This window comes from Vibrio sp. C8, from assembly GCF_054051265.1.
Window position 1 is genome coordinate 1 of record NZ_JBPAOE010000052.1, and the last position, 57,671, is coordinate 57,671.

Sequence of the window (57,671 nt, forward strand, 5' to 3'; positions counted from 1 at the left end):
TGTACGTTTACCTATTGATTTCATGACATTCTCCAATTGGTTACTGGAAAAGTGTCAACCTTATTTAGGACGGGTCAGAATGAATTAAAAAAGCGGCTAAAAGCCGCTTTTTTAATTCATTCTTTGTTCGATTACTTATCGACTTTAAGTTTCTGGAAGTATTCTTCGTACAGAACGCTTGCGTCACCGACTTCGTCTTGCCATTCACCACTGTCCATAATGGCTTGCGGAGGGAAGATGCTTGGATCGTTCGCAAACTCTTCTGGCAGTAACTTATATGCGGCTTTAACTGGTGTTGGATAACCAATTTCTACTGCAATTTTTGCTGCGTTCTCTGGGCGAAGTAAGAAGTCGATCATTTTATGAGCCGCTTCGATGTTCGCTGCACCAGTAGGAATAGCTAAGCTGTCCATCCAGAAGATTGCACCTTTCTCTGGCCAAATAATATCGATGTTTGCGCCTTCTTCACGAGCCATGTATGCAGAACCGTTCCACAGCATGCCTAGCGATACTTCACCCGCTAAATAAGGGTTAGCAGGGAAGTCTGAGTTAAATACCAACACATTTGGCATTAGCTTTTTCAGTTCTTCATAAGCTGCTTCAATTTCTTTCGGGTCGGTAGTATTTGGTGAGTATCCTAGCTTAACAAGAGCAATGTGGAAGACTTCTCGAGAGTCGTCCATCATCATCAGCTGTCCTTCCCATTTAGCGTCCCATAAATCACCCCAGTTATGGATGTTTGATTTATCCAGCATATCCGTGTTGATACCGATACCTGTCGCGCCCCAAATGTAAGGGATTGAGTAGCTGTTATTTGGATCAAAAGGTTTATTTAAATAGTTAGAATCCAAACCTGAAAAATTAGATAGCTTCGACTTATCAATCTCAAGAAGCATGCCTTCCTTACGCATTTTCGAAACGAAATACGTTGAAGGGACAACTAAGTCGTAACCCGTACCTTGTGTTTTTAGCTTAGCGTACATACTCTCGTTCGATTCGTATGTAGAGTAGATGACTTTAATACCTGTTTCCTTGGTAAAGTCTTCTAGAACTTCGCTTGGAATATATTCTGACCAGTTATAGAAATAGAGTTCTTGGTCATTAGCCATTGCATTGGTAGTGAATAGAGTCGCGGCAAAAAGAGCGCCAGCATACAGTTTACTTTTCATTACTTTTCCATGTTTTGTGCAAGAGCCTACCTAGGCAAACGCGTGATCAAATAGGTAAAACAGTATAACAGCTCGAAAAAAAATAGGCAGCCAAAGCTACCTATTTAATTCTTTTTGTTGGTTTATTGACCCGCTTTAAGCTTCATGAAGTAGTCTTCGTACTTCACTGTTTTGTCGCCAACAGCTGCTTGCCATTCCACACGATCAAGATCTTCTTGAGAAGGGAATAGTGGAGCTACGTCTTTAAATTTTTCGTTAGACTGAGCAACAGCAGTTAGGTAACCAGTGTCGTTAGAGATTTGCTCAGCGATTTCTGGACGTAGTAAGAAGTCGATCATCTTGTGTGCTGCATCGATGTTCTTTGCACCTGAAGCAATAGCAAAGTTGTCAACCCAACCGATACCACCTTCTTTAGGGAATACAAGTTTAAGAGGTAGACCTTCTTTTTGTGCAGCAGCCGCAGAACCGTTCCAAAGCATGCCTAGACCAACTTCGCCAGCTAGGTAAGGGTCAGCAGGGTTGTCTGAGTTAAATACCAATACGTTTGGCATTAGTTTTTGTAGCTCAGCGTATGCTTCGTCGATTTGTTTCTCGTCAGTGGTGTTACCTGAGTAGCCAAGTTTGCGCAAAGCGATGTGGAATACTTCACGAGTATCATCCATCAGCATTAGTTGGCCTTTAAGTTCAGGTTTCCACAAATCACCCCAGCTTTGGAAGTCGTTTGGATCATACATGTCTGTATTTACCGCGAGACCAGTGATAGCTACAACGTGTGGAATAGAGTAGTCGTTATTTGGATCGAAAGGCTTGTTTAGATAGTTAGTATCCAAGTTCTTGAAGTTTGATAGCTTAGACTTATCAATCTTCTGAATCATGCCTTCGTCGCGCATTTTAGATACGAAGTAAGTTGAAGGAACAACTAGGTCATAACCTTCGTTGTGAGTCTTTAGCTTCGCATATAGCGTTTCATTCGACTCGTAAGTTGAATAGATTACTTTGATACCAGTTTCCGCAGTAAACTGCTCTAGGATACCACTGTTAATGTATGGTCCCCAGTTCATGAATACCAGTTCTTTATCCTCTGCTACTGCTTGCGCAGATAACAGTGAAAGCGCACATGCACTACCAGCTAATAAAGTAGCCCATTTTTTCATTGACGTTAGCTCCAAACCAAACGTTGCCCCAAGGGCATTTTAAAGGACAACGGAATAACACCTGCTATTCCATTTCGAATTTCAGTTAATCAATTAACTGAAAATTATTTCACTTTCTCTTTTGCCAGTAACTGTGAAGTAACGACCAGCACCAGCGACACGACCAACATAACAGTCGCAAGTGCATTCACTTCAGGCGAGATACCCACTTTCACCATAGAGTAGATTTTCAATGGCAGAATTTCGTATGTTGGGCCTGTTACGAACGAACTGATAATTACGTCATCAAGAGACAAGGTAAAGCTTAATAGCCAACCGGCTGCAACAGCAGGTTTAGCAAGAGGCAAAATGATTTTTTTCAAAATTACCCATTCGCTCGCACCCAAATCTTTTGCTGCTTCTAGCATCTTCACGTCGAAACCATTCAGTCGGCTGAAAACAGTCACAACGACAAATGGCAAACAGAATGTAATATGAGCAATCAGTAGCGTCATAAAGCCAAGCTTCGCACCCAACACTAAGAATAGTGCAAGAAGCGAAATTGCCATAACGATGTCTGGTGACATCATTACAACAAACAACATACCGTTAACCATGTTTTTACCACGGAACTGGTAACGGAATAGGGCTACTGCAGTCAAACTACCAATGATAGTCGCTGCGGTCGCTGAAAAAACAGCCACGCTAATAGAGTGCCATGCCGCTTGCATTAAGCTGTCGTTGTTCATTAATGCGTGGTACCACTTAGTAGTGAATCCACCCCATTTAATACCGAATTTGTTCGCATTAAATGAGTTCGCAATTAACACAATGATTGGTAGGTACAAAAACAGGTACACTAGGCTCATAAAGCTAAATCTAACAACTCTTCCCATTAGTCTAGCTCCACTTTCTTATTCAACAATTTACCTGCACGGTAGTATGCGTAAAGCATGAATGCCATCGCGATGGTTAATGCAATACTTGTCGCGGCACCAAACGGCCAGTCACGAGCATTCAACACTTGGCTCTTAATGACGTTACCAATCAGCAAGTTTTTCGCGCCACCAAGTAAGTCTGAAATGTAGAACATTCCAAGAGCAGGCAGAAGAACAAGCAAACAACCACCAATAATGCCGGGCATAGTTAGAGGCAAAACAACTTTGGTTAACGTTTGGAATTTATTTGCACCCAGGTCACGAGCCGCTTCGATATAAGTGTCATCCAGTTTTTCAATCGCTGAATAAAGCGGAAGAATCATAAACGGCAATAAGATGTACACCAGACCAATCATCACTGCTGTTTCTGTATACATAATACGTAACGGAGCATCAATAAGGCCAATGTCTAACAATGCTTTGTTCAAAATCCCTTGGGTACCAAGAACAATCTTCAATCCGTATGTACGAATTAACGAGTTAGTCCAAAATGGAACAATCACTAGAAACAGCATAATCGGACGCCATTTTTCAGGCATCTTCGCAACGATGTAAGCGAATGGATAACCGATAATCAAACACAAAATGGTTGCTACTATCGCCATATAGAAAGAATGAAGCATTACTTTCGCGTACAGCGGATCTAGCAATCTTAAGTAGTTATCAAAGGTAAACGTCAACTCAATCAGATTCGCTTCGTCACGAGTCAGAAAACTCGTAATGATAATCATCAGGTTAGGGATCAGAACAAACAGAACTAACCAGCCAACAATTAAACTGATGATTGAAGTCTGAAGATTAAGCTTCTTGCTCATCATTGAGGACTACCTCCCAGCTTTCTACCCAAGTGATAGTAACTTTTTGGCCAATTGAGTGGTCAACGTCAGGATCATCTTCATTAAAGAATTCACTAACCATAACACTCATTCCTGAATCCAATTGAACTACGGATTCTAAAGTCATGCCTTTGTAGGTTCGATCTGTCACGTGACCAACGATACCTTTGGTCTCTGACTCTTTGATCTCTTCAATACGTAAATCTTCTGGGCGAAGAAGAACTTGAAGTTTATCGCCAGCATTCACAGGTTTGTCGTAATAAACCACAGATTCAACGCCTTCGATATCAACAAGAATTCGTTTCTCATCAAGACGCTTAATGGTTTCAGCCGCAAACACGTTGATTTCGCCAATGAAACGAGCAACAAATAGATTCTTAGGATCTTCGTAAATTTCACGCGGAGAACCATCTTGTTCGATATTGCCGTCGCGCATAACGATAATGCGGTCAGACATCGACAAGGCTTCTTCTTGGTCGTGAGTGACAAAGATAAATGTGATACCAAGTTGACGCTGTAGATGCTTAAGTTCGCTTTGCATCTGCTTACGCAACTTGTAATCAAGAGCTGAAAGAGATTCATCCAACAGAAGTACTTTAGGTTTATTCACAACAGCACGTGCAATAGCGATACGTTGTTGTTGACCACCTGAAAGTTGGTGCGGTTTGCGTTGTGCCATTTGATCCAGACGAACCATACGCAATGCTTCCATTACTCGCGGTTCGATGTCATTCGCAGGCACTTTTTGCATACGCAAACCAAATGCGACGTTTTCAAAAACCGTCATGTGAGGGAATAGAGCGTAACTTTGGAATACGGTATTGACGTGTCGTTGTTCAGCAGGAACTTGAGTAACGTCTTGACTATCCAGTAGAATCTGACCGCTGTCAGCAGATTCAAAACCTGCTATCATTCTTAAAACGGTAGTTTTACCACACCCTGATGGGCCAAGAATGGTTAGGAATTCACCATGATTAACGTCTAGCTGAAAGTTACCGATGATCTGTTTACCATCAAAACTTTTACTGATACCAGAAAGTCTAACGACTGGTTTTCCTACTGAATTTGGTTTGTTCAACGTCTGTCTTTCTCCACCCTGATCCGCAGATAAGTTAACTAGAAGTTGTAAAACTATCTACTTGTTGGACCTGTTAAATAATTACAAATTAGTGGCGCATGATAATCACGAAAAAGGCGATCTCAAAGCGTTTTCTCATCTTGAAACACAAAAAGTTTTGTAGTTAAAAGCAAACTTTCATTAACATCCACAATACGATAACTACTAATGCTTTCAACTGGTTAATTATCAACCATATTAATAAGAAAGCAAGATGCGATTCGGGTTTCGATTTTAGACTCGGGTTCATTTCAGTATAATGATTCAAAATTTTATGTTGTCATATTTCTATACCAAATATGACTCGCCAACTTAGGGCATTTTATGAGCAAGGATATAGAGAGAGATTTCAACGTAGGTGGTACTGTTGAGCAAGCGCTGTCGGGCCAATACCAACTGAAAGTTGGTGAAGTTCTGAAGGAGTCTTGGGATACAACACTCAAGCATTTTGTCTCTTTTTCCCCAGCAATCGTAGTAATGATTGCCATACAAATTGCAATATTTTTCGTAGCGCTAAAGCTTCAACTTGGTGATCCTTCGGCAATCATTACCGCTATAGAGCAAGGTTCTGATTTTCCGGAAGGGATGATTGAGGCAATTTTCATTGCCAACTTCAGTTACGAAGTTGTCAGTGCGCCTATTTTTGCCGGTGTTAGCCTGATGGCAATGAGCCATGCCGCTGGTCTGAAAACCAAAACACGACACATCAGTAAAGGTTTGCAGTTTACCATCCCAGTTATCTTGGCAACATTAGTAGGCTTAGTTCTGCAGGGCATCGCCGGAATGATTTTTCCTTTGTTGTCTATGTATCTTTCCATCGCATTTAGCAACTCCATCTTACTGATTTGCGAGAAAAGAGTGCCACCAATGCAATCGCTGTTTTTGTCACTACGTGCCGCAAACAAGAAGCTTTTGCCTCTCGCATCGCTTTACTTAATCGTGATGATTATGTTTGTTACGGCGGCTCTTATGTACGGAATAGGTTTGATTTTCGTTGTTCCGTTTTTCTTCCACTTAAAAGGAATTATCTACCGCAACATGTTTGGGGTACGTTTAAAGATCATCACTACCAATAAAGATAATGATGACAATCAGGATAATAACTCTCAGGTATTTAATGCATAAGTTTTTTCAAGTTGCCGCTTTGAGCGGAATCATCGCAGTTGCTGGTTATGGCTATTACAATTTTGAAAGCCAAAATCGCCTGACTGAATCTGTAGCTAACAAAGGTAAAGCAGTATCAAAAGCGCCAGATTTTACTGCTTATACCGATGTGAATGAGAAGAAACATGCATTCTTCTCATACCTAAAACCGGGAATTGCTTTAGAAAACCAACGGATTGAAAAAGAAAGAGAAAGACTGATTCGTCTCAAAGAGCATGTTGAATCAGGTTTAATTTCTGACTCTGACATTGACGATGCAAAGCGCCTCTCTCATCTGTATCAAGTTGAGTTGCAGGGGGATGTTGTCACATCTGATTGGATAGACAACATGCTGCATCGCGTTGATGTCATCCCTGAAGCATTGGTACTCACTCAAGCTGCAAACGAGTCTGCTTGGGGCACATCACGATTTGCTCGCACGGCAAAAAACTATTTTGGCCAGTGGTGTTATAGCAAGGGTTGCGGAGTGGTTCCGTTACAACGTAGCGAAGGGATGACTCATGAAGTGGCGAAATTTAAGTCTGTTCAAGAATCAATCCACCGTTACTTTATGAATGTGAATAGAAACCCAGCTTACTTTGACTTGCGAGAAATCCGTTTCCAACTTAGAGAAGATGGTGCAGATTTGTTGAGTATGAGTAGTGCAATGGAAATGAGTAATGGCTTATTGAAATATTCTGAACGAGGTGAAGATTACATTCAGGATTTACAAGCCATGATGCGTCATAACGAACAATTTTGGACAAATTAATGAAAGGAATTACAGCGTTAGCCCTCGGGCTAATTTGTGCCAGCTTTTCCATCAATGCTGCGGCTCAAGAATACATGTTCACTTATAGCAAGCTGTATTCATCCCTGAAGAGTAACAACAAACCTGACTACCCTGATGTGAAAGTCGGTGTGTTTTTCGTCAATGCTGATACCAAAAAGCTATGTACGATTGAAAAAGCTTGGATGGAAAAAGAAAAACATTACGAACTGGTTCCAAGCAGTGAAATCCATGAGCTTCTGCTTCCTATTGATGAAAATCTTAAGCAAGCGAATCCACTCGTGTTTGTTGATACTCCACAGGATACGCGTTGCGACTTTTCCCTTGTCGTGATGACAAAAGCCGCTTTATCTGGACAAGTTCCGTATGGTGACATCGAGAAATTGCTTCCACAGATGCAAGAAATTCTTGAATCGTTAGGTGGTATGTTCTCTAGTTGGTTTACACCCGAAGTATCTGGTGTGACATTAGAGTTTGCGAACAGCTTGAATGGCTTCATTCAGTTAAGCAATGGGGCTGACGTTGAAATAGTGAATGGTAAAGCTCAGATTTCTTTAGAGCAAATCGGAAAGGATGGTTGGATGCAACTCCCCGAAGAAACCACCAGAGTTCTTCCATATTTACCAACTGCGAAAAAATGACACAAAAAAGGCTGCAACTAATGCAGCCTTTTTCTTAACAATTCATCTGTCGATAATTAGACGTTAGTCACATCCAATTTCAAACTTGGATCAAAAGCCATTACGCTATCTTCGTCTTGCGCTGGCATTGCCGGAATATCTTCCTTATCAAAACCAATATCGCCACCATTAATCACTCCTGACTCACTGTTAATAGATTTAAAATCAAACAGTTCGAAGTCGGCCAAGTGACTAGGTACTACATTTTGCATAGCGCGGAACATAGATTCAATTCGACCTGGGAATTGCTTATCCCAAGTATTCAGCATCTGCTTAATATTCTGGCGCTGTAGGTTTGGCTGTGAGCCACACAGGTTGCACGGAATAATAGGGTAGTCACGCATGCTTGCGTACTTAATGATGTCTTTCTCACGGCAATATGCCAAAGGACGAATTACCACGTGTTCACCGTTGTCTGAAACAAGCTTAGGTGGCATACCTTTTATTTTTCCGCCATAGAACATGTTGAGAAACAAGGTTTCAAGAATGTCATCTCTATGGTGCCCAAGTGCAATTTTAGTCGCACCTAACTCTTTAGCAGTACGGTACAAAATACCACGGCGTAAACGAGAGCAAAGCGAACAGGTTGTTTTACCTTCAGGGATCTTATCCTGCACAATTGAGTAGGTATCTTCTTCTACAATTTTATACTCAACACCAAGCTGCTCTAAATACGCAGGCAGAATGTGCTCTGGGAATCCCGGCTGCTTCTGATCAAGGTTTACTGCTACCAACTCAAAAGAGACAGGAGCGCTCTTTTGTAAGCTCATTAAGATTTCAAGCATAGTAAAGCTGTCTTTCCCGCCAGATAGACAGACCATGATACGGTCGCCATCTTCAATCATGTTGAAATCAGCGATTGCTTGGCCTGTATTACGACGAATACGCTTTTGCAATTTGTTGAAATTGTATTGTTGAGCTTTGGTTAGCTCTTGAGTTTGCTCAGTCATCAGGTTGCAGTCTTTAATCTTAGAAACAAAATGAAGTGCGTATGATACGGATAAATGAACGATATGCCAGAGTTAAGCGTTCTAGCACAAAAAAAAGTCCCTGAACTTTCGTTCAGGGACTTTTGAGTTTTTACGGATTGCTATGAAGCAATGGTCGGGTCTAGGGGGCTAACATAGCCTTTAGGTTTTAGTGCCATTACGTCACAGTTAATTTTATCTATCACTTGTTCTGCCGTATTACCAATAAACACCGCAGACAGACCTGTTCGACCAGTAGTACCTAGGATAACCATTGCGGCATTAAGCTTCTCAGCCGCTTGAGGAATGACATCTTCAGGCAAACCTTGTTGAACGAGCGTATGTTCTTCATCGATACCATGCTTCTGACGTAGCGCTTTCATGGCTGTTAAATGATGTCCGCGTACCGCATCGGTATAGGTAGTAGGGTCAAACTCAGGCAGTTCGATTGTGATATTGGCTGGTGTGACCGGATAAGCGTTAACCAAATATGAGTTTGTGCCTAAACGTTCAGAAAGATTTAAAAGCTGTTCGACCATTCTGTCATTAAGATCTAAGTGAGTTTCTACTTCAGAACCAACATGAACGGAGGCGATAATATTTGCATTTTCAGGCCAATCTGAATTTTTGACCAACAAGACCGGGATAGGGCACTTACGAAGCAAATGCCAATCAGTAGGAGTAAAAATAACTGATTCCAAAACGTCATGCTTACGAGTATTTTTGATTAAAATATCGTGTTCACCAGCAAATACCTCACCGATGATCGCTTCATAAGGACGATTATGCCAAACGACTTTAACATCAAAAATAATGGATTCTTTGATGTAAGGTTCTGCGACTTTTTTCATCCACTGTTCGCGCTGATGAATAACACCGCGTCTCATAGCATCTCGTTCTTCACCAGATAACATGGATGTCATGTCGTAGGAGAAGTCATAGATAGATAAAAAGAACGTAATATGACTTGTTGAGCGACTTTTCTTAGCTAACTGAATTGCTCTGGCTAGAGCGGGTTGTTCATCATGATTTATGTCAGCTACAACCAAGATCTTGTTGTAAATACTCATAATAAACTCCTTTATCGTTTCGGAGATTTCTTATTTAAGAGTAGCTTAGAAGTTGCGAGAGGTTTAGCAAAAAAAGAGGGATTATAGAAGAAGTATGACGCAGCTCATTGTTGAGCTACGTCATTGATGTTTATTTACTTTCTTTCGAGACGCCAGCCAATTCCATCAAAGCATCGTGATCAATAATTGTGATGTATTTGCCTTTCACACTCAGGATTTCTGATTTTTGGAAACGACCAAGCAAGCGGCTAATAGTTTCAACTGTTAAACCTAAGTAGTTACCGATATCTCCACGAGTCATGGTTAAACGGAACTCTCTAGGGCTAAAACCACGTTGAGAAAAACGAGTAGAAAGGTTAAACAAGAACGCAGCTAGACGCTCTTCAGCATTTTTCTTAGATAGCAGAAGAATCATCTCTTGGTCGCCCTTAATTTCATTACTCATTAAGCGCATAATTTGTTGGCGAAGCTTAGGCATCTTGCCTGAAAGGTCATCTAGGATTTCATAAGGAATTTCACAAACCATAGAAGTTTCAAGTGCTTGAGCAAAGCTAGGGTGAGCATCGCCCGTAATCGCATCAAAGCCAACTAAATCACCTGCAAGATGGAAAGCAGTAATCTGTTCGTCACCTTGTTCTGTAATAGTGTAGCTCTTGATTGTTCCTGAACGGATTGCATACAAAGACTTAAGCTCGTCACCAGCTTTGAACAATTCCTGACCTTTTTGAATTGGCTTTTTACGCTCAATAATTTGGTCAAGTTGATCCAGTTCAGACTCGTTAAGAGTGAATGGAATACATAGTTGGCTAATACTACAGTCTTGGCAGTGAATAGCACATCCACCAGATTGAATTCGCTTCGCAGCAGGCTTTTCCGAAATCATAACGACCTTTCACTAATTGATTTACATCAATATTTTAGCATCCCTTCACACTAAAGGATAGTTAAAAAAATCATTTTGCTAATCAATCATCTAGCTAAGATTAACTAGCATGTTTATTGCGTTGTAACCGGTATATATGCCGTAGCAAATAATTGAAATTGCAGCAATTGTCCTAAATGCAGGCGACTGCTGTAACTGCCTCATCTGTGTTGCTCCAAATCCAACGAGCAGCATAGAAGGCAATGTTCCAAGGCCGAATGCACCCATAATCAGAGCCCCCTCAACCGTACTACCGGAAACAGCCGCCCACGTTAGCGTAGAGTAGACTAAACCGCAAGGTAGCCACCCCCAGATAATTCCAAAAGGGAGAGCATGCCAGCTTTTTTTTAACGGAAGCAGTTTTCGGCCGAGAGGAGAAATGTATTTCCATATGCCCGTGCCCAGTTTTTCTAGCTTTAGTAAACCAAACCACCAACGACCGACATACAAGCCGAGAATGATCATCATTATCGCGGACAAAATTCTTAGCCAGATTAGCGAATGATTGAGTGTCGATATTTGAGTTAAGGTTGTAGCTAACCCACCAATCAGTGCGCCAAAAACGCAGTAACTGAATATACGCCCGACATTATAAAATACGATAGGCAGAGTGGATTTATTAGCGCCTTGACCAATACTTAGCAGGGTGCCTAAACCGCCGCACATCCCGACACAATGTCCAGTGCCTAATAAACCGACAACAAAGGCTCCAACGAAATCAGCGTTCATCTTTCTTTTCGTTATCAGAATGATTCTTTGGTGTTAAATGCTCATCCTCGTCAAACAAGATGTTATGACCTTGGCGCTCTAGATCTTCGAACTGATCACTCTTGACCGCCCACAAAAATATGGCAACAGCTACGGCTACAATGACGATTGCGATGGGAATTAAAATATACAAACTTTCCATTTAGTTGTTCTGTTCCTTCAGTAATCGAAGAGAGTTAGATACTACTATAATCGAGCTCGCAGACATACCGACAACCGCGACATATGGGGCAACAAACCCAGCTACAGCTAAAGGTAAAATTACCAAGTTATACCCCAACGCCCAAGCAAGATTCTGTCTGATAATGCTGCGAGTTTTTAGAGCAAGTTCTCGAGCATCCAGTAAGCGATCTAACTTGTCTCCGAGCAAGACCATATCAGCAGAAGCTTTGGCAACATCAGTACCGCCGCCCATAGCAACAGACAGATGAGCACCCGCAAGGGTTGGGGCATCGTTGATACCATCACCGACCATTAATGTAATGTCTTGCGGATCCAGCGAACGTAAGTAGTTGAGTTTATCTTCGGGCTTCGCTTGTGCAATAACATTATCCACACCGAGTTCATTCGCTACAGTTTCAGCATTAACTTGAGAATCGCCCGTCAATAGCGTGATTCGAATTCCTGCTTGGTGAAACTTGTTAATAAAGCCTTTTGCTTCAGAGCGAATAGGGTCCTGATAATAGAACGTCGCTACGTGCTTCGAGTCGATAGACATATACACGGCGTTTCGCTCGTTGACTATGTCTTTCCTTCCCAGAGCATAATCCGCATTACCGATGTAAACTTTGTTGCCTGCAAATGTGCCTTCTATTCCTGAACCTATCGTGTTTTTGACATCCGACGATACGAAGTTAGCGTTTAGGTAAGGTTTGAATGCACGAGCAATAGGGTGGTTAGCATATTGTTCAAGCTCTGCAGCAATCGCTAAACATTGCTCCTTAGTCCACTGTGGTGAATGTACTTTCACCTCACTGATTTCGATATTGCCATGTGTGAGTGTGCCCGTTTTATCCAAAACGAGATGATTAACGTTACACAGAGTTTCAAATACGTGATTCTTACGAAGCAAAATGCCATAGCTGCCAAGACGAGAAGTCGCACAGGTTATCGCCGTTGGTGTAGCCAATGAAAGAGCACAAGGGCAGGTAGCTACGAGTACAGATAACATAATCCAGAAGGCATCGTCTGGGCGCGAGCTATGCCAGAAGAGCCATGTACCCAACGCAATAACCAGAATGATAGCAACAAAGTATCTCGCGACAATATCTGCAATCTCAGCAATTTTCGGCTTCGATGATTGAGCATCGTCTTGGAGGCGAACAATGTTTGAAATTACCGAATCTGCTTTAGTTGCCGTTACTTCAAGATCAAAAGATTCATCGCTGTTCAGTGTCCCTGCATATACAGCGTCGCCAATGTTTTTAACAACAGGTAGCGATTCACCAGTCAACATGGACTCATCAACATGAATTCGGCCTGAAATAACCACTCCGTCAGAAGGAATGTGCTCTCCTGGTAATACGCGGATTTTCTCTCCAATTTGTAGAGTCTTAACCGGTGTTTGAGAGCCATCAATGCGTGTCGCAATTGCTGGAATTAATTTTAATAGGTTTCCACTGGCCGCAGCCGCTTTTCGTCTTGCTCGCATTTCCAGAAAACGTCCCACTAGTAAGAAGAAGGTGAACATGGAAATAGACTCAAAGAAGACTTCGCCTTTTTGAGTAACAGTAGCGAAAAGACTTGCTACATAAGCAAAGATCAATGCAATAGATACGGGGACGTCCATACCAAGCGTGCGACCTTTAATGCTACGCCAAGCATTGACATAAAACGGGAAAGCTGAGTAGAGAAGAACAGGAGTAGCAAATAACAGGCTCACCCAACGAAAGTAGTTTTTAAATTCACTATCCAGATCACCAAACGCTTCTAAGTACAAAGCAACCGCAAGCATCATCACTTGCATTGTTGCTAGACCAGCAATACCCAGACGATATAAATATTGCTTCATTGACTGGTGATATTGTGCTTCGTGTTTATCAGCCTCAAAAGGTGCAGCCTTGTAACCTAAATTATGGATACGAGAGAGAATATCGCTGAGTTTAGCTGAAGATTTGTCCCAACTGAGCAGAGCTCTATTCGTTGTGGTATTGACACGAATACCTATCACGCCAGGTTCTTTAACCAGTTGCTTTTCTATCAACCAAGCACACGCTGCACAGGACACTCCCTCAAGTGACAAAGTTACTTCAGAGTGTGAATCCACATTTCTAACAAATTCAGCCTGAACGTCTGAGTTGTCGTAATGGATCAATGCTTTTAGTTGTTCCGGAACTAACTCGACTTTATCCGCAGTTGTTGTTCGATACTGGTAATAGGATACAAGCCCATTCTCAACAATGGTTTCCGCTACGGTTTTACAACCGGGACAGCACATGTAGCGTTCTTCATTGAGAATGGTGACTTTGAAATCGGTGTTGTCTGGTACATCTTCACCGCAGTGGTAACACGCTTTCTTCATATCACTAGTTCATCAATTGAGTCGGTGAAGCAGAAGGGAATGTAACTCGGCCTTGAACAAGCCATTCACCATTGTGTGGCGTTAACTCGATAAACCAAGGACCTTGCATCTCATCATCACGAATTATCTTGTAATTACCTTTTGCATCAGCAGTAATCAGTTGCGAGAAGTCTCTGTCTGCAAGGGTTCTGTGAGCGAACATTGCTTGAATAGCAGGATAGTGATCCAGTTTGCCTTTATTAAACTGGATAATAATTTCATTTCCTTGAGAGCTAACAGCTGCATTCAAACCAAGATCTTTAGCTACGTGTATCTTAGACAAATCGACATTAATGCCTTTTCCTTTTTTATAGTAATCCTCAGTCACCAATGAAACTGAGTTATTCGAAAACACGATAACCGTAACGATCGTCCATACAACAACTGTAAGAGGAAGGATAATCAGGAACCACGGCCAAAATTGTTTATACCAAGGCTTTACCATAAAAAAGTTCTCTACAACAAAAAAAGAAGGGGTTTAACTTAGAAGGCTTAAATGTAAGAAAAAAGCAGCCCCTAGAAAAGGGGCTGTTATTAGATTTTTACTATTTATCTGAATTACTTAGGCTCCAGACATAAGCCGCAACGAGTTGCACCTTGTCCTCACCTAAGATGTCGATCCATGCAGGCATTACACCTGAACGACCGTACATAACTGTTTCAGTTACAGCGGCACGTGAATCACCGAACAACCAATCTTGGTCAGTCAGGTCAGGGGCACCCACAGCAGGGTTACCTTTACCATCTGTGCCGTGACAAGCTGCACAAACTACGAAGCGCGCTTTACCTGCTTCAGCTTCACGAGCATTTACAGAACGACCACTTAGGCTAAGTGCGTAACTTACTACTTCAGCTACACCTTGCTCACCCAATGCATCTTTCCATGCTGGCATCTGACCGATACGACCGTGACGAATCGTTGTCACGATTGCATCAGGCTCACCACCGTATAACCACGCGTTATCAGTTAGGTTAGGGAAACCTTTCTGACCACGAGCATCAGAGCCGTGACACTGAGAACAGTTTTGTAGGAACAAACGTTGTCCAACTTTCAATGCATCAGAATCTGCTGCAATTTCAGTAACAGGACGTAGTTCCGGACCACCATCTTTGTATGCCAAACGCTTGAAAGCTTCACCGAAATACGCATCAGCATCATCAAGTTCCTTCGCGTATTGAACAAGAGTTTTTGTTTCTTGAGCTTTAGCAATAGAAGCTTTTGATTCTTCCAACGTTCGTACTTTTTGGTCTGAACTTTGCCAACCTAAAACGCCTTTAAAATTGCCCAAACCTGGGTAAAGCGTTAGATAGACAGCAGCAAAGATGAACGTACTAACAAATAGATAGGTCCACCACTTAGGCAGCGGGTTGTTTATTTCGCGAATACCATCGTACTCGTGGCCCATGTCAGCGCCTTCTTCAACACCCATTTTGTCTTTAAGACACCAAACGAGAAGAATTGCGCATCCAAGTAGGGTACCAACCGTAATTACGATGATCCAAAGACTCCAAAATGTCGTCATTACTCAGTCACTCCTTGTTCTTATTAGAGGGTGTTTCTTTTTGTTCGTCTGCAAAGATCAAGTTTGCTGCTTCGTCAAAACGCGCTTTACGCTTTTTGCCAAATGCCCACCAAACAACACCGATAAAGCAGACAAACAACGTTATGGTCCAAATACTGTGAATAGTACCGATATCCATAATTACCTCTGTTATTTCATTGCGTGACCAATAGACTGAAGGTAAGCAATGATGGCATCCATCTCTGTTTTTCCTTCAACATCTTTCGACGCATTCGCTATTTGCTCATCTGTATATGGTACGCCGAACTGATTGCGGAAAACCTCAAGTTTCTTCTGAGTGTTTTTTCCATCCAGTACGTTTTCAGCTAACCAAGGGAAAGCAGGCATATTCGATTCTGGAACTAACTCACGAGGGTTCATCAAGTGAACACGGTGCCATTCATCTGAATAACGACCACCAACACGAGCAAGGTCAGGACCAGTACGCTTAGAACCCCATAGGAATGGATGTTCCCAAACACTTTCACCGGCTACAGAGTAGTGTCCATAGCGTTCTGTTTCAGAACGGAAAGGACGAACCATTTGGCTGTGACACACGTTACAACCTTCACGGATGTAAATGTCACGACCTTCCATCTGCAAAGCAGTGTATGGTTTCAGGTTTTCTACTGGCTCAGTAGTTTGCTTTTGGAAAATCAACGGTGTGATTTCAACTAAAGCACCCCAACTGATAGCGAATACAATCATAATTGCCAACAAACCGACGTTACGTTCGATAATGCCATGGCGATTATTAGAATCTGAACTCATTCTTTAAATCTCCTTACGCTGGTTGTTGGATAGCTTTTAGGCTGTGATTCGGAGCTGAAATCGTCTTATATGTGTTATATGCCATTAGGAACATTCCAGATAAGAAAATAAAACCACCGATGAAACGTACGGTATAGAATGGGTACGAAGCCTGCACAGACTCTACAAAGCTGTAAGTTAACGTACCGTCAGAGTTAACTGCACGCCACATCAAACCTTGCATTACACCCGAAATCCACATCGCCACGATGTACAGAACAGTACCGATTGTTGCTAACCAGAAGTGAGCATTAATCAAGCTAACTGAATACATACGTTCTTGGTTAAATAGGCGAGGGATCAAGTGATAAACAGAACCAATCGATACCATTGCAACCCAACCCAATGCACCAGAGTGAACGTGACCAATCGTCCAGTCAGTGTAATGAGATAGTGCGTTTACTGTCTTAATCGACATCATTGGGCCTTCAAAGGTAGACATACCGTAGAAAGACAGAGATACGATTAGGAAGCGCAAGATAGGGTCGTAACGTAACTTATGCCATGCACCAGACAACGTCATGATACCGTTGATCATACCACCCCAAGAAGGAGCGAATAGAACCAAAGACATCACCATGCCCAAAGACTGAGTCCAGTCTGGAAGAGCTGTGTAGTGTAAGTGGTGCGGACCTGCCCAGATATAAAGTGAAATCAATGCCCAGAAGTGAACAATCGATAAACGGTAAGAGTAAACTGGACGTTCAGCTTGCTTAGGCACGAAGTAGTACATCATACCTAGGAAGCCTGCTGTAAGTAGGAAACCTACCGCGTTGTGACCATACCACCATTGAACCATAGCATCGACAGCACCTGAATAAATCGAATATGACTTAGTCATTGATACTGGGATTGCCATACTGTTTACAATATGCAGAACAGCAACAGTAATGATGAAGGCCCCAAAGAACCAGTTTGCTACATATATATGAGACGTTTTACGTTTCACAAGTGTTCCAAAGAACACCACTGCGTAAGAAACCCATACTACTGCAATAGCAATATCGATAGGCCATTCTAACTCAGCATATTCTTTACCAGAGGTAAAACCTAACGGTAGAGAAATTGCTGCGGATAAAATGATTGCTTGCCATCCCCAAAAGGTGAATGCAACAAGCGGCCCACCAAATAGACGAGTTTGACAGGTACGCTGTACAACATAATAAGAGGTTGCGAACAGGGCACTTGTACCAAACGCGAATATCACCGCATTAGTATGCAACGGACGGAGACGACTATACGTCAGCCACGGCGTATCAAAGTTTAGCTGTGGCCAAACTAATTGAGCGGCAATCAAAACACCTACACCCATTCCGACAATACCCCAGAGAATAGTCACTAAGGTAAATTGACGAACGACTGTATAGTTATAGTTTTGTTCAAGCTGCTTTTCTTGGCTCATTTTGCATGCTTCCAATGTCTAATTAACTACACTTTTCTTCCAACACGACAAATGTCGCAATGCCACCCAAATCCACAACAAAATTAAAGTTTTATCAAAACGTTAATAGCTATTGCTGACTTTACGAAAAAGTGGCATTTTCAAGCGGAAAAGTATACTGCAATTAACAATTCAATGACAGTGTAGTAACCTTACCCTTTATCAGGTTTTGCCCTTTTATTTCAAAACTTTGAACTTTGTTACACGAGGAACCCACTCTAATGGCAGCTGAAAAGCTTACAAAACACAGGCTTGCTCAAATTCTCATCACTTTAACCTTACTTCTTATCGCTTTCTTTTGGAGAACGGTCACATATACAGAGGTAAGCACTGTGACTTGCAATCCGCAGCCAAATTGTTTTGTATTTGTAAATAATGAAAAAATAACTGTTACAAAAGATGATAGGCAGTTGGGGGTGTTGAATGTTTATCCAATCCCCCAGGGGTGGGAAATTACTTACGAAGGCGAAGTGACAAGAAACGATCAAAATGTTGCACTTTTCCCTAATGCTAACAAAATTAATACAGTTGATTATTTTATTATTAATAAGTCAGTAAAAATTGAAGTAGAAAATTAGTTTACATCGTTCTATTTATAAGACTTATGTGACATAGAGAGGAGAGTGCCATACATATCTAAATTATTATGGGGTATAAATTAATTCGGACTGTACACATAAGTAACTCGTGAATGCGACTTAAAACAGCTATTTCAAATAATCCAGATGCTAATGACGCCATCAGAGAGATCCGGTCTTCTATCAATCTGACCGGAATTAGTGCAATCGTTTGTTACTACACCGAAGTTTATAGTAACCAAAACCTTTCCAGCTTTTTGTCTTGTTACTTTCCAGATATTCCTATTGTTGGCTGCTCTTCCTGCAATGGCCTGATGACAGACGCAGGCATGCACTGTGGTACCGTTATTGGTGTCATGGCAATTTACGATGATTCCAAGAGCAGCGCCTACGGTACAGCTTATGCCAGTCTCAAAAATTGTACCCAGTTCGACGAAATAGTTGGTTCAGCCGTTAATGAAGCGCTTTTAAATGCAAACAGAGTCGGTGAAGTTCCTGACTTTATCGTTCTTCATTCAACTCCGGGAAATGAAGAACGTATTATAGAGGCGATTGACGCACAGTTCGGAACCCAAGTCCCTATTATTGGTGGAACGGCTGCCGACAACAATATCGTCGGCAACTGGTCAGTCTCGAACGAACATAACGCTTCATCTGAAGCTTTAACTATTCTTGTTGGTTTCCTTTCCATTCCCGTCGCCACGGGTTTGAGCGTGGGATATTCACCTACAGAGTACTCTGGAAGAATTACCAATGCTTGTGGGCGCTATATATATGCTATAGATAAAATGCCAGCAAAACAGGTCTATCAACAATGGTTGAGTGAGTGTTCAGGCTTATCAATATTAGAGGAATACTTGTTTGATTATATTTCTGAATTTCCTATCGGTAATGTCGTTGGTCATATAGATAGTCAACCATATTTTAAATTGTCACATCCAATTCGTATCACTGACGAAGATGCTTTAGAAATGTTTTCCGAAAGCAGAGTAGGAGAGACTATAACCTTAATGACGGGTTCAAAAGCACATCTAATAGATAGAGCGTCAAGATTTGTAAAAGATGCAAATATAAAGAACTACAATGAAACTGAGATGGTTGGTGGCATCATCATTTTTTGCGCTGGTTCTATGCTGCATTTAGGAAAACAAATGAGAGAAGTATATGAAAATATCATCTCTCAAATGAATGGTTGTCCTTTCATCTGTCCTTTCACTTTTGGTGAACAAGGGAAACTTGTCGGTGGAGAGAATGCTCACGGCAATTTAATGATTTCATCTGCAATCTTTTACGAGTCAGAGCACTATCTATGAAGCAGCAATATATTGAACATTTCAACGAAACGTTGCTTGAGTTAGAACGCAGCAGAGAACGGGAACGCCTGATAACCGAAGAAAACCAAGTCATCCTAGCGGCTTTGTCTGCACTTAGCCGAGCCGACAACAAATATCAAATCTTCGATGAATTGAAGAAAGTGCTCAGTCGATACATTAAGTTCAATGATTTCATCGTTATATCCAAAGGCAAGGACAACGCAAGCTACTCCACATTTCTTACTTCAAATATCGCGTTTACAGGAAAAAACTGGTTAAACGGCACAAAATTTCAGCGCGTACTTGATGGAGAATCCATCATACTTTTTGAACCCACCAAACTTGATGAATTTAAATATCTCAATAGCTTCCTCAAAAATCAGATTGAATCAGCCTTAATTACCGGAATAAGAACTCAAACATCAGATTCTGTGTTGTTATTGCTCGGTAAGAATAAAGGCCAATTCAGCCTAGATATGAAAACAACGTTACTTCGATTTAGGCCACTTTTAGAACGAGCAATTAGCGATATTGAATATAAAGAAGAGTTGCAAAGACTTGTTGATATAAAAACCAAAGAACTGGTAGTGGCGCAGCAACTTGCTGAGCAGGCGAACAAGTCTAAATCTCAGTTTTTAGCAATGATGAGTCATGAGTTAAGAACGCCATTGAATGCCGTGTTAGGTTTAATTGATGTTTTAAGAGATACATCTAACATTCATCAACTAGATCTGTTGGAACAAATGGAACATTCAGCAGAACTACTTCTAGTGATAATTAACGATGTACTAGATCTAAGCCGCATTGAATCTGGCCACTTTAAGCTACAGTGTCACAAAATAAATCTATACCATAAACTGAATAATGCTTTGGAGTATCACCGCCAACTTGCTGAGGATAAAGGCATAGCATTTTGTGTAGATGTAAAACTTTGTCCTACAACTGAGTATCTAGTCGATCCCGTTCGTTTAACTCAAATACTGTTTAATGTTGTAGGTAACGCCGTTAAATTCACTGAGAAAGGCATGGTTACAGTGTCACTTTATGATCTTGGTGGAAAATTGAATATTCAGGTTAACGACACAGGTATAGGAATAGAAAGCGACAGAGTTGAACAACTGTTTTCACCATTTATACAAGCGGATAGCTCGCATACTCGAAATTATGGCGGTACAGGACTGGGATTAACCATAACCAAACATCTTGTAGAACTGATGAAAGGAACAATTTCAGTTAGCAGCACATTACACAAAGGAAGTTGCTTTGAAATTACGATTCCTTTGAAAGATAGTTGCATAGATGTACCCAAAGGCACAATAACCAACGCGGTAATTAAGAAGAACGAAGAGAAGACTTATAACATTCTGGTAGTTGAAGATACGAAAACTAATCAGATAGTAATACAGTTGATGCTGAGCCGATTAGGTTACAACGTGACATTAGCAGATAACGGAAAACAAGCAGTAGAGCTCATCAAAAACGACGAACAATTCGATTTAATCTTTATGGATATTTCAATGCCGGTGATGGATGGAATTGAAGCAACCAAACAAATCCGCGCTAAGAGTCTTAGTGTCCCAATCATTGCATTAACAGCACACACAATGGATGACGATAAAGACGAATGCCTAAAAGCCGGCATGAATGACTTTATGCTTAAACCGATGCGCATCAAAGAAATCTCATCAGTTATAGAAAGGTTTACAGCCTAATAACTACATTTTTAATCACAGATGATAAATGTAGTTATTAGGTATTTTATGGTAAATGCTAATTATGTAAAACGCAGAGGGAACAGAGTAGTTATCCGCACAATACAGGTATGATGTTCGAATCTAGAAAGTGTTATTTAACATAACATACATAATGCGCACTTAAGTGCGGGAAAGATAAGACGCCAAACTGGCGCCTTATCTATTTGATTTGATTTAATTTTTTCAACGAGTCTTCTTGGTTTTATCACCAGAACTCTTAAATCCTTGATGCGGAAATACGTTGCGAATTCGTTGTTGAACTTTTTTAGGAACTTGCTCTGTAAATACTAATTTCATGCCTGTACGTTGCTGATATACCTTCATTTCACCGCTAAACGGCGTTACTTCTGCAATCTCAGCGACGTTATGTTTAAACGTTGGAGGAAAATGACCTTTTACTTTACTTAAAGTGCCATCTTTAAAAGTAACTTTAAGTACAGGCCTATCAACAACTACAAGCCAGAAAATGATTAAAGCAGCGATTAAAATTACGTACAGCATGAGTTAACTCCTAATTAGACAGCAACTTACTCAAATCTTCTTTTAAGTTTGACACAGCTTTGCTGGCTTTCTCACTTCGAGAAGCTTCACTGAGCAAATATTCAATTGCGTCTGACAACGTACATCCCAGTTCATTAGCTCTAGTGGAAAGCTTTTCCCAGACTTGGTAGTCAAGATCTATCGATTTTTTACGTGTATGGATTTGCTCTGCATTAAAGTGGCGCTTACGTTTTGCTCGAATCGCTTGCTTCAGCTTATTATCAAGCTCAGGAGCCATATGTTTTTCAATCCATTCCAGAACCAACGTAGGTTCATGCTCAATCGATTTCAATTTCTGTATGGCAGCATCCGCTTCACTACGATCAAGATGGCAAGTAATTGATTCACCATCTTTCCACTTCTTAATCAAATACTGCCATTTCCAACCACATTCTAGGTTTTCAAGCTGTTGATATTTCATTTGAGGCAATCCATTAAAAATCAGGGTGACAGCGTAACCCAACCCGATTTTATGTTCAAATTAATCCTGATAAAAACTAGAGGAAGATCATTCATCATGTGTGCTATTCGAACTAGTGGTTTTTCTATATAATTCGTTGTCTCTAACAATCAATTCAGTAATTCAATGACTCAAGATATTTGGCGCCTTGCAACTCCCCAGTACGATGAATTTCAAATTCAACTCGAACAGTACCCTAACCTACAACCGATTTCGCTAATCGATACCCAATCTAGGTTAACAAAAGCAATCGACAGATTTCTAAATATTAGAGGATTTAGCCGTTTCTTGATTGTTAATGCCCCTGACAACTCTATATACCGCTCTTTGTTAAAAGAAAAATTAGAAAGCATGGTTGAAGGCAAGTCCGTAGTTTCAACCGAATCGCTTGATATGGAAGCAGTTTTAGGGCAAGTAAAAGCTGAAAATGGTCACATTGTCTCTAAATCTAACGGACTGATATCTCAAGCTGATGGTGGTTATCTTATCGTTTCCGCTAACTTGCTTTTAGCCAATCCACGTCAGTGGCCTACTCTGAAATCTGCAATTCTCGGTACACCTGTTGCTCCATTTAACTGTGATCCAAAATCAATCATTGAAGAAGTGCTTTACAGTCAATATGACGTCAAACTGATCGTTGTTGGTGACAGAGGCCAGCTTGGGGATGTTGATTTTCTAGATGCTGATATCCACTCTGGGCTTTGTATTTACAGTGAATTAGAATTAGATGTAAAAATTGATTCTGATTCGATTACCCAATATTTGTCATTTGTTAAATGGTTATGTGATTACTACGCACTTCCTAAGCTAAACATAGAAGCTCTAGTAAGCTTAATGACTGCGGGCGCCCGCTACACAGAAGATCAACACTATGCTCCACTTTGCGTTATGTGGCATAGAGCTCTGTTAGAAGAAGCGGCTGTCGAAGCGAATGGTGATGTAATTGAAGCTATTCATATAGATACCGCAATAGATGCTCGTCATTACAGAGAATCTTACTTACCAGAAAGAGCTTTGGACGATATCCTAGATGGCCAAGTGTTTATTGAAACTCAAGGCGAACAGGTTGGTCAGGTTAACGGATTAACGGTTGTCGATATTGCCGGCCACCCTGTTTCTTACGGTGAGCCTTCGCGAATTTCCTGTGTTATTCACTTCGGCGATGGTGATATTGCAGACGTTGAGCGTAAAGTTGAACTAGGTGGAAACTTGCATGCAAAAGGCATGATGATTATGCAAGCTTTTGTTAGCAGTGAATTAGATTTAGACGTCCCTCTTCCTTATTCAGCATCTGTAGTGTTTGAACAGTCTTATTGTGAAGTTGATGGTGACAGTGCATCGCTAGCTGAACTATGCTCATTAGTCAGTGCGCTTTCTGAATACCCTATCAATCAGCAAATTGCCGTTACTGGAGCCGTAGACCAATTCGGCCGAGTACAAGCAGTTGGTGGTTTAAATGAAAAAATTGAAGGCTTCTACCATGTTTGCCAACACCAAGGATTTACCGGCGAACAAGGCGTTATCCTTCCCCAAAGCAATTTGAAACATTTGGCTCTTCACAAATCTGTAGTAGAAAGTATTAAAAATGGAGAGTTTCATATTTGGCCAGTGTCGCATGTCGATGAAGTCGTACCTCTTGTTATGGGTAAACCATTCAGAGGTGAAGATGAAGATAGCGTCATTAGCAGAATTGCAGAACGTATTGAAAATTTTGAAAAACATGTTCAGCCAGTTGGGTTTGTGGAACGTATCAAAAACTGGTTTGTTTAGTACTGATCGGAGTTGTCTGGCGTACACGTGTTCACTAACATGCACCCTATCAGAAATTGGAGTAATTGATAATGCAAAACAAACGTGACTCATATAATCGTGAAGACCTATTAGCCTCTAGCCGTGGAGAGCTATTTGGCGAAGGTTACCCTCAGTTGCCAGCACCAAACATGCTGATGATGGATCGTATTAGTAAAATGTCTGAAACTGAAGGCGAATTTGGTAAAGGTCTTATTATTGCTGAGTTAGATATCACTCCAGATTTATGGTTCTTTGACTGCCACTTTCCTGGCGATCCTGTAATGCCTGGCTGTCTAGGTCTAGATGCAATGTGGCAACTTGTGGGTTTCTTCTTAGGCTGGGTTGGCGGTAAAGGTAAAGGCCGTGCTCTTGGTGTTGGTGAAGTTAAATTTACTGGTCAAATCCTGCCAACAGCGAAGAAAGTGACTTATGAAATCAATATGAAGCGCGTAGTAAACCGTAAGCTTGTAATGGGTCTTGCTGATGGTCGCGTATTGGTTGACGGTAAAGAGATTTATGTAGCTAAAGACTTGAAAGTTGGCCTCTTCCAAGACACTTCTGCGTTTTAATTCTCAGTTATTAATTAAAGCAGCTGTCAAGCTGCTTTAATTTTATTAAAAACACTTAGTTATAGTGCGTTATAAATGCTAGGTACTAAAAAGCCCCTTTCGGGGCTTAAGATCCTTTAGTATGTGGGGGTTATTTATAGAGACCAGAGTTTTTATCATCTCTTGCGTCACGCCAACCGCCTAGCCAATATGAACGAGCATCACTTTGTTGGTATGGACACTCCTCAGGAGATCGTCCATTCAAACCAGCTTTATAACCTTGAGATTGTGCTCTTTCAAGGCGATCACGCTTTTGTCTCTTCATAGTGCAGTCCTCATACAGTAACTTGTGTCTTACTTACAACTATTACATTAGTGTGGATCTTTTATGACCACATCTAAAGAATCGCGCAAAATCTGACCTTTCTCAAGTCAAAAAAAAGCACAAGCTTATTTTTGTGAGCTTGTGCCTTTATTGACAAAAAATGACTATTTTCTACGGAACCAACCTAAAGTCAGAAGAATTAAACTCCATAAACCTAAGCTACCACCCGAACGTTCAGAAGTTGTTGTGTCGGTACCTCGTTGACTAATATCACTTGAGGTAGCTCCGGCAATCGGTACAAGTTTCACTGCAACAACAGTTTCAGTTCCACTACAAGAAGAGTTGTGAGAAGTAGTACTGTATCCACCACTACACTTCAGAGCTGTACCAGAAATCACGCCTGCGTCATTGATATCTGTAGCATCCACAACGCGATATTGGTTATTACCTGACAGTGAACCGTCATTCGTTAAATCATCTAAATACCAAGCTTTGTTTTTAAATCTAGCAGCTCTTTTTTCATATTCAGCAAAATCAGAACCGTTATAATTGCCAGATACATATGGATATATAAAGCCGCGCTTCCTACGTGGCTTACCATCTACTTCGCGAGTATTCTCAAAATCAATTTGACCAACGATTTCGTTGTAATTATTGATAGCGCCAGCTTTTCCCCCTGCACCATCAAATAGGATTCCGCCAGACGGAAATACTGCTGACACACTATTCAAACGTACATCATCGACAATGAACAAACGATTAGCAGCTGCATTCGTTTTAGGTTTATATCCATCGCGCTTAGCGGACCCTATTGCGATAAAGTTATGATTGACAGAGGTAACAACAGAATTACTATGAATTAATTCGCCACCAACCTCTACGGTAGCACCACTAACGGAAACCGAGTCCCAAGTACCTAGAGCAGTTGTACTACCATGGAAAATTGTTGCATTCATATAGTTTTCACTAGAGTTATAAGAGTTAAAGCCAACCCCATAAATCTCAGTGCCAACTATAACAAGATCCCGCATGCTACCCTGTGCATACTTGTTGCTAGCTACAGAACTATTACTTGGCCAATCAATTGTATAAGTTGTCCCACCATTAATAATCGCAGCTTTCGTTGTATAGTTGCTAGAGCTTGAAGAAATGACTTTACTACCAACCGTGTAGCTACCGGTGGTGTCATCCGTTCGCCATGCTCTGAAATCCGTATCGGAAGCATCATTAATATCAATAAGTTCCCGAATTTTACTATTGATACTCAGTTTAAAGCCAATCCCTACGGGGGTTGACGAATGCAAACTGTTTACAACTATATTGTAGTTTTCATCTATAGCCGTACCAGTAGTTGAAGAACCTGTAAATGCAATAGAATTGGGAGTGTTTGAGCCGTTTATTTCACTATTCCATACATCCCAACGATCTCTGGCCCAATAACTACATGTTGAATATCTCAACTCAATTTCACAGTAATTTATAAAATCATCATAGCTATCAAGGTAATCGAAAGCATTGCGATCATTGAATGCAAACGGTGCTTCTTCCCGAAAACTGACACCATCTACAGATTGACTAGAATTAAGTGATTTCAAACGAGTTTCACCTGCGAGCGTGTAACTATCACATGCTTTTCCACCGGCACTACTATTCTCGAAACAGTTATCCTTAGCATCAAATACATTAAAACTGGTAGGTTGTTCAATAGCCACACCATAAGAACTCTTATAGCTATATGTAGTACTTGGCGTAACTTCCATTACGTTATAAAGCGCAGCAGAAACCTGTGTGGTAGCAAGAATCGCTGAGCTCACTACGCTCAACTTAAACAATTTTCTATTCATAAAATCCATTAACTATCCTGTTGCATTGCTTCGAGCTCTTCCCAGCGCTCAAATGCAATTTCAAGCTCCTGCTCTTTAGCAGTTAACTTGTCTAAAATTGGTTGTGTCACATCTACAGACTGACTAAAGAAATCTGCATCGTTGACTTGCTCTTGCATTGATTCTATTTCAGCTTCTAATTCTTCGAGTTTTTGCGGCAGAGTTTCTAATTCACGCTGCAGTTTATAAGATAACTTCTTAGACTTAGGCTTCGCAGGCTCTGATTTGGGAGCTGGCTCAACCGATTTTTCTTGTTTGACTGCGTTTTCGACACTACGCGATTGCAGTACTTGAGAGCGCTGCTGCTGAGCATCGTGATAGCCACCGACAAACTCTTCTATTTTCCCGTTACCTTCAAAAATCCAACTCGTCGTCACTGTATTGTCTACGAACTCACGGTCGTGGCTGACTAACAATAAAGTGCCTTGATAATTGGCAAGCAAATCTTCCAAAAGTTCCAAAGTTTCGATATCTAAATCGTTGGTTGGTTCATCGAGAACCAATAAATTGTTGGATCTTAGGAACAAACGAGCGAGAAGAAGTCTGTTTTTCTCACCGCCTGACAGCGCTTTTACTGGTGTTCTTGCACGTTTAGGTGCGAATAAGAAATCTTGAAGATAGCTCAATGCGTGACGTTGACGACCACCTACAGTCACTTCTTGTTTACCATCAGCAAGGTTGTCTATAACCGTTTTTTCAGGATCTAAAACTTCGCGATATTGATCGAAATAGGCCACTTCCAGCTTCGTACCACAATGCAAACGACCACTGTCCGCCTCCAACTGACCCAAAAGAAGCTTCAGCAGTGTACTCTTACCACAACCATTCGGACCAATCAGTGCAATGCGATCTCCGCGCATAATATTGAAGCTAAAGTTATCAACGAGGCGTTTGCCATCAATGGCATAACTTAAGTTTTCTGCTTCAAATACAATCTTTCCTGAACGAGCAGCATCATCAATTTGCAGGTTAACTTTCCCCTGCACTTCACGTCTTTCACTGCGCTCTTGACGAAGCTTTTTCAGTGCTCTTACTCGACCTTCGTTGCGCGTACGGCGAGCCTTAATACCCTGACGAATCCAGACCTCTTCTTGAGCCAATTTCTTGTCAAATTCAGCGTTTTGCAGCTCTTCTACTCGCAGTAATTCTTCTTTCTCATTGAGATAATTTTCATAGTCACCCGGGAAAGAGTTCAATTGACCACGATCCAAGTCTACGATGCGAGTCGCCATAGATTTAATGAATGAACGGTCGTGAGAAATAAAGATAATTGAGCCACGAAAGTCCTTTAAGAACCCTTCCAGCCATTCAATCGTCGTAACGTCTAGATGGTTGGTAGGCTCATCAAGAAGTAATACATCAGGGTCGCACACCAACGCACGAGCCAACGCAGCTTTACGCTGCCAACCACCTGATAGATCGGTAAGTTTCGTATGACCATCTAGCTTTAGCGAAGCTAATACATTCTGAATTCTGTCTTCGAAACGCCATGCGCCAGAATGTTCAAGTTGCTCTTGAACGTTTGAAAGCTTCTTAATATTGGACTCAGATGGGTCAACGGCAACGAGATCGATCAGATCGTTATAGATCCTTAATTGTTCGCCAACTTCTTGTAGTCCACCAGCGACATAGTCAAAAACCGTTCCTTCCTGATTACGAGGCGGGTCTTGCTCTAGGCGAGAGACCACAACATCTTGCATCACTTGCATTTTGCCATCATCCAACAGAATTTCGCCTGCGATGATTTTCATTAACGTCGATTTACCAGCGCCATTTCGTCCAACCAAACACACGCGCTCATTTTCTTGTAATGCAAAATCTGCGTGATCGAGTAAAGGGTGATCACCAAAAGCCAGTAAACCGTTATGAATGGTAATTAATGCCATTATTTTCTAACCACTGAGTTAATTCTGAAAAATCAAAAGGCCAGCTAAGCTCTGAACCTTGATATGAGACTACGGGTATAGTTACCCCGTAACGAGAAAACAGTTCATCGTCGAATGCAATGTCAATCACTTCAACTTGAGAAGAGACATTTGCTTGATTTAGTAAAGCGAAGGCCATCTCGCATAGATGACAGCCCTCTGTACTATATAAAGTGATCACTCAACCTTCCCTATTAATTATTTACTAGAGTTGCTTATGAGTAACAATCCAGCAGTTATGGATATGCTTATTACGCTCAAAATCGAGCGGAAGCGTTTGTGCTGAAATATTTTTCGCTTCCAAGCCCAAGTTACCTAGCTCTTCCATATCCATCTTAAAATGACGTTTGTTGTTCGAGAAAACGATGGTGCCATCTGGGCGTAGAATACGCTTGAGGTTTTTCATTAACTGAATGTGGTCTCTTTGAACATCAAAAGACTGCTCCATGCGTTTTGAGTTCGAGAACGTTGGTGGATCGATAAAGATTAAATCATATTGACCCGAAGCCTGCTCCAGCCACTGAAGGCAATCCGCCTGGATAAACTGATGTTGACGCCCTACTTGACCATTTAACTTCATGTTGTCTTTAGCCCATTCGAGATAGGTATTGGACATATCAACAGTAGTTGTTGATTTTGCACCACCACAAGCGGCGTGAACCGTACCTGAACCTGTATAGGCAAATAAATTCAAGAAGTCTTTACCTTGAGCCATCTCACCCAGTTTACGACGAGTGATTTTATGATCTAAGAAAAGACCAGTATCCAAGTAGTCATGTAAGTTAACGATAAGTTTTACACCATACTCGCTGACTTCCATCGTTTGAGACTGCTGACCAAATTTTTGATACTGGGACGTGCCTTTTTGTTTCGCACGAACTTTTAGAACCACATTGTTTGCGTTTGTTTCGGTCACCTGAATTGCAGCTCGAATGATGTCAGTAAGACGACGTTTCGCCTTCTCTTCTGGAATATTCTTAGGTGCTGCATATTCTTGGATAACTAGCTGGTCCTGATAAACGTCAATCGCTACGTTGTATTCAGGAAGATCTGCATCATAGATACGATAACAGTCTAAACCTTCTCGTTTCGCCCATTTACCAATCTTGCCAATGTTCTTCTTCAATCTATTTGAGAAATCAGGGGCAATTTGTGTTGATTGTGACTGCTGCTCATCTTCAGAACGCTCACGGGCTGAAATTGAGTAGTTCTTTTGGTGACAAGGTAACGCACCGTTATTCAACTTGTATTGTTTCTCAGCGCGCATACGCAAACAACTTAGGAGTTCATCTGAACTAGAGAAGATAGATGCCTGACAACCACCAAACTCTGATTTCAGCTGAGCACCAAATGCAGTGTAAAGCGCAATCAATCCAGGATGAGTTCCCAAACGTTCACCATATGGCGGGTTACATATAATAACGCCATTCTCAAAGCCTTGTGGCTTCTTAAGCAGAGAAGCATCACCAAGCTCGAATTGAATCAAGTTTTCTACACCAGCTCGTCTAGCGTTATCTTTAGCTGTCTTCAGTACACGACTATCATTATCTAGGCCAAAGAACTTAGTGTCAGTTTTATTGACACCCCTTTTTGCTTGAACACTCGCTTCAGATTTCACCTCTGCCCACACTTCTGGTTCAAAATCTTCAAGTGACTCAAAGCCCCATTTCTCGCGCTTAAGTCCAGGTGCGATATTTGCAGCCATCATTGCAGCTTCAATCAATAGAGTTCCCGAACCACACATAGGGTCTAGCAATGGCTTAGAGGCATCCCAACCACTACGTAGAATGATTGCAGCAGCCAAAGTCTCTCGAAGTGGAGCTCGTCCAGATTCAGGTCTGTAACCTCGGACGTGTAAGCCACCACCAACCATATCGATACCCAGCAGCGCTTTATCATTATGTAAACGAACATGAATGCGAAGATCTGCATGATCTTTACTGATCGAGGGGCGTGGGAGGTTTTTCTTTTCAAAACAATCAACTACGGCATCTTTAACTTTCATTGCACCGTATTGACTGTTACGGATCTCTCGGTTTGTACCGTTGAAGTCAACAACAAACTTTTTAGAGCTGTGAAAATGATTGACCCAGTTCACTGACGTTGCCGAAAGGTACAAGTCCATATCATTTTGACAATTGAATTCTGTAATAACACGTACAAATCGTGAAGCAAGTCGGCTCCATAAACAACAACGGTAAATTTGCTCATTTGACGCCTTGAATTTCACCCCTGCTTGTACAGGTTTGGCGTCTGAAATCCCTAATTTTGTTAATTCTTCTACTAATAGGTTCTCAAGACCGTTTGAGGTTACCGCTAGATACTGATTCATACTGTTCTTTAGCTAATAAAAATGGTGTCAGATTATAACTGACAATGGACTACTTGCCCAAATCTAAACACCCCAAATCCATAAAAACACCAAACATCCTTTCTATTACCTAAAAAACCGCCAGATAAATCTTCGTTCAGTTTAAAACCAATAATCTAAAGGCTCATAGCGATAGTGAGTATTTATTCACAATAAAATTGGACTATACCAGATGTATTTTTACACTGTAAATTAGTTACAAAATTAGCTAAAACGGGAAGTTTTAGATACCTTGGGTGTGAGATTTGAGCGAATTGGATGTCACATTTGATGGAAAATAAATGTAATTAATTTGTCAGAATCAAAAATAAGATAGTAGGAACGAATGTTACCCTACCTGTCGACGAGAAATTTTAGGCAAAAAAAATCGGCTTTACGCCGATGGGAAATGAAACAAAGGAACGAAAATACTAGGGAAACTAGCCTACCATCGCCATAGGCTGAGGTAGCAAAATTTGATTTGCTGAAGCCATTCGATCATGCATGACTTTAATTACCTGTCCAAAGTGCAATTGCTTTGAACCGTTTAGTGCAAAATCTTCAAGGTCAACGAGTGCACAAAGACTGGCACTGTCGCCCACTTCTAAGACGATGAAATAACCTTGGCCATTACTGTTAACCAAGCTGACAATTTCACCCTCTTCTGGAGAATAACCACTGCTTTGATAGTCAAAGAACCAGCTCTTAGGTTGAACTGGTTTATGGAAGCGCTTAGCGGCTACACAATATAGAACTAATTCTACTTTGCGTGGCTCACTGAGATTTAAGCAATCAATGCGCTCCTTATAAGTTTGATAGTCGGAAGCGTCATCAACGGTAAATTGATTGGATGCAAAAGCGCAATCTACTAATAGATTGCTGCTAAGGTTAGTGCGAAACACCATATCCTCACCCAGTTCTAACATCAGATAGCCTTCACTATCTGAGTAGTACCAATTCCATTTGTCACTCGGTTTAAGCATTGTCCTGACTCTCTATATATTTATTATCAGACTATTTAGGTAAAACGCTTAATTACCCTTGCCAACTAACTGAAGTTCATTCTAAGAGAGGAAAAACAAAAAAAAAGAGGAAATGATTTGCTCATTCCCTCTCTACATTACCTTGTCACTTTTTCGTAAATCTATACGCAGCGAAACAAGTTAGATATTTTTGACAATGTCCGCAACCAAACCTGGTCCTTGGTAAATGAAGCCACTGTAAACCTGAACAAGTTTTGCTCCAGCTAACAATTTTTCTTTAGCGGCAACATACGAATCAATGCCTCCAACACCAATAATTGGAATTTGATCGCCTAGTTCACGGTATAAACATTTGATCACTTCAGTGCTGCGAGATTGAAGTGGTTTACCACTTAACCCACCCGCTTCATTACCGTGTTTCATACCTTCAACCAAAGAACGATCCAAAGTAGTGTTGGTAGCAATGACGCCATCGATTTGGTTCTTAATTAATGATGCACAAATTTGCTTAATTTCGTCATCACTTAGATCAGGTGCAATTTTAAGAGCTAAAGGAACATACTTATCATACTTGCTAGCAAGTTCAGCTTGTTTTTCCTTCAGCGCTGCTAATAGTTCATCGAGTGCTTCGCCGTACTGTAAAGTACGCAGTCCAGGAGTATTTGGCGATGAGATGTTTACAGCAATGTAACCAGCATACTGATAAACCTTCTCCATACAGATCAAATAGTCATCCGCACCCTTTTCGATTGGTGTGTCTTTATTTTTACCGATATTGATACCGATAATCCCGTCGTAATTGGCTTTCTTTACATTCTCAATCAGGTTATCAACGCCTAGGTTGTTAAAACCCATACGGTTAATAATCCCTTCTGCTGGAATGATACGGAAAAGACGTGGTTTGTCGTTTCCTGATTGAGGACGAGGAGTGACGGTCCCTACTTCTACAAATCCGAAGCCCATAGCACCAAATGCGTCGATACATTCGCCATTTTTATCAAGACCAGCCGCAAGGCCAACAGGGTTTTTGAATGTTAATCCCATACATTCTACTGGTCGATTAGGGAGATGTTGACGGTAGAAGAGATCAAGAGGTGTGCCGGTAAAACGTTTGAAGTTTTGGATGGCAAGATCATGCGCCTTTTCAGCATCCAATTTGAAAAAGCCAGTTCTGGCTAAGCGGTAGAGCATTGTGCCTCCGATAGAAAAAAGCCCCGATTAAACGGGGCGTAATTATTGTCTTATTCGGCTAACAATTCAAACTTTATTCAACCGCTTGGCAGTTTAAGTTGAGCAGCATCAATTCTCTTAATGCAACAGAGAATTTCGCAAACTCATGGACTGTACCGACTTTGAACTCATTGAGGATGTTTTCCCAACGGTGTAAAGAGACTGAGTTTGCTTCCATCCACTCTTCCAGTGCTTTGATGACATCCAACTCACCACTTGCACATTCACAGTTAAGCACTTGGGCGGTTAGTTGACGTTGTTGCCAATCCAGATCTTCTCTGAATGCTGCACGAGCCAATACTTGCCAGTTATTGTCTGTCGCTTGATTATTAATCTGTTTTAAGAACCAGTGCAGAGACAAACGGTCGCCAAGGTTGAAGTACAATTTGGCTGTTTGCTCAACTGTTTTCTGTTTTTCCTTAGCTACTGTAGATATATCCAGTACTGAGTGTAAGCTAGACAAACGAGCAACATAGTTAGCCAGTTTAGGTTCGATACCTTTCTCGATCCAAGCCTGAGCCATAATGTTGTGCTCTTCTACTTCTTCAGCTACAAGCACATCATCAAGTTTGTTGGCGATTGCTTCTACATCTGCTTGGTACAACTCAATCAAATCACGAACTGATTGTTTACCTGGGCGGTTACGTAGCAACCAACGCGATAGACGACGCAGAGTACGGCGAACGTGGAACATTACTTCGTATTGCGTTAATGCATCTGCTTTGTTATCCAGCTTGCGAACTTCATCCAATACAGAACCTAACTTGTAGATCTCTCGGGCAGACGCATATGCATTGGTAATATCTACAACATTTGAGCCTGTCTCTTCCTGCAAACGAGTTACAAAGTTACAACCCATTTCGTTAACCATCTGATTCGCAAGCGCTGTTGCAATAATCTCAGCACGTAGCGGATGGTTCTGCATGTGTTGTGAATAGTTACGACGTAACTCAGTTGGGAAGTATTGCATTAGCTGTTGCGCATGGAACTGGTCATTCGCAATCTCTTCACAAGCCAATTCGTCTTTCAACACCATCTTGCCGTAGGCAACTAGTACAGAAAGCTCTGGACGCGTTAAACCTTGACCAAGTTTTTCACGCTCAAGCAGTGTTTCGTCATCTGGGATATACTCAAGTGCACGATCCAAATGCCCTGCTTTCTCCAATTGGTGAATAAAGCGAATCTGTTCTTTAACGACAGCAACACCTTGTTGCTCTGTCACAGAAATCGATTCTGACTGAACATAAGCATCTTCAATTACGATTGCGCCAACTTCGTCTTCCATTGATTCAAGTACTTGGTTACGTTGCTTGATCGTCATGTCGCCATTTGCAACTAGACCATTCAAGAAGATCTTAATGTTAACTTCGTTATCAGAACAATCCACACCACCAACGTTATCAACGAAATCGGTGTTCACTCGGCCGCCTTTCAGTGCGTATTCCACACGTCCAAGCTGAGTCATACCTAAGTTACCGCCTTCACCGACAATCTTAGCGTTGAGGTCACGACCATCGATACGCAGTGCATCGTTTGCACGATCACCCACATCGGTGTGCGTTTCACGCGAAGACTTAACGTAAGTACCGATACCGCCGTTCCATAACAGATCAACTTCCATGCAAAGGATCATCTTAATCAGCTCATTTGGAGCTACGGATCCTTTTTTAGTCCCTAACATCTTCTGAATTTCTGGCGTTAAGGTAATGGATTTTGACTTACGGGAGAAAATACCACCGCCCTTAGAAATCAATTTAGGGTTGTAGTCTTCCCAACTAGAACGTGGAAGATTGAACAAGCGATTACGCTCTTCCCAACTGCTTGCTGCATCTGGTGTTGGATCAATGAAAATATGTAAGTGGTTAAATGCACACTGTAGACGGATGTGTTTTGATAGCAGCATACCGTTACCAAATACGTCACCCGCCATATCGCCAACACCAACTGCGGTGAAGTCTGTCGTTTGACAATCAATACCTATTTCGCGGAAATGACGCTTAACTGATTCCCAGCCACCTTTCGCGGTAATACCCATCTCTTTGTGGTCATAACCATTAGAACCACCAGATGCAAAAGCATCACCTAACCAGAAGTTGTATTCCGCAGAAACCGAGTTAGCAAGGTCAGAAAATGTTGCAGTACCTTTGTCTGCCGCAACAACCAAATACGGATCGTCTTCATCGTGGCGAACTACGCTCACAGGTGCAACAAGATCACCTTCTACAATGTTGTCTGTAACGTCTAATAGCGCACGAATAAAGCGTTTATAACAACGCTGACCTTCAGCAAAAATTTCATCACGTGTGTTGTATAGATACTGCTTCTTACAAACGAAGCCACCTTTTGCCCCTACAGGTACAATCACGGTGTTCTTAACTTGCTGTGCTTTTACCAAACCAAGGATTTCAGTACGGAAATCTTCTTGACGGTCAGACCAACGCAAGCCGCCACGCGCTACCTTACCGCCACGTAGATGCACACCCTCAATATCTGGTGCGTAGACGAAGATTTCAAAAGCAGGCACAGGAGCCGGAATTTCTGGAATCTCTTTTGGCTTCATCTTTAATGCCAACCAAGGTTTCGGCTGCTTATTCTCATCCAATTGATAGTAGTTAGTGCGGTAAGTCGCTAGGATCATTTCCATGTAGCGACGAATAATACGGTCATCATCAAGACTTTCTACATGATCTAGCTGTTCTGTGATCTTGTTAATCAGATCAGTTTGACCTTTTTGAGCGCCTTTATGTTTAGGATCAAAACGACGTACAAACAGATCCACCAAACCCTTCGCTACATCAGGATAATGACTTAATGTATCTTCGATATATTGTTGGCTGAATGGGAAACCTACTTGGCGCATATAACGAGCGTAAGCACGAAGAATCGATACCTCTCTGCCTGTTAAAGAAGCGCCTAGAACTAAACGGTTGAAACCATCACTTTCCAGATCACCATACCAAATAGCCGCAAATGCTTGTTGGAAACGATCACGAGCTTCACGAAGATCAACTTGGCTTTCACTCTTATGAAGCATTGAGAAATCTAGGATCCAGTAAACCTGACCATTTGATTTGATCACTTCGTATGGCGATTCACCAATCACGCGCAAGCCCAAGTTCTCAAGCATTGGCATCACATCAGAAAGATGGATAGGTTCATCACGGTGATACAATTTCAGGCGTACCGCTTTAGAATCTTTGGTCTCTTCTTGCGGACGATAGAACAGCATACCCAGTTTGTTTTCTTCATTGAGTGCTTCAAGGCGCTCAATATCTGCAACAGCAGAAGCTGGCATTACATCTTCTTTATATGAACGTGGGAATGCATGAAGGTATTGTTTTGAAAGTGGTAAACCTTTGCTTTCGCCGCAGTTCGCCACGATCGCTTCAGACAAACGATCATCCCAAGTTGTTGATGCTTCCATTAAGTTTTGCTCTATTTTCTTCACATTCACGTCCATATTGTTGTTATCAACACGGACGATGTAATGAGTTCTTGCAAGTGGGCTTTCAGAAAAATACGTTGTGAACTCGACTTCTTGTTCACAACCAAAATACTGTTTAAAAATGCGTTGAGTCTGACGACGCAACTCAGTGTTGTAACGCTCTTTTGTTACATACACCATGCAGCTAAAGAAACGGCCAAACGGGTCTTTGCGTACAAACAGACGTAGAAGATCTCGGTCCTGCATTTGTACTACACCCATGCCGACTTCTAATAATTCTTCTTCTGTCGCTTGTAGCAGTTCATCACGCGGGTAGTTTTCTAGAATGTTGTGCAGCGCTTTATAAGCGTATGAACCAACACGGTAACGGCTAGCGCTGAGTATACGTTCCACTTTTTCGCGGATCAGAGGAATGCTTTGGACTGCTTGATTATATACCGCTGATGTGTACAAACCGGTAAAACGGTGCTCGCCTACCACTTTTCCGTTTTCATCAAACTTTTTAATTCCGATGTAATCGGTATACGCCGGACGATGGATACGAGACTGCTTATTGCCTTTAGTTAGAATTAATAAGTAGGCTTTTTTCGCTTCTAGGCGGGCTGAATCTGAAAACTCAGAAAGCTTTACTGAACGAACGCGATCACTTTGAGAGAAAAGGCCAAGCCCTGCTTCCTCAGTAGGTCTAAGTGTCGTATCCCCTTCAATCTCAACTAGATCGTATTCTTTGTAACCCATAAAGGTAAAATTGTGATCACCTAACCAACGCAAGAACGCCATGGTTTCTTGGAAACGATCAGATTCAGGAAGACGATCTGCGTTTGCTTCAAGTTGACCGATGACTTGATCCAGTTTGTTTACCATAGGTTTCCAGTCTTTAACGACGAGATCAGTATCAAGCAAAATATCTAACAGTTCATCCTGGAGAGTTTTCATCTCTGCTTTATTGCTTAAACGATCAACTTCGATATGGAATAAAGACTGAAGAGGCCCTTCTCCGTTATTGATACTCTTGATTGCGCCTATATCATCACGATCAATTTGAGTAGGACCATTTAGCATCAGGTGGGAGGTTAAATCTAGTCGGCTTAGTGCCATCTTAATAGAGTCAACATGGAAAGGACCATCAGGAACAACAATCTCGACAATCGTATGGGTAGACTCCCAACCATGTCGGCTTACCGTTGGGTTGAAAACTCGAACAGAGTAATCATCGCTCTTCTTCTCACAGATATGATGCCAAAGGCTGACAACTGCACCGTATAAATCCGATTCATTTCTTTCAGCTAAATCATCTTGCGATACATTGCTAAATAAATGTTGAGCGAGTTGAGTAACCAAAGGTTGTTGTTTTTGCTCAAGTTTGTCTTGAATCAGTTGGTAAACTTTTTCAAGTAGAACCGGCATCAAAGTCTCACGCGCGGTCATAGGCGACTCCAGATTAGAATTATGTTTTGTAGGGGATGCAGTAAGGATATAACCTACCGCTGGTAATGCATGTTTTATTGTAAAAGTTTTAGGAACTAAACGTTAATATTTTTAACATTCCTACACAGCCAAATGTTTGAGAATGTGACTAAGATTCCTATTTAAACATCTAGTAATAACTTTCTTCATAGCATTTCTAACTTTATAAACTTATTATTTTGGTCAGTTATCAATCTAAATCGACCTTTTACTCCAATTTGGCTAAGAAATGGTCGAAATTTCGATGCGGGAAGCTGAAGTCTTAGCCCGTGTTCGGTAACAACCAAAACAGAGCTTGCAGCGCCAGAATAGTGTGCCAGATAGGCTTGATACGAAATGTTGAGTGAAAAATAGTAATGCTTCATAGACCAATCACCGCAGCGATGAATTGTGGTTTAGAAATAAAAAAGGTGGCATCGAAATGCCACCACTACCTATTGTTAATCTTCTAGTGCTTTAGAGACTTTTTCATAAAGATCTCGCGCTAAATTATCCATCGCTTTTAACGCTTCAAGCTCTTTCCTAATTAATCCTTGTCGCTCTTCATCGTATTTACGGAATTTAAGCAGAGGGTCAATTAAACGAGATGCTACTTGTGGGTTACTACTGTTGAGCTCGCGAAGTATTTCTCCCGCAAAACGATAGCCATCACCACTCTTCGCATGAAAGTTTACTGGGTTGTTATTTAAGAAAGCACCAATCAAGTTACGAGTACGGTTTGGGTTCTTCAAACTGAACGCTTCATGATTCATTGTTTTCTTGATCACTTCTAGCGCATCACTTGCAGGGTTACAGCCCTGTAGAGTGAACCACTTGTCCATAACTAAACCGTCGTGTTTCCATTTATTGCTGTAATCCGCCATTTGGGCTTCACGACATGCAAGCCCTGCACTGTTCGCCGCACTCATAGCTGCGATAGTGTCAGTCATGTTGTTCGCTTCGTTGTATTGTTTCTCCGCTAAAGCATTACCTTGCTCGGTGTACGCTAGGTAGGACAAACAGATATTACGTAACGCGCGTTTACCAATGGCTTCATGGCTAATGGTGTATTCATTTTGTTTTAGCGTTTGATATGTTGCACTTAATTCATCTTCAAGTTCAGTCGCGAGAATAACTTTGAATGCTTTAAGCACCTTAGCAATTGCATCAACATCCACACACTTGTACCAACCAGACACTTCGTTATGGCTCGGCAGTGAAAGCATCTCGGCAACAAATGCAGGCTCTAAAGAGTCACTCAGTAAAACACCGCGGAATGCATCAACAACTACGGCAGGTAATTCAACCTTTTGTCCTTGCTGCTCACGAGTTACATTGTCACGAATATACTTAGCCATTAATATTTGACCAGCATCCCAACGTGCAAATTCGTTAGTCGCATGGGACATTAGGAATACTAACTCTTCATCTGAGTAGTCATATTCCAACTTCACCGGTGCAGAAAACTCTCTTAGTAACGATGGGATTGGTTTTTCTGTAACGTTCTCAAATACAAAAGTTTGCTCTGCTTGAGTTACATTCAGCACATTTGCAACCGGATTACCTTTGCTCTGCAAAGGAATCACACTACCGTCTTTTGCATAAAGTTCAACGTCAAAAGGAATATGCAGAGGCTGCTTTTCTTTTTGATCGTGCGTTGGTTCTGTCGACTGACAAACCGTTAGCGCATACGTTTTTGCTTCAGAATCGTATTCGCTGCTTACGGATACCGTTGGTGTACCCGACTGGCTGTACCATAAGCGGAACTGGTTGAGATCAACACCGGATGCATCTTCCATAGCAGCGACAAAATCTTCACACGTTGCAGCTGTACCATCATGGCGATCGAAGTATAACTTCATGCCTTTTTGGAAACCTTCCTCACCAAGCAAAGTATGCATCATTCGAATCACTTCACTTCCCTTTTCATACACAGTCAACGTATAGAAGTTATTCATTTCTATTACTTTATCCGGACGAATTGGGTGCGACATTGGGCTTGCATCTTCTGCAAACTGAGGGCCACGAATAATGCGAACATTGTTGATGCGGTTGACAGCACGAGAACCTAAATCTGAAGAGAATTCTTGATCGCGGAACACCGTTAAGCCTTCTTTCAAGCTTAGCTGGAACCAGTCGCGACAAGTAACACGGTTACCTGTCCAGTTATGGAAGTATTCGTGACCAATCACGGCTTCAATACCAAGATAATCAGTGTCTGTTGCCGTTTGATCATTGGCCAATACAAACTTCGAGTTGAAAATATTCAACCCTTTGTTCTCCATTGCACCCATGTTGAAGAAATCAACCGCGACGATCATGTAAATATCTAAATCGTACTCAAGACCAAAACGTTCTTCGTCCCACTTCATTGAGTTAATCAGAGAAACCATCGCGTGATGCGCTCTGTCTAGGTTGCCTTTATCAACGAAGATTTCTAAATCTACATTGCGGCCAGACTGAGTAACAAATTTATCGCGCAGAACATCAAAATCACCTGCAACCAAAGCGAATAAGTAAGCTGGTTTTGGATGCGGATCTTGCCATTTCACCCAATGGCGACCGTTTTCTACTTCGCCTTGTTCAACTTTGTTACCGTTGCTGAGCAGATATGGATATTGAGCTTTATCTGCAATGACCGTTGTTGTGTATTTCGCTAAAACATCCGGGCGATCTAAATAGTAAGTAATTCTGCGGAAACCTTCAGCTTCACATTGTGTGCAGAATGCGCCACCGGATTTATACAAACCTTCCAATGCGGTATTTGCCTCAGGGTTTATGAGAGTAATAACCGTTAGCTCGAACTCCGCTGGTAGCTGACGAATTTCTAAACCTGCATCTAATTGTGTGTATTCATTCCAATCAACGCCATTTACTTTCAGCGCTTGTAACTTAAGATCTTCACCATCTAAAACTAAGGTTGTGCTGTCCTTCATTTGTTTAATTTGTGAAACAGCAGTCACCGTCGTCTCTGTATCATACAGATCGAAAGTCAGTTCTATTTGAGAAATAGTATGGGATGGTTGAGTATAATCTTTACGATATTTGGCTTGAGGTGTGTGAGCCATTGCCTGAATCCTTTTGACATATTGATATGTGACAGTTACAGATCTTAGGCTTGTTATTACCAATAACAACCCCTAAAAGAAAAAAAGAGATACCCATCACTGGCTATCTCTTATAAATAAAATTCAATTGGTTAATAAATATTCAAATATTGCGCTAGCGAATACGATTTAGAACTGCATACATAGAACCGCCTTCCATATCTAAAGTTAACTGGTCCTGCTGCAGCGTATAGCGAGTATCTTGTTCGCCGTCTTCATAGAGCAAAACTAGGTGATCCCCTTCCATGTAATACACCCCCTGATGAGTGGTTTCATTTCCGTCACTGCCACTGGCTTTAAACAGGAACACAAAGTCCGGCTGAAGAATGAGTAACACTTCCGTAAGCTTATCGGCATAAAAGTCTTGTCCAGAAAGTGAAGTGCTCGACCACATTCCTGCTAATGCATTAGGTAAAGCTTTAGTAAAGGTCACACCATTTAAAAACAGCAGGTTGTGGTTACTTTTGTACTCATATACCTGAGGATCATCGCTGTTTAACCCGAGAATCAGCGTATCACTGTTTGCCGTATACATACCTTCCCAGTGGTCGACACTGTAATCCTTCTTCTGAATATCAATGTTAAAGGTATAGTCCGACTCAAAACTCAGCTTGATGGCGAGGAAGTTTTCCTCCGATTCCTCGGGAGCGGGATTTAACAAATACCAGTCTCCAAGCAGAAACGGCTGGTCAAACTGGGTTAAATCTTTAATTGGCCCATTCATTGAACCAAAGGACTGGCCTGTTATCGTCAAAGCAACACAGGCAAAAATAACGGTTATCCATCTCATAGCGATCTCCCTCACTTTTTTTAAGCTTAGGATCGCATGTTAGATTTCGCTAAATTATTTGATATACATCACATTAAGTTGCATATCAACTTTAGGTGTATAAAAAAGCGAGCTTATAAGCTCGCCTTTTTATTACATTGAATTTTCTACTTTTTTGCTGATTTAAGCATATCAACCATGATAGATACCGATTCGTTCAAATACGCATCTGGCACTTCATAATCTTTCGGCACGTCATCCAAACTCTTGTATTCTGCTTTTCCAGCATCAACTTGACGTTTGTTGATTCGAGCTAAACGCTCAGCATCGGCTTCATCACTTTTCTTCTTACGAGCCGTTTCGTTTAAAGATAAAGCGTTGTCATCTTTTTCTGCTTTATATTTGGCAATATCCTGTTGAATAAAACCAAACTCAAGGTCAGAAGTAATGCGCTGCTGATGCTTTTGAGTTAGCGAAGCAATTAACGTAGAGAAATCATGAAGTTTAGAATACTTTGCTTGATCAATGCTGTCCCAAGGAAGCGCATTTGGTTCGACACTTTCACCAGTTTCAGCTGCATCAATTGCAGCAGGGAACGCAATGTCAGGTACTACACCTTTGTTTTGCGTACTACCACCGTCAATACGGTAAAACTTCTGAATCGTGTATTGCACATAACCCAACTCTTTATCGAACATATCGTAGATATGATTCAAAGAGCGGTGTTGCTGCACCGTACCCTTACCAAATGAGTTCTCGCCAAGAATAATCGCACGACCATAATCTTGCATTGCTGCAGCAAAAATCTCAGAGGCAGAGGCACTGTAGCTATTGATCAATACCGTCATTGGACCTGAATAACTGATCTTTCCGTCGGTATCGCTGTTTACATTTACGCGACCATAACTATCACGAACTTGAACAACAGGACCACTGGTAATAAACAAGCCAGATAATGCCGTTGCTTCTGTTAAAGCGCCGCCACCGTTATTTCGTAAGTCAACAATAATGCCGTCCACTTTGTCAGCTTTCAACTGGGTAATCAGTTTATCGGTATCTTGAGAAAGACCAACGTAAAAACTTGGTACTTCGAGAACACCAATCTTTTTACCACCCTTTTCAATCACTTCTGATTTAACAGCTCTGTCTTCCAAGCGAATCTTATCTCGGACAATTGTTACAACGTGACGTTTTACATCCTTGCCATCAGGTAGAATTTCAAGATTAACCTTAGTACCCTTAGGACCTTTGATTAACTGAACAACGTCATCCAAACGCCAACCGATCACATCGACGATATCTTCACCATCCTGGCCAACACCGACAATACGATCACCTTCCGACAATTGCTTACTGCTTGCAGCTGGGCCACCAGTAACCAACGAAGAAATAACAGTGTAGTCATCCGTCATTTGTAAAACAGCACCAATCCCTTCCAGAGATAAGCTCATCTCAGACTGGAATTGTTCTGCATTGCGTGGTGATAGATAGCTGGTATGCGGATCAATTTGGCGAGCAAACGCATTCATGTAAAGTTGGAAAACATCTTCACTATGAGTTTGAGTTAGACGCTTGATAGCATTGTTGTAGCGTTTTGACAGCGTCTCTTTGATTTCAGGCCACTCTTTGCCTGTCAATTTTAGGCTCAAAGCATCGTATTTTACGCGCTTGCGCCATAACTCATCAATTTCAGCTTTATTCTTGGGCCAAGCTGCTTTAGAACGATCAATTTCGATGGTTTCATCAGTATTAAATTTGATTTCTTTATCGAGTAATGACAAAGCATATTTAAAACGTTCGAAACGCTTAATCATCGACAAGTTATAGATTTCAAACGCAATAGCGTTGCTACCTGCCTTGAGTTCATCATCTAATTGAACAGCTTTAGACTGGAAAGAATCGATGTCTGCTTGAGTGAAAAGACTGCGGTTGTAGTCAAGAAGCTCAACGTAACGCTCAAAAATCTCCTGAGAAAATTGATCGTCGAGATTGAAATGCTTGTAGTGAGAACGAGTAAAACGAGAAGTTACCCTTTTACTTGCTGTTTCATGTTGAGCTTCGGGAGCAAGAACTGGTAAATCTTTCTTTTGAATTTGGGCTTCAACAGCCTGAGCTGAAGATGCTGCTAGCCAAACGCTAGCAGCAATCAGAGTCCATTTTGAACGGCATTTCATGCGTAGGAGTTTCTCCTTTAGGCGCGCAAGTGCTCCGCTTTTACAACCATTTGTAGGCCGTTACCAAGTTGAACACGCACGTCTTCCTTATTGATTTCAACAATGGTCGCTGCCATGTTGCCTTTACCCATGTTGATGTTCACTTCTTTACCGACAATGATTTCGTCAGTATTCAAAGCTCTTGTTTCAACAGGTTTACTTTCTGGTTTTGGCCCTTTGTTTTGAGGACGGCGAGGCTGAGCTGCTTTTTTAGCTTTTGGCTTAGCTTTCGCTTCTTCGCGAGCTTTTTTACCTTGTTCTTTACGGCGTGCATCAACACGAGCTTTGCTTTCTGCCAACGCGGCTTGTGCATGTTCTACATGTTGCTCTTCAAGCTCTCCACAATCGTTTCCATCTAGGTCTACACGAACCGCACCAGGTTTTACGCCGTGTAGGTAACGCCATGAAGAAGTGTACTGTCTTAAAGCTGCACGAAGCTGAGTTTTACTAACTTTTGGATCTTCGCCAAGGCGTTCAGCAAGATCTTGAAAAATACCAATTTTAAGAGGCTTCGCTTCACCCTCTAAAGTAAAGCATTTAGGGAAACATTCAGCAATGTACGCAATAACTTCTTTGCTGTTTTTTAACTTTTCAGTGTTTTCCATGAGGATTCCTGGTTTATGCGGCTTGTCCGCGAGCATTAAGAGTAAATATGTTCGGTATTATAGTGACCTGAATACGAAAAACCACAGGCAAAAGACAATTTATGCTTTGTTAGCCTGTGAATTGAGCAGCTTTTCAACTTCTGTCATCAAAAATGTCAGTCCTTCCTCATCAATTTCGGAAAAACGACCCACTCTTGGGCTATCAATATCTAGAACACCGACTACTTCACCATTGATTGAAAAAGGAATAACAATCTCTGAATTGCTGGCAGCGTCACACGCAATATGACCTTCAAACTCATGAACATCATAAACACGTTGTACACTATTAGTTGAAACGGCTGTACCGCATACGCCACGTCCGACAGGAATACGCACACAAGCAGGTTTGCCTTGGAACGGACCTAATACCAACTCACCTTCTCGCATCAGATAGAAACCGACCCAATTAAGGTCTTCTAATTCCATGTTGAGTAGTGCGCTTAAGTTAGACAAGTTCGCAATCAAGTCATTTTCTGATTCTAGTAGTGCGACAGCTTGTTTTGTTAAGCGGTGGTAATGTTCTAATTTCATATAAACTAAACTTCCAATTGAAAAATAAAGACTTCACTTTAGGTATTAAATGCCTTTAAGTTTTGATTGCCTAAAGGTTTTACATATAATGCGCCAAACTAAATAGGATTTATTCTCATAAAGATGGCAAATTCCACAAACACTATTAGCCGTTCTTGGCTGATAACACAAGCGAAAAAGCATCAATCCAAGCTATTGTTTGCCAATGTAATTGCGATTGTTGCAACGCTAATCAGTGTGCCCATCCCACTTCTTATGCCTCTCATGGTTGATGAAGTACTGCTAAACCAACCTTCAACCGGTATCGAGATGATGAATCGTGTTTTGCCAACATCTTGGCAAACGGCAACAGGTTACATCGTCCTCACTCTGTTACTTGTCGTATTGATGCGAGCAACGAGCCAGATGCTCAACATTCTACAAAGCCGACAGTTCACGCTTGTCTCTAAAACCATCACGTACCAGATGCGGAGTAAGATGATAGATAAGTTGGGGCGAATTAGCATAAAACAATACGAGACTCGGGGAAGCGGTGGAATAAATGCCCATTTGGTTACGGATATTGAAACCATAGACCAATTTATCGGGTCTACGTTAAGCAAATTTATTATTGGCGTGTTGACCGTCAGCGGTACTGCGATTGTTCTATTGTGGATTGAGTGGCGCTTAGGACTCTTCATCCTATTGGTAAACCCTGTCGTGGTTTATTTTTCGCGTTTACTAGGCAGCAAAGTCAAGCACCTGAAGAAAAGAGAAAACCAAGCCTTTGAACGCTTTCAAAACAGACTGGTAGAAACCCTTGATGGTATTTATCAACTTAGAGCGGCCAACAAAGAACGTGAATTTCTTACTGAGCTAAAACAACAGGCCAATGAAGTACGTTTAAGTGCGGACAAATATGCATGGCAATCTGAAGCTGCTGGCCGCTTGTCATTCCTGTTGTTTTTGCTTGGCTTCGAGTTGTTTAGAGCTGCAGCCATGCTCATGGTGGTGTTCAGTGATCTTTCTATTGGGCAGATGTTTGCAGTGTTTGGCTATTTGTGGTTCATGCTTTCACCGGTTCAGGAGCTGTTAAGTATTCAATTTTCTTGGTACAGCGCCAAAGCCGCGCTTGGACGAATTAACACTTTACTTGATTTGGAAGAAGAACATCGTCCAGTCAGTAAAGTTAATCCTTTCACTGAAGAAAGAGAAGTTGAAGTGACAGTTTCGAACGTCAATTTTTCATATGACGGTGAAAACAATGTCCTCAATGATTTGTCTCTTAGTATCCCATCAGGTAAAAAAGTTGCACTGGTCGGAGCAAGTGGCGGAGGAAAATCGACTCTAATACAACTGTTGATTGGTGTTTATCGAGCGAATTCAGGGCAAATAAGTTTCAATGGCGAGACATGTGACGACATTAGTTTCGATGTTATCCGTGGGGAAATTGCTGTTGTTCTACAACAACCTATACTCTTTAATGACACTTTAAGGCACAATTTGACCCTAGGCGGTGAACATGATGAAGCTGATCTGTGGCGCGCTCTTGAAATTGCGCAAATGCAGGATGTGATCAGTAAGCTGGATCATGGATTGGATTCTCAAATTGGCCGCAATGGTATTCGTCTTTCTGGTGGTCAGCGTCAGCGCTTAGCCATTGCACGCATGGTATTAAGTAATCCCAAGTTCGTCATTTTAGACGAAGCGACATCAGCACTCGATACCGCAACAGAAAGTGCCTTACATAAGGCATTGAACGAGTTCTTAAAAGGACGAACCACTTTGATAGTCGCGCACAGACTTTCAGCAGTGAAACAAGCAGATTTGATTTATGTATTGGAAGATGGACGCGTTAGCCAAGCTGGCACACATAGAGAACTGGTTGAGCAAGAAGGGCTATATCAAACACTCTATGGTTCAGTACAATCCTACGCCAACTAGTGACAATGTCACATCAAGTTCAAGGGGTATCGGATGAAAGTGAGAGCGATAGAAAAACATCTATCCACTCCTTCTGGAATACGCCTTTGCCAAGGGTGTGAGTTGCCCGTTGACGTCATCAGCGTAGATAAAGGGAAAAGTGCGTATTGCCCTCGGTGCGGTACACAGCTTTATCGTGGTGGGCAACCTTCCCTTTCCGGCAACTTAGCGTTAGCTATTACCTGCCTTTTGTTGTTTATACCCTCTCACTTTTTCGATTTTATTCGTATTCGGCTGGTCGGCGTTATGATACCGGCGACACTCCCTTCCGGTGTAGAAGCACTCTATAACGAAGGATATGGCGGTTTAGCACTACTCGTGTTTTTCTGTGCTTCGTTAGCTCCATTTATACTTTGCTGTAGTGTTGTTGGTGCGCACATTGCGTTAAGACACAATAATTTCTCCCTGATGCGTTACTCTCTGCTGCTGATCTCCAAGCTTAAACCTTGGGTAATGATCGATGTATTTTTGGTAAGTATCGCTGTTTCATGTTTCAAACTGATTGATATCTCTGATGTCTTCGTTGGTCCCGGACTCTATGGGCTGGTTTTGCTACAGATATTTACCGTGCTGCTTATCAGTCGTATCAGTGTGAGGCGTTATTGGGAAGCGTGGCGACCAGAAACAGACTATCCGCTAGAGATCAAACATGTACACTGCCACAACTGCCACCTATCTCAACCGGAGAATTCAAACTGCATTCGTTGCCATGAAAAGCTCTACCATAGGAAACCCAAATCGATTGAAAGAACCTGGGCGTATTTATTGGCCGCGACAGTTTCAATTATTCCAGCCAATTTTTTACCTATTTCAGTATTGCTGACCAACGGCAAAAGACTTGAAGACACTATATTTTCAGGTGTAGCGTCGCTGATTAACAGTGGTATGGTTGGAATTGCAGTCATCATTTTTGTGGCAAGTATTGTGGTACCAGTCGCCAAAATACTTGGCTTAACTTATCTCCTACTTGCTATAAAATTTAAGCGAAGCGTCTTTTTCCGTCAAAGAATGATCATATACTTTGTTATCAAATGGATAGGAAAATGGTCTGTAATGGACCTGTTTGTTATTTCTATAATGTTAGCGGTAGTTGACCGTGGGCAGTTGCTCGATTTTACTCCCGGATATGGTGCAATAGCTTTTGGAATGGTGGTAGTACTGACGCTTTTAGCAGCAGAAAGCCTCGACCCAAGGCTCATTTGGGACAATTACCGCGACGATAACAATAAACAAGAGTCAGTTGATGAATAAAAATATTACTCAGCAAACCTCCTACAAGCCAGATGTCAAAAGGAACAAAGGGATCTCTCCTTTGTGGATTTTGCCGATCCTCACTGTCGTGCTGGCTGGTTGGTTAATAATGAAATCTATCCATGATGCTGGTGAACGGATTCAAATTTACTTCTCTAATGCGCAAGGTCTGGTAGCAGGAAGAACACCTGTTCGCTATCAAGGCTTAGAAGTCGGTATGGTCAGAGACATCAAGTTGTCGCCTAACCTAGACAGCATTTATGTCGACACCGACATATATCCAGATGCAAAAAGGCTGCTTTCTGAAAAAACGCGGTTTTGGTTGGTTAAACCCACAGCAAGTTTGTCTGGTATTTCTGGTCTAGATGCTTTGGTATCGGGTAACTACATTGCCATTGATCCGGGCGATGAAATTATTGAAGACAATGATTACGATGCAGACGATCATCCTCAAAGCTATCAAGCGTTCGATTCGGCACCGTCAGATTTACTCGCCAATCAGGGTTTAACCATTACTCTAAAAGCACGTGATTTAGGCGGAATTTCTGTCGGTTCGCAAATCGTCTACAAGAAAATCCCTATCGGTGAAGTATATAACTATCAATTGGCGGACGATAACAAATCCGTCATTATCGACGCGTCGATTCAAGAGCAATACCGCAATGTCATAACAACAGAAAGCCGTTTTTGGAACGTAAGCGGTATTGGCGCTAACTTAGGCTTAGGTGGCGTTGATATTCGTATGGAAAGTGTAGCCGCTTTATTGGGTGGGGCTATCGCCGTTGACTCTCCTGACGAAGGAGAACCCGCGGAACAAAATGCTCAATTTAAACTGTACCCTGATCTCAGAACCGCTGGACGCGGCGTGGCAATTAAGATTGTTCTTCCCGATGATAACAACATCAGCCTTTCTGGTGCCCCAATCATGTATAGAGGGTTGGAAATCGGTCAAATTACCAACTTGCAATTGGACGAAGAACGTAGAAAGATCATTGCATCCGCAGCTATTCAGCCTGCCTTTAGCGATATGTTGAACAACGGTAGTAACTTCGTTCTTGAAGAAGCCAAAATAGCGCTGACAGGTGTTGAAAACCTAGGCAATCTTTTCAAAGGTAACTATCTAACTCTGATTCCCGGTGAAGGTGATCGTTCTCGTCACTTTGTAGCAGTACGTAAGCAAGAATTTAACCGTACTCAAGCGAAATCCGTCGCCTTAAAACTTATCTCCGACAGCTCATTTGGTCTTAGTGCCGGCACCGATATTTTGTATAGAGGTGTTGCCGTTGGTAGTGTTACAAAAGTCACTCTCAAGCCTGATAACGTAGAGTTCGACACGCTGATTGATGAAGAATACGTTCCATTTATTGGTTCGAATAGTCGCTTTTATGTCACAGGTACTGCGACCGCCGAACTGACGGAATCAGGATTAAACGTTTCTATTCCTCCTGCGAAACAACTACTGACGGGTTCTATTAGCTTTGTCAGTGAAGGCAGCAAGCAGATTCAGTCACAATATCGGCTTTATCAAAGTCAATCATTAGCAGAGTTAGCTAAATACAATCAGTCCGGCACACAAACATTTACTTTAATGGCAGAAGAGCTTCCTCCAGTAAGTACGGGCAGCCCACTTCTCTATCGCAACCTGCGCGTGGGCAATGTAGCTGGTTATATACTGACGTCCAAAGGCGTTGAGATTAAGGTAAAAATTGAAAATCAGTACAAGCACCTCATTACGAGTCAAACAGTGTTTTGGAACCGCTCTGGCGTCGAGATTGATGCTTCACTGACAGGCATAAGTGTTAAAGCCGCACCGCTACAAACATTGATTCAAGGTGGTATCGCGTTTGACAACATCAGTGGTGTAGAGAACAAAATCGACAGCAAATGGGTGCTTTATCCAAGTTATCAACAAGCGCAAAAATACGGCAAAACCATCACTCTTACAGCTTCAGGAGATGTGACGATTCCTGTCGGCACCAACATCAAATATCAAGGTGTATCCGTAGGTGAAGTGGTCAGTGTCACACCTAGTTTCACTGCAAATAAAATTGCGATTACCGCGCGAATAAAACCTGAATACAGCAAAAATATCGCATTAAAAGGATCCGTATTTTGGATTGCTGAAGCCAAGGTCAGCTTAACTCATGGCATTGAAAACATAGAGAACCTGCTAAGCAAATCGATTGAGGTTAAGCCGGGAGATGGCGAGCCTGCCTATTCATTCCCGTTGTCAGAACTACCCTATAAGAAAACCAGTATCTCGTTTACCCTACAAAGCGAAACTAAAGGATCAGTTTCCGTTGGTACCCCTGTTTTATTCAGAGGTATGGATGTTGGCCGAGTAACTCGAGTTCAGCTAGGAAACCTTGCTGACAGAGTGATTTCAACCATCGAAATTGAACCTGAGTACAGCTATCTCATTCGCCAAAACAGTGTCTTCTGGAATGTTTCAGGCGTGGATGTTTCTATCGGTTTATCAGGCGCAGATATCAAAGCAGGTACGTTCGACAGTATTGTTCGTGGCGGCATTACCTTCTCTACTCCGGAACAAAAGCAGCTCATGCCAGTTGCTAAAGCAGGACAATCTTTCTATTTATATCCGCGCGCTGAAGAAGGTTGGAAACAATGGCGCACTGCGATTCCACAACCGAACTAGTGCACGACTAAGCTAGCAACTTCAAAGCAATAAGAAATAATAAATAAGCGTGGAAACACGCTTATTTCCTTTCTCCGCTTAACAAGGTTTAATCCAACAGTAAAACCACGACTTCAAATAAAACGGTGATGCCGCTATAATCTGCCGCCTACTACCCACTCTGTCCTCTAGCTAGCCGAGATTACGTTTTGCATCCTAATATTTCCTTCCCAGAGCTGTTCCTTTCTTCAATGGCCGAGATCCTTCCACCTGAGTTAAACATGGAAGATTTCATTGCAGCATGCCAAAGACCGTTACGTAAAAGTGTTCGCGTCAACACGTTGAAAATCTCTGTAGAGGAATTCAAAAAACGCGCTGAAGATAAAAACTGGGCTTTAGAACCTGTACCTTGGTGTGATACTGGTTTCTGGATTGATGCTGACGAAAGTGACGTACCTCTGGGGAATACCGCGGAACATATGGCTGGCTTGTTTTATATCCAAGAAGCCAGCTCAATGATGCCTGTATCAGCACTGTTCACCGCTGAAGACAGCTCTTACCTATCAGTGCTAGACACAGCTGCGGCTCCGGGTTCTAAAACAACACAGATTGCAGCCCTAATGCAAAACAACGGTATTTTGGTAGCCAATGAGTTCTCAGCTAGCCGTGTAAAAGTCCTGCATGCCAACATAGAACGCTGCGGCATTCGCAACACTGCCCTGACTAACTTTGATGGACGAGTGTTTGGCAGTTGGTTACCAGAGCAATTTGACGCCGTATTGTTGGACGCGCCGTGTTCAGGCGAAGGAACCATTCGTAAAGATCCAGATTCTTTGAAAAACTGGAGCAAAGAATCCATTCAAAGTATTGCAGATACACAAAAAGAGTTGATTGAAAGCGCATTTCAGGCTCTCAAAGTAGGTGGCGTACTTGTATATTCAACCTGTACATTAAGCCGTGAAGAAAACCAAGATGTTTGCCAGCATCTTAAACAGACATTCGGCGATGCAGTCAGTTTCGAATCATTAGCTTCTCTATTCCCTGAAGCCAATAAAGCACTAACGGAAGAAGGTTTCCTGCATATATTCCCGCAAGTTTATGACTGCGAAGGCTTCTTCGTGGCTAGAGTCCGTAAGAATGGCAGTGTAGATACACCAGCAGTAAAAAAACGCTTAGGTAAGTTCCCGTTTGAAAAAGCCAATTCGAAGATCTCAAATGACGTGAATCAAGAGCTAAAAAAATGCTTAGGTATTTCGCTGCCAGACAGCAGTTCAGTCTGGCTTCGTGACAACGATGTATGGTTATTCCCTGATGCATTAGAGCCAATGCTGGGTGAGCTACGTTTCTCACGCATGGGGATAAAAATTGCCGAAACGCACAAAAAAGGCTATCGCTGGCAACACCAAGTTGCAACCACTCTTGCAACGGGTAATGAAGCCTGTTGTATTGAACTCTCGATTGAAGACGCCAGAGAATGGTATATGGGGCGTGATGTTCGTCCGCAAGGACAAAGTGGTCAAGGTGAAGTCATCGTCCGCTTTGGTAACGATGTGATTGGATTAGGTAAATGGGTTGGGAACAGAGTGAAAAATGGATTACCAAGAGAGTTAGTTAGAGACAAAAACCTATTCTAAAAAGCAAACTTCTCTTTTGTAAAATCAAACTATAGTATGAAATTCTAGCTAACCCTCGCTAAACGAAGAGCCTGTACTACACTTATCTGTAAGTGCAAATTAGCGCAGGCTCTTCGGAGCCATTCCCCTAGGCCCAAAAATGTAAAGCATTTCGGGCCTTTTTTTTATTCTGGAGAAACAAGGTTATTCAGGAGGAACAAACCGGGCCATAAAGCTTGGCATTTAAGCCAAGCGGATACCATCTTTCTCGATAACAATTTTGCCTTGTTTGTACAAAGTACCGATAGATTTCTTAAACGTCCCTTTACTGGTGCGGAACTCAGCAAAGATAGCTTCAGGCGTTGATTTATCACTTAAAGGCATAGAACCGCCTTTCTTAGCCAGAGTCTCTAATATCTTCTCGCTCAAGTCGTCCATCTTCTCAACACCGATCTTCTGTAAAGAGAGATCAATTTTGCCATCAGGGCGAATATTCTTGATGAAGCCTTTCAGCTTTTTACCGATGAATAACTTGCCGAAAACTTCTGAAGGGAAAATCATTCCCCAATGCTCACCATTCACTATCGCTTTGAAGCCCAAGTCTGAACGTTCAGCGATAATTAAATCAACCTGCTGGTTCTTAGTGTAATTAGCTGGAGATTTATCCAACCATTTATTGAACTTAGTGGTACCAACGATACGACCAGACGCTTTATCTGTGTAAACATAAACCAGTACGCTTTGACCCGGCTTAAAGCGTGTACGTTGCTCGCTAAATGGAAGCAACAAATCTTTATTTTTGATACCCCAGCTTGCAAACGCGCCAGTGCTGTTGACACTTTCAATCGTCATTAAGCCCCATTCACCCACTTGAGCCACAGGTTTTTCAGTTGTAGCAGCCAATTGATTGTCTGAATCGAAATACAAAAATACGTCAACATAGTGTCCGAGTTCTACGCCCTCAGGAGCCATGCGTTTTGGCAACATTGTTGTGCCATATTCGCCCGCATCTAAAAACACGCCAAACTCAGCGATTTTTACCACTTCTAGACTGTTAATCTTGCCAACGTTAATCATTAATTACTGTCTCACCTCAAATTTGCAGAGATTATACGTTATCTCTGTTATGCTTTCGCCTGTTCATCAGAGAAAATTTCGTTATTTTTTTCGAAGATAGTTAGGAGTTATTGTTGATCACGGTAGATAAGCAAGATGCGGTTACGTTAAAAATTACCACTGAGATGTCAGAGAGCAAAAAACTGGACCTAGATATGTATGTCTTTGTTCCGGGCGAACTAGGACTCACCTCGGACGTAATGACTGAGTCTGATTTTTTTTACAGCTCCATCCATCAAAAGCGCGCCTACTACAGTGACAAAATTCTTCTTCCGCTTGTGCACAGTCGACTTGCTCAACGTGGCAGGCTCTCACCTACACAATACCGTGTAAGTTTAAGTTTGTTTGCTTATCAATATGTTATCGCATTAGACAAAGCCGTTAACCAACTCAATCTATCAAGTGACAGCGTCACTGAGGATGAAGTCGATACCGTTATTGAACTCTCTTTAGACATACTAAAACGCTTACGTCGAAGCATTCCGTACGAAGAAGGTTTAAAGCGTTACTACGCAAATATCGACAACTACCTATCTTGGTATACCGAACAGAAATTCTTATCCATGGTGTCTCAACTGGCTCGTGATAAAGAATACAAAACCATCAAAGAACGCCTGATCACTCTGGTCGAAAAAGAGCAAGCGCACCGTACTTTGAACAACTATAACTCTGTCAAAGCCGATCAAGATATAACCCGCTTGAGTAACAAAATGCGTTTGCTACGACGTTTGATAGAGCATCCGATTATCCTTACTGAAAAGGTGACTTCTTTAGGCAAGAATATGAGACGCGCAGTCAAAGGGCTAGCAACGGGTTTAGTGATGGTGTTTGTAACTATTACAGCGATTCTGGCGCGAGATTATTGGGGAGAAATCACCGCTTCATTCATCATTGCTATGTCTTTCGTTTATGCACTGCGCGAGATATTCAAAGACGACTTGAAAGACATGATGTGGCGATGGATTCGCAAAGGAAAACCTAAGTGGCGAAGACGCTATTTTGACCCGACGACAGGCAAACACGTCGGTCAAAAAATAGAATGGCTTGACTATAAGCCCCTGTCAGCTTTGGCTGATCGCATTAAAACCATACGTAAGAAACGTGTGGTACAACGAGAAGAACAAATCCTTCATTACCGTTCAGAAACCGAAATGACAACGTCACGTTTCATGAGCGGTTATGAAGAAACTCGAGATGTAATGCTGATCGACCTCCGCGCCCTAACCCGCTTGATGGATAAAGGCTCCAACCGAATTTATCGGCTGAACAATGGTCAGGTAAGCCGAGAATCCGTCGAAAAACGTCATCTAATCAACTTGATCATTAAAGAAGACGGACATAAGCAAAGTCCTCGTTACTATCGCTGGAAAGTCGTACTCAACCGAAGCAAAATCGTCGATATTGAGAAAACCGAAGTTCAACAATAGTCGGGCTATACCACCTCAGTCAGGCTAAGCGCGTTTATTAATGCGCTTAAGTGACAATGTTAACAAAAACTCCGCCATTGGCTCATCACCATGCAACGATGGGCAAGTGGCGACAATTTTTACGTCTTTATTAATTCGCTCACCTGTTGCAATGGTTTCGTCCAGCATTGCATCTATCAGTTCTCCATCATCACAATGAAAGTGCACATCCGCTTCGGGACGTTTAAAAAACTCCGCTTTGACCGCTTTAAAAGCCAGCGACACCTTTTCTCCACGTTGCCCTGCTTTATCCATAGCCATAAAGCCACCAGCTACGTCAGCTCCAACAGCAAGCACACCAAAGTACATGCTGTTCAAATGGTTTTTGTTGCGTCGTTTTAAAGGAATACGGATTTCTATCGATTTCTCATTGAGAGATAGAATTTGAGGGCGGCATGCCCAAATCAAAGGAACTTTAAAAAAACCAAATGACTTGAGATACCAATTTGCTTTAGTAAGTGTAGAGAGCATGTTTCTGACCTTTTAAGGTATGTTGTTTTATATTTATTCGGTCAGTTAAAGGGATGCTGGATAAAGTGTCAACATTTCGCTAACAAAACTAAGAGATCAGTGATGCTATCACCAATCTCTTAATTCTCAATCAAGAACAGAGACTTAAAAGTTAAAAATAGACTCTGGCTGGATGTTTTCTACAAGATGTTCCTGCAGTTTCGGATAGTTTTCTAAACCACGAGTAACAACCACTACAGGTTTTTTAGCCAAGTTTGCAGCAGTTACAGCAAGGTTTGCTAATTGAATTACCGCTTCGCTTTCTGGGTTATATAAATAGCTAATAGCATCATTATGTTTATCCACCGCTAACGTCATCTGCGTCAGGTCGTCCCAATCGATGACAACACCATCAAAGTACTGCAGCAGTTTCTCTGCAACTAGCGCAGCCGAAGGCACACTACAAACATACAGTACTTTCAGACCATTTAAACCACGTGGTAAACCTTGTTCAGCAAGACGATCAATAATGGTGGCCGCATCGCTCAACGCTCTGACAAACGGTACAACGATCTCTACGTTATGGCCTTTCTCTTGTAGTGCCTTAATCACTTTGCACTCTAGAGCAAACGCCGGTGAATACTTGCTAGAAGCAAATCGAGACACACCACGGACACCCATTACTGGGTTAACTTCATCTTCTTCTATGCTTCCGCCAATCAGAGCTTTAAACGCATAGCTGTCTGAGGAACTTAAACAGATTCGAATAGAAGTATGTTCAGCACTGATCGACTGCGTAATACAGTCCACAAGGACTGAGACAAAATGCTCTTCTATCGACAATCCGTTAAGTAGAGATTTCAATGAGTTTTGTTCTAACTCAGGAAGCAACTCTACTCCACCCGCGGCCAATGCAGGATGGTAGAACACACTCTCTGCAATCAATTCAGACAGCGATATAAATAAAGCATGGCTACTTTGCTGTGGCTCCGCATTTGGCAGGGTATTTCCCAACACCAATTCTTGATGGATGGTTCCTTGTTGTTCAAAACTCATTACTGCTCCAATTACCGTTTTGTTGTTTGCTCGAAAATACCGAGTCAAAGAGAGAAAAACAAGCATATATTCAATAGTTATGGCGAATAAATGAATATATTTTCACTTTACACTTTTTATGAGCGTCAAATGCTCGCAACTGTTTATTATGACAGCCAAATTCGCTATCTTTAGCGCTTCGCAATAAAAGGACAGGCTATTCTCCTATGCCAACCAAAACAGATGAATTAAGAACCCAAGCGTTGGGACCAATGCCAACTCCGGCAGAACTTAGCCAAGCACATCCAATTACGGAAGAAGTTGCACAAAGTATTGCCCACTCTCGCAGACAAATCGAACAGATTCTTACTGGCGAGGACGATCGCCTTTTGGTCATC

General features: G+C 41.8%; 49 protein-coding genes (1 of these 49 running past the window's edge). 14 read left to right on the forward strand and 35 right to left on the reverse strand.

Translation table 11 applies throughout. The features are described 5' to 3' along the window. Window positions 1-131: 131 nt before the first annotated feature. The 5 genes from ACRQQK_RS19475 to potA form a co-directional block, all read right to left on the reverse strand. Window positions 132-1,169: an extracellular solute-binding protein gene (locus ACRQQK_RS19475; RefSeq protein ID WP_457514180.1), complete on the reverse strand. Its 1,038-nt coding sequence runs from the start codon at window positions 1,167-1,169 to the stop codon at window positions 132-134. Between the two features lie 122 nt (window positions 1,170-1,291). Continuing rightward, window positions 1,292-2,323, reverse strand: coding sequence for an extracellular solute-binding protein (locus tag ACRQQK_RS19480; RefSeq protein ID WP_042482361.1), 1,032 nt, complete (start codon window positions 2,321-2,323; stop codon window positions 1,292-1,294). A 104-nt stretch (window positions 2,324-2,427) separates the two neighbouring features. Next, entirely contained in the window at window positions 2,428-3,198 is a 771-nt protein-coding gene (gene potC / locus ACRQQK_RS19485) for a spermidine/putrescine ABC transporter permease PotC (protein WP_102954869.1), read from the reverse strand. After that, window positions 3,198-4,055 carry a spermidine/putrescine ABC transporter permease PotB gene (potB, locus tag ACRQQK_RS19490; protein ID WP_457514440.1) on the reverse strand — a complete coding sequence of 286 codons (858 nt, stop codon included), beginning with the start codon at window positions 4,053-4,055 and terminating at the stop codon, window positions 3,198-3,200. The genes potC and potB overlap by 1 nt, the downstream gene beginning before the upstream one ends. Then, on the reverse strand, window positions 4,039-5,211 hold the full coding sequence (gene potA / locus ACRQQK_RS19495; protein ID WP_457514442.1) for a spermidine/putrescine ABC transporter ATP-binding protein PotA: 1,173 nt from the start codon (window positions 5,209-5,211) through the stop codon (window positions 4,039-4,041). Before potA ends, potB begins: the two co-directional genes overlap by 17 nt. Before the next feature lie 306 nt (window positions 5,212-5,517). Here potA and ACRQQK_RS19500 point away from each other — a divergent pair, with 306 nt between their 5' ends. From ACRQQK_RS19500 to ACRQQK_RS19510, 3 genes are read left to right on the forward strand one after another with little or no spacing between them, the layout of a single operon-like run. After that, window positions 5,518-6,318 (forward strand): hypothetical protein, encoded by an 801-nt coding sequence (locus ACRQQK_RS19500; RefSeq protein ID WP_457514183.1) that lies wholly within the window; start codon window positions 5,518-5,520, stop codon window positions 6,316-6,318. Beyond that, the gene (locus tag ACRQQK_RS19505; RefSeq protein ID WP_457514185.1) at window positions 6,311-7,108 is read left to right on the forward strand and encodes a glucosaminidase domain-containing protein; all 798 of its coding nucleotides are present in this window, start codon (window positions 6,311-6,313) and stop codon (window positions 7,106-7,108) included. The genes ACRQQK_RS19500 and ACRQQK_RS19505 overlap by 8 nt, the downstream gene beginning before the upstream one ends. After that, window positions 7,108-7,767, forward strand: coding sequence for a DUF2987 domain-containing protein (locus tag ACRQQK_RS19510; RefSeq protein ID WP_457514187.1), 660 nt, complete (start codon window positions 7,108-7,110; stop codon window positions 7,765-7,767). Before ACRQQK_RS19505 ends, ACRQQK_RS19510 begins: the two co-directional genes overlap by 1 nt. Before the next feature lie 56 nt (window positions 7,768-7,823). On the opposite strand, the gene ttcA is transcribed toward ACRQQK_RS19510, so the two are convergent. The 11 genes from ttcA to ccoN all read right to left on the reverse strand — a co-directional run bounded on the left by ttcA (window position 7,824) and on the right by ccoN (window position 17,868). Then, complete coding sequence (gene ttcA, locus ACRQQK_RS19515) at window positions 7,824-8,756, reverse strand: tRNA 2-thiocytidine(32) synthetase TtcA (RefSeq protein WP_457514189.1); 933 nt, start codon at window positions 8,754-8,756, stop codon at window positions 7,824-7,826. 140 nt (window positions 8,757-8,896) lie between these two features. Next, on the reverse strand, window positions 8,897-9,844 hold the full coding sequence (uspE, locus tag ACRQQK_RS19520; RefSeq protein WP_457514191.1) for a universal stress protein UspE: 948 nt from the start codon (window positions 9,842-9,844) through the stop codon (window positions 8,897-8,899). A gap of 130 nt (window positions 9,845-9,974) precedes the next feature. Continuing rightward, the gene (locus tag ACRQQK_RS19525; RefSeq protein WP_042482392.1) at window positions 9,975-10,727 is read right to left on the reverse strand and encodes an FNR family transcription factor; all 753 of its coding nucleotides are present in this window, start codon (window positions 10,725-10,727) and stop codon (window positions 9,975-9,977) included. Between the two features lie 90 nt (window positions 10,728-10,817). Further along, window positions 10,818-11,495, reverse strand: a complete 678-nt coding sequence (locus ACRQQK_RS19530; protein WP_457514193.1) for a sulfite exporter TauE/SafE family protein — start codon at window positions 11,493-11,495, stop codon at window positions 10,818-10,820. After that, window positions 11,485-11,676, reverse strand: coding sequence for a cbb3-type cytochrome oxidase assembly protein CcoS (gene ccoS / locus ACRQQK_RS19535; protein WP_042482398.1), 192 nt, complete (start codon window positions 11,674-11,676; stop codon window positions 11,485-11,487). The genes ACRQQK_RS19530 and ccoS overlap by 11 nt, the downstream gene beginning before the upstream one ends. Next, window positions 11,677-14,055 (reverse strand): heavy metal translocating P-type ATPase, encoded by a 2,379-nt coding sequence (locus ACRQQK_RS19540; protein ID WP_457514196.1) that lies wholly within the window; start codon window positions 14,053-14,055, stop codon window positions 11,677-11,679. A 4-nt stretch (window positions 14,056-14,059) separates the two neighbouring features. After that, window positions 14,060-14,539 (reverse strand): FixH family protein, encoded by a 480-nt coding sequence (locus tag ACRQQK_RS19545; RefSeq protein ID WP_457514198.1) that lies wholly within the window; start codon window positions 14,537-14,539, stop codon window positions 14,060-14,062. Window positions 14,540-14,639: 100 nt separating this feature from the next. Further along, entirely contained in the window at window positions 14,640-15,617 is a 978-nt protein-coding gene (gene ccoP, locus ACRQQK_RS19550) for a cytochrome-c oxidase, cbb3-type subunit III (protein WP_457514200.1), read from the reverse strand. A gap of 7 nt (window positions 15,618-15,624) precedes the next feature. After that, on the reverse strand, window positions 15,625-15,795 hold the full coding sequence (locus ACRQQK_RS19555; protein WP_042482410.1) for a CcoQ/FixQ family Cbb3-type cytochrome c oxidase assembly chaperone: 171 nt from the start codon (window positions 15,793-15,795) through the stop codon (window positions 15,625-15,627). Window positions 15,796-15,806: 11 nt separating this feature from the next. After that, window positions 15,807-16,427, reverse strand: coding sequence for a cytochrome-c oxidase, cbb3-type subunit II (ccoO, locus tag ACRQQK_RS19560; protein ID WP_102942051.1), 621 nt, complete (start codon window positions 16,425-16,427; stop codon window positions 15,807-15,809). 13 nt (window positions 16,428-16,440) lie between these two features. Next, entirely contained in the window at window positions 16,441-17,868 is a 1,428-nt protein-coding gene (ccoN, locus tag ACRQQK_RS19565) for a cytochrome-c oxidase, cbb3-type subunit I (RefSeq protein ID WP_042482416.1), read from the reverse strand. A gap of 260 nt (window positions 17,869-18,128) precedes the next feature. Between ccoN and ACRQQK_RS19570 the strand changes: the two genes are divergently transcribed. From ACRQQK_RS19570 to ACRQQK_RS19580, 3 genes are all read left to right on the forward strand, one after another. After that, window positions 18,129-18,485, forward strand: coding sequence for a hypothetical protein (locus ACRQQK_RS19570; RefSeq protein WP_457514203.1), 357 nt, complete (start codon window positions 18,129-18,131; stop codon window positions 18,483-18,485). Between the two features lie 113 nt (window positions 18,486-18,598). After that, window positions 18,599-19,798 (forward strand): FIST signal transduction protein, encoded by a 1,200-nt coding sequence (locus ACRQQK_RS19575; RefSeq protein WP_457514205.1) that lies wholly within the window; start codon window positions 18,599-18,601, stop codon window positions 19,796-19,798. Then, window positions 19,795-21,510: a response regulator gene (locus ACRQQK_RS19580; protein ID WP_457514207.1), complete on the forward strand. Its 1,716-nt coding sequence runs from the start codon at window positions 19,795-19,797 to the stop codon at window positions 21,508-21,510. The genes ACRQQK_RS19575 and ACRQQK_RS19580 overlap by 4 nt, the downstream gene beginning before the upstream one ends. Before the next feature lie 225 nt (window positions 21,511-21,735). On the opposite strand, the gene ACRQQK_RS19585 is transcribed toward ACRQQK_RS19580, so the two are convergent. Together ACRQQK_RS19585 and matP are read right to left on the reverse strand one after the other, a co-directional pair. Then, entirely contained in the window at window positions 21,736-22,053 is a 318-nt protein-coding gene (locus tag ACRQQK_RS19585) for a DUF3634 family protein (RefSeq protein WP_457514209.1), read from the reverse strand. A 10-nt stretch (window positions 22,054-22,063) separates the two neighbouring features. Beyond that, a complete protein-coding gene (gene matP / locus ACRQQK_RS19590) occupies window positions 22,064-22,513 on the reverse strand; it encodes a macrodomain Ter protein MatP (RefSeq protein ID WP_457514211.1) in 450 nt (149 codons plus the stop codon). Window positions 22,514-22,678: 165 nt separating this feature from the next. Here matP and ACRQQK_RS19595 point away from each other — a divergent pair, with 165 nt between their 5' ends. Together ACRQQK_RS19595 and fabA are read left to right on the forward strand one after the other, a co-directional pair. Beyond that, complete coding sequence (locus ACRQQK_RS19595) at window positions 22,679-24,322, forward strand: S16 family serine protease (protein ID WP_457514213.1); 1,644 nt, start codon at window positions 22,679-22,681, stop codon at window positions 24,320-24,322. A gap of 71 nt (window positions 24,323-24,393) precedes the next feature. Next, complete coding sequence (fabA, locus tag ACRQQK_RS19600; RefSeq protein ID WP_102942154.1) at window positions 24,394-24,912, forward strand: bifunctional 3-hydroxydecanoyl-ACP dehydratase/trans-2-decenoyl-ACP isomerase; 519 nt, start codon at window positions 24,394-24,396, stop codon at window positions 24,910-24,912. A 130-nt stretch (window positions 24,913-25,042) separates the two neighbouring features. Here fabA and rmf read toward each other — a convergent pair whose 3' ends face one another. From rmf to ACRQQK_RS19670, 14 genes are all read right to left on the reverse strand, one after another. After that, window positions 25,043-25,216, reverse strand: a complete 174-nt coding sequence (gene rmf / locus ACRQQK_RS19605) for a ribosome modulation factor (protein ID WP_042482436.1) — start codon at window positions 25,214-25,216, stop codon at window positions 25,043-25,045. A gap of 164 nt (window positions 25,217-25,380) precedes the next feature. Continuing rightward, entirely contained in the window at window positions 25,381-27,060 is a 1,680-nt protein-coding gene (locus ACRQQK_RS19610; RefSeq protein WP_457514444.1) for a DUF3466 family protein, read from the reverse strand. 8 nt (window positions 27,061-27,068) lie between these two features. Next, window positions 27,069-28,985: an ABC transporter ATP-binding protein gene (locus ACRQQK_RS19615; RefSeq protein ID WP_457514216.1), complete on the reverse strand. Its 1,917-nt coding sequence runs from the start codon at window positions 28,983-28,985 to the stop codon at window positions 27,069-27,071. Next, a complete protein-coding gene (locus ACRQQK_RS19620) occupies window positions 28,963-29,205 on the reverse strand; it encodes a glutaredoxin family protein (protein ID WP_457514218.1) in 243 nt (80 codons plus the stop codon). Before ACRQQK_RS19620 ends, ACRQQK_RS19615 begins: the two co-directional genes overlap by 23 nt. Before the next feature lie 24 nt (window positions 29,206-29,229). Continuing rightward, window positions 29,230-31,356 carry a bifunctional 23S rRNA (guanine(2069)-N(7))-methyltransferase RlmK/23S rRNA (guanine(2445)-N(2))-methyltransferase RlmL gene (rlmKL, locus tag ACRQQK_RS19625; RefSeq protein WP_457514220.1) on the reverse strand — a complete coding sequence of 709 codons (2,127 nt, stop codon included), beginning with the start codon at window positions 31,354-31,356 and terminating at the stop codon, window positions 29,230-29,232. 458 nt (window positions 31,357-31,814) lie between these two features. Further along, window positions 31,815-32,357: a cell division protein ZapC gene (locus ACRQQK_RS19630; protein WP_457514222.1), complete on the reverse strand. Its 543-nt coding sequence runs from the start codon at window positions 32,355-32,357 to the stop codon at window positions 31,815-31,817. A gap of 180 nt (window positions 32,358-32,537) precedes the next feature. Continuing rightward, window positions 32,538-33,548 carry a quinone-dependent dihydroorotate dehydrogenase gene (pyrD, locus tag ACRQQK_RS19635; protein WP_457514224.1) on the reverse strand — a complete coding sequence of 337 codons (1,011 nt, stop codon included), beginning with the start codon at window positions 33,546-33,548 and terminating at the stop codon, window positions 32,538-32,540. Between the two features lie 73 nt (window positions 33,549-33,621). Next, window positions 33,622-38,460 carry an NAD-glutamate dehydrogenase gene (locus ACRQQK_RS19640; protein ID WP_457514226.1) on the reverse strand — a complete coding sequence of 1,613 codons (4,839 nt, stop codon included), beginning with the start codon at window positions 38,458-38,460 and terminating at the stop codon, window positions 33,622-33,624. Between the two features lie 185 nt (window positions 38,461-38,645). After that, window positions 38,646-38,864, reverse strand: coding sequence for a DUF2835 domain-containing protein (locus ACRQQK_RS19645; RefSeq protein WP_457514228.1), 219 nt, complete (start codon window positions 38,862-38,864; stop codon window positions 38,646-38,648). Window positions 38,865-38,939: 75 nt separating this feature from the next. After that, window positions 38,940-41,546 carry an aminopeptidase N gene (gene pepN, locus ACRQQK_RS19650; protein WP_457514230.1) on the reverse strand — a complete coding sequence of 869 codons (2,607 nt, stop codon included), beginning with the start codon at window positions 41,544-41,546 and terminating at the stop codon, window positions 38,940-38,942. Between the two features lie 154 nt (window positions 41,547-41,700). After that, a complete protein-coding gene (locus tag ACRQQK_RS19655; RefSeq protein ID WP_457514232.1) occupies window positions 41,701-42,375 on the reverse strand; it encodes a hypothetical protein in 675 nt (224 codons plus the stop codon). Window positions 42,376-42,521: 146 nt separating this feature from the next. Beyond that, window positions 42,522-44,528, reverse strand: a complete 2,007-nt coding sequence (gene prc, locus ACRQQK_RS19660; protein WP_457514234.1) for a carboxy terminal-processing peptidase — start codon at window positions 44,526-44,528, stop codon at window positions 42,522-42,524. A gap of 17 nt (window positions 44,529-44,545) precedes the next feature. Further along, window positions 44,546-45,172, reverse strand: coding sequence for an RNA chaperone ProQ (gene proQ / locus ACRQQK_RS19665; protein WP_457514236.1), 627 nt, complete (start codon window positions 45,170-45,172; stop codon window positions 44,546-44,548). A gap of 99 nt (window positions 45,173-45,271) precedes the next feature. Continuing rightward, a complete protein-coding gene (locus ACRQQK_RS19670; protein ID WP_457514238.1) occupies window positions 45,272-45,745 on the reverse strand; it encodes a GAF domain-containing protein in 474 nt (157 codons plus the stop codon). A gap of 123 nt (window positions 45,746-45,868) precedes the next feature. Here ACRQQK_RS19670 and ACRQQK_RS19675 point away from each other — a divergent pair, with 123 nt between their 5' ends. The 4 genes from ACRQQK_RS19675 to rsmF all read left to right on the forward strand — a co-directional run bounded on the left by ACRQQK_RS19675 (window position 45,869) and on the right by rsmF (window position 53,227). Beyond that, window positions 45,869-47,668 (forward strand): ABC transporter ATP-binding protein, encoded by a 1,800-nt coding sequence (locus ACRQQK_RS19675; protein WP_457514240.1) that lies wholly within the window; start codon window positions 45,869-45,871, stop codon window positions 47,666-47,668. Between the two features lie 33 nt (window positions 47,669-47,701). Continuing rightward, window positions 47,702-48,958 (forward strand): PqiA/YebS family transporter subunit, encoded by a 1,257-nt coding sequence (locus ACRQQK_RS19680; protein ID WP_457514242.1) that lies wholly within the window; start codon window positions 47,702-47,704, stop codon window positions 48,956-48,958. Continuing rightward, window positions 48,951-51,614 (forward strand): MlaD family protein, encoded by a 2,664-nt coding sequence (locus ACRQQK_RS19685; RefSeq protein ID WP_457514243.1) that lies wholly within the window; start codon window positions 48,951-48,953, stop codon window positions 51,612-51,614. Before ACRQQK_RS19680 ends, ACRQQK_RS19685 begins: the two co-directional genes overlap by 8 nt. 188 nt (window positions 51,615-51,802) lie before the next feature. Then, entirely contained in the window at window positions 51,803-53,227 is a 1,425-nt protein-coding gene (gene rsmF, locus ACRQQK_RS19690; RefSeq protein WP_457514245.1) for a 16S rRNA (cytosine(1407)-C(5))-methyltransferase RsmF, read from the forward strand. Between the two features lie 222 nt (window positions 53,228-53,449). Here the strand turns inward: rsmF and ACRQQK_RS19695 are convergent, their stop codons facing one another. After that, window positions 53,450-54,283 carry a CvfB family protein gene (locus tag ACRQQK_RS19695; RefSeq protein ID WP_457514247.1) on the reverse strand — a complete coding sequence of 278 codons (834 nt, stop codon included), beginning with the start codon at window positions 54,281-54,283 and terminating at the stop codon, window positions 53,450-53,452. A gap of 113 nt (window positions 54,284-54,396) precedes the next feature. Between ACRQQK_RS19695 and ACRQQK_RS19700 the strand changes: the two genes are divergently transcribed. Continuing rightward, on the forward strand, window positions 54,397-55,749 hold the full coding sequence (locus tag ACRQQK_RS19700) for a hypothetical protein (protein WP_457514248.1): 1,353 nt from the start codon (window positions 54,397-54,399) through the stop codon (window positions 55,747-55,749). 24 nt (window positions 55,750-55,773) lie between these two features. On the opposite strand, the gene ACRQQK_RS19705 is transcribed toward ACRQQK_RS19700, so the two are convergent. After that, window positions 55,774-56,259, reverse strand: a complete 486-nt coding sequence (locus ACRQQK_RS19705) for a PaaI family thioesterase (protein ID WP_457514249.1) — start codon at window positions 56,257-56,259, stop codon at window positions 55,774-55,776. Window positions 56,260-56,403: 144 nt separating this feature from the next. Further along, window positions 56,404-57,294, reverse strand: coding sequence for a putative PEP-binding protein (locus tag ACRQQK_RS19710; protein ID WP_457514251.1), 891 nt, complete (start codon window positions 57,292-57,294; stop codon window positions 56,404-56,406). Between the two features lie 206 nt (window positions 57,295-57,500). Here ACRQQK_RS19710 and ACRQQK_RS19715 point away from each other — a divergent pair, with 206 nt between their 5' ends. Further along, window positions 57,501-57,671, forward strand: partial view of a 3-deoxy-7-phosphoheptulonate synthase gene (locus ACRQQK_RS19715; protein WP_457514253.1) — the beginning only. The gene runs 894 nt beyond the window's last position; only the first 171 of its 1,065 coding nucleotides appear in the window; the start codon lies at window positions 57,501-57,503; its stop codon lies off the right edge, out of view.

What these genes read in the sequence shown, in the direction of transcription:
- ACRQQK_RS19475 (WP_457514180.1), bottom strand. Translation starts at nt 1,169, where the DNA reads ATGAAAAGTAAACTGTATGCTGGCGCTCTTTTTGCCGCGACTCTATTC.
- ACRQQK_RS19480 (WP_042482361.1), bottom strand. Translation starts at nt 2,323, where the DNA reads ATGAAAAAATGGGCTACTTTATTAGCTGGTAGTGCATGTGCGCTTTCA.
- potC (WP_102954869.1), bottom strand. Translation starts at nt 3,198, where the DNA reads ATGGGAAGAGTTGTTAGATTTAGCTTTATGAGCCTAGTGTACCTGTTT.
- potB (WP_457514440.1), bottom strand. Translation starts at nt 4,055, where the DNA reads ATGAGCAAGAAGCTTAATCTTCAGACTTCAATCATCAGTTTAATTGTT.
- ACRQQK_RS19500 (WP_457514183.1), top strand. Translation starts at nt 5,518, where the DNA reads ATGAGCAAGGATATAGAGAGAGATTTCAACGTAGGTGGTACTGTTGAG.
- ACRQQK_RS19505 (WP_457514185.1), top strand. Translation starts at nt 6,311, where the DNA reads ATGCATAAGTTTTTTCAAGTTGCCGCTTTGAGCGGAATCATCGCAGTT.
- ACRQQK_RS19510 (WP_457514187.1), top strand. Translation starts at nt 7,108, where the DNA reads ATGAAAGGAATTACAGCGTTAGCCCTCGGGCTAATTTGTGCCAGCTTT.
- ttcA (WP_457514189.1), bottom strand. Translation starts at nt 8,756, where the DNA reads ATGACTGAGCAAACTCAAGAGCTAACCAAAGCTCAACAATACAATTTC.
- uspE (WP_457514191.1), bottom strand. Translation starts at nt 9,844, where the DNA reads ATGAGTATTTACAACAAGATCTTGGTTGTAGCTGACATAAATCATGAT.
- ACRQQK_RS19525 (WP_042482392.1), bottom strand. Translation starts at nt 10,727, where the DNA reads ATGATTTCGGAAAAGCCTGCTGCGAAGCGAATTCAATCTGGTGGATGT.
- ACRQQK_RS19530 (WP_457514193.1), bottom strand. Translation starts at nt 11,495, where the DNA reads ATGAACGCTGATTTCGTTGGAGCCTTTGTTGTCGGTTTATTAGGCACT.
- ccoS (WP_042482398.1), bottom strand. Translation starts at nt 11,676, where the DNA reads ATGGAAAGTTTGTATATTTTAATTCCCATCGCAATCGTCATTGTAGCC.
- ACRQQK_RS19540 (WP_457514196.1), bottom strand. Translation starts at nt 14,055, where the DNA reads ATGAAGAAAGCGTGTTACCACTGCGGTGAAGATGTACCAGACAACACC.
- ACRQQK_RS19545 (WP_457514198.1), bottom strand. Translation starts at nt 14,539, where the DNA reads ATGGTAAAGCCTTGGTATAAACAATTTTGGCCGTGGTTCCTGATTATC.
- ccoP (WP_457514200.1), bottom strand. Translation starts at nt 15,617, where the DNA reads ATGACGACATTTTGGAGTCTTTGGATCATCGTAATTACGGTTGGTACC.
- ACRQQK_RS19555 (WP_042482410.1), bottom strand. Translation starts at nt 15,795, where the DNA reads ATGGATATCGGTACTATTCACAGTATTTGGACCATAACGTTGTTTGTC.
- ccoO (WP_102942051.1), bottom strand. Translation starts at nt 16,427, where the DNA reads ATGAGTTCAGATTCTAATAATCGCCATGGCATTATCGAACGTAACGTC.
- ccoN (WP_042482416.1), bottom strand. Translation starts at nt 17,868, where the DNA reads ATGAGCCAAGAAAAGCAGCTTGAACAAAACTATAACTATACAGTCGTT.
- ACRQQK_RS19570 (WP_457514203.1), top strand. Translation starts at nt 18,129, where the DNA reads ATGGCAGCTGAAAAGCTTACAAAACACAGGCTTGCTCAAATTCTCATC.
- ACRQQK_RS19575 (WP_457514205.1), top strand. Translation starts at nt 18,599, where the DNA reads ATGCGACTTAAAACAGCTATTTCAAATAATCCAGATGCTAATGACGCC.
- ACRQQK_RS19580 (WP_457514207.1), top strand. Translation starts at nt 19,795, where the DNA reads ATGAAGCAGCAATATATTGAACATTTCAACGAAACGTTGCTTGAGTTA.
- ACRQQK_RS19585 (WP_457514209.1), bottom strand. Translation starts at nt 22,053, where the DNA reads ATGCTGTACGTAATTTTAATCGCTGCTTTAATCATTTTCTGGCTTGTA.
- matP (WP_457514211.1), bottom strand. Translation starts at nt 22,513, where the DNA reads ATGAAATATCAACAGCTTGAAAACCTAGAATGTGGTTGGAAATGGCAG.
- ACRQQK_RS19595 (WP_457514213.1), top strand. Translation starts at nt 22,679, where the DNA reads ATGACTCAAGATATTTGGCGCCTTGCAACTCCCCAGTACGATGAATTT.
- fabA (WP_102942154.1), top strand. Translation starts at nt 24,394, where the DNA reads ATGCAAAACAAACGTGACTCATATAATCGTGAAGACCTATTAGCCTCT.
- rmf (WP_042482436.1), bottom strand. Translation starts at nt 25,216, where the DNA reads ATGAAGAGACAAAAGCGTGATCGCCTTGAAAGAGCACAATCTCAAGGT.
- ACRQQK_RS19610 (WP_457514444.1), bottom strand. Translation starts at nt 27,060, where the DNA reads ATGAATAGAAAATTGTTTAAGTTGAGCGTAGTGAGCTCAGCGATTCTT.
- ACRQQK_RS19615 (WP_457514216.1), bottom strand. Translation starts at nt 28,985, where the DNA reads ATGGCATTAATTACCATTCATAACGGTTTACTGGCTTTTGGTGATCAC.
- rlmKL (WP_457514220.1), bottom strand. Translation starts at nt 31,356, where the DNA reads ATGAATCAGTATCTAGCGGTAACCTCAAACGGTCTTGAGAACCTATTA.
- ACRQQK_RS19630 (WP_457514222.1), bottom strand. Translation starts at nt 32,357, where the DNA reads ATGCTTAAACCGAGTGACAAATGGAATTGGTACTACTCAGATAGTGAA.
- pyrD (WP_457514224.1), bottom strand. Translation starts at nt 33,548, where the DNA reads ATGCTCTACCGCTTAGCCAGAACTGGCTTTTTCAAATTGGATGCTGAA.
- ACRQQK_RS19640 (WP_457514226.1), bottom strand. Translation starts at nt 38,460, where the DNA reads ATGACCGCGCGTGAGACTTTGATGCCGGTTCTACTTGAAAAAGTTTAC.
- ACRQQK_RS19645 (WP_457514228.1), bottom strand. Translation starts at nt 38,864, where the DNA reads ATGAAGCATTACTATTTTTCACTCAACATTTCGTATCAAGCCTATCTG.
- pepN (WP_457514230.1), bottom strand. Translation starts at nt 41,546, where the DNA reads ATGGCTCACACACCTCAAGCCAAATATCGTAAAGATTATACTCAACCA.
- ACRQQK_RS19655 (WP_457514232.1), bottom strand. Translation starts at nt 42,375, where the DNA reads ATGAGATGGATAACCGTTATTTTTGCCTGTGTTGCTTTGACGATAACA.
- prc (WP_457514234.1), bottom strand. Translation starts at nt 44,528, where the DNA reads ATGAAATGCCGTTCAAAATGGACTCTGATTGCTGCTAGCGTTTGGCTA.
- proQ (WP_457514236.1), bottom strand. Translation starts at nt 45,172, where the DNA reads ATGGAAAACACTGAAAAGTTAAAAAACAGCAAAGAAGTTATTGCGTAC.
- ACRQQK_RS19670 (WP_457514238.1), bottom strand. Translation starts at nt 45,745, where the DNA reads ATGAAATTAGAACATTACCACCGCTTAACAAAACAAGCTGTCGCACTA.
- ACRQQK_RS19675 (WP_457514240.1), top strand. Translation starts at nt 45,869, where the DNA reads ATGGCAAATTCCACAAACACTATTAGCCGTTCTTGGCTGATAACACAA.
- ACRQQK_RS19680 (WP_457514242.1), top strand. Translation starts at nt 47,702, where the DNA reads ATGAAAGTGAGAGCGATAGAAAAACATCTATCCACTCCTTCTGGAATA.
- ACRQQK_RS19685 (WP_457514243.1), top strand. Translation starts at nt 48,951, where the DNA reads ATGAATAAAAATATTACTCAGCAAACCTCCTACAAGCCAGATGTCAAA.
- ACRQQK_RS19695 (WP_457514247.1), bottom strand. Translation starts at nt 54,283, where the DNA reads ATGATTAACGTTGGCAAGATTAACAGTCTAGAAGTGGTAAAAATCGCT.
- ACRQQK_RS19705 (WP_457514249.1), bottom strand. Translation starts at nt 56,259, where the DNA reads ATGCTCTCTACACTTACTAAAGCAAATTGGTATCTCAAGTCATTTGGT.
- ACRQQK_RS19710 (WP_457514251.1), bottom strand. Translation starts at nt 57,294, where the DNA reads ATGAGTTTTGAACAACAAGGAACCATCCATCAAGAATTGGTGTTGGGA.